The 41,384-nt window shown below is 62.9% G+C and carries 41 protein-coding genes, 4 pseudogenes and 1 riboswitch; of the genes and pseudogenes, 29 read left to right on the top strand and 16 right to left on the bottom strand.

The window, feature by feature from the left end; translation table 11 throughout:
- Positions 1-667, top strand: a pseudogene (locus tag NKJ32_RS28160) (hypothetical protein); the annotation flags it as partial.
- Between the two features lie 158 nt (positions 668-825).
- Here NKJ32_RS28160 and NKJ32_RS28155 read toward each other — a convergent pair.
- Both NKJ32_RS28155 and NKJ32_RS28150 read right to left on the bottom strand, forming a co-directional pair.
- Positions 826-1,809 carry an aldo/keto reductase gene (locus NKJ32_RS28155; RefSeq protein ID WP_352578219.1) on the bottom strand — a complete coding sequence of 328 codons (984 nt, stop codon included), beginning with the start codon at positions 1,807-1,809 and terminating at the stop codon, positions 826-828.
- Positions 1,810-1,819: 10 nt separating this feature from the next.
- Entirely contained in the window at positions 1,820-1,975 is a 156-nt protein-coding gene (locus tag NKJ32_RS28150; protein ID WP_156937304.1) for a YjiS-like domain-containing protein, read from the bottom strand.
- 235 nt (positions 1,976-2,210) lie between these two features.
- Between NKJ32_RS28150 and NKJ32_RS28145 the strand changes: the two genes are divergently transcribed.
- A complete protein-coding gene (locus NKJ32_RS28145) occupies positions 2,211-3,080 on the top strand; it encodes a LysR family transcriptional regulator (protein WP_352501394.1) in 870 nt (289 codons plus the stop codon).
- 161 nt (positions 3,081-3,241) lie between these two features.
- On the opposite strand, the gene NKJ32_RS28140 is transcribed toward NKJ32_RS28145, so the two are convergent.
- The 7 genes from NKJ32_RS28140 to NKJ32_RS28110 form a co-directional block, all read right to left on the bottom strand.
- Positions 3,242-4,051 carry an MBL fold metallo-hydrolase gene (locus NKJ32_RS28140; protein WP_352829538.1) on the bottom strand — a complete coding sequence of 270 codons (810 nt, stop codon included), beginning with the start codon at positions 4,049-4,051 and terminating at the stop codon, positions 3,242-3,244.
- 184 nt (positions 4,052-4,235) lie between these two features.
- A complete protein-coding gene (locus NKJ32_RS28135) occupies positions 4,236-4,451 on the bottom strand; it encodes a YdeI/OmpD-associated family protein (protein WP_036239295.1) in 216 nt (71 codons plus the stop codon).
- Positions 4,452-4,497: 46 nt separating this feature from the next.
- Entirely contained in the window at positions 4,498-5,292 is a 795-nt protein-coding gene (locus NKJ32_RS28130) for a helix-turn-helix domain-containing protein (protein WP_352829536.1), read from the bottom strand.
- A gap of 75 nt (positions 5,293-5,367) precedes the next feature.
- A complete protein-coding gene (locus tag NKJ32_RS28125; protein WP_352829534.1) occupies positions 5,368-5,712 on the bottom strand; it encodes a hypothetical protein in 345 nt (114 codons plus the stop codon).
- Positions 5,713-5,858: 146 nt separating this feature from the next.
- Positions 5,859-6,629 carry a type 1 glutamine amidotransferase domain-containing protein gene (locus tag NKJ32_RS28120; RefSeq protein WP_352829532.1) on the bottom strand — a complete coding sequence of 257 codons (771 nt, stop codon included), beginning with the start codon at positions 6,627-6,629 and terminating at the stop codon, positions 5,859-5,861.
- The gene (locus NKJ32_RS28115) at positions 6,626-8,125 is read right to left on the bottom strand and encodes an aldehyde dehydrogenase family protein (RefSeq protein ID WP_352637691.1); all 1,500 of its coding nucleotides are present in this window, start codon (positions 8,123-8,125) and stop codon (positions 6,626-6,628) included. The genes NKJ32_RS28120 and NKJ32_RS28115 overlap by 4 nt, the downstream gene beginning before the upstream one ends.
- Positions 8,118-8,762 (bottom strand): NADPH-dependent F420 reductase, encoded by a 645-nt coding sequence (locus tag NKJ32_RS28110; RefSeq protein ID WP_352578215.1) that lies wholly within the window; start codon positions 8,760-8,762, stop codon positions 8,118-8,120. Before NKJ32_RS28110 ends, NKJ32_RS28115 begins: the two co-directional genes overlap by 8 nt.
- Before the next feature lie 381 nt (positions 8,763-9,143).
- Positions 9,144-9,259: riboswitch (guanidine-I (ykkC/yxkD leader) on the top strand.
- 101 nt (positions 9,260-9,360) lie between these two features.
- Here NKJ32_RS28110 and NKJ32_RS28105 point away from each other — a divergent pair.
- The 7 genes and pseudogenes from NKJ32_RS28105 (at position 9,361) to NKJ32_RS28075 (ending at position 15,010) form a co-directional block, all read left to right on the top strand.
- A pseudogene (locus NKJ32_RS28105) lies at positions 9,361-10,424 on the top strand (putative urea ABC transporter substrate-binding protein).
- Between the two features lie 38 nt (positions 10,425-10,462).
- A complete protein-coding gene (locus NKJ32_RS28100; protein WP_352587526.1) occupies positions 10,463-11,341 on the top strand; it encodes an ABC transporter permease in 879 nt (292 codons plus the stop codon).
- Positions 11,338-12,147, top strand: a complete 810-nt coding sequence (locus NKJ32_RS28095) for an ATP-binding cassette domain-containing protein (RefSeq protein WP_023679465.1) — start codon at positions 11,338-11,340, stop codon at positions 12,145-12,147. The genes NKJ32_RS28100 and NKJ32_RS28095 overlap by 4 nt, the downstream gene beginning before the upstream one ends.
- A 10-nt stretch (positions 12,148-12,157) precedes the next feature.
- A complete protein-coding gene (locus NKJ32_RS28090; protein ID WP_352578214.1) occupies positions 12,158-13,366 on the top strand; it encodes an agmatinase family protein in 1,209 nt (402 codons plus the stop codon).
- Between the two features lie 2 nt (positions 13,367-13,368).
- Positions 13,369-13,908 (top strand): hypothetical protein, encoded by a 540-nt coding sequence (locus NKJ32_RS28085; protein ID WP_352829530.1) that lies wholly within the window; start codon positions 13,369-13,371, stop codon positions 13,906-13,908.
- 47 nt (positions 13,909-13,955) lie between these two features.
- A complete protein-coding gene (locus NKJ32_RS28080; protein WP_352647928.1) occupies positions 13,956-14,549 on the top strand; it encodes a HupE/UreJ family protein in 594 nt (197 codons plus the stop codon).
- A 224-nt stretch (positions 14,550-14,773) separates the two neighbouring features.
- A complete protein-coding gene (locus tag NKJ32_RS28075) occupies positions 14,774-15,010 on the top strand; it encodes a thiamine pyrophosphate-dependent enzyme (protein WP_023679460.1) in 237 nt (78 codons plus the stop codon).
- 502 nt (positions 15,011-15,512) lie between these two features.
- On the opposite strand, the gene NKJ32_RS28070 is transcribed toward NKJ32_RS28075, so the two are convergent.
- A complete protein-coding gene (locus NKJ32_RS28070; RefSeq protein WP_352829528.1) occupies positions 15,513-16,787 on the bottom strand; it encodes a D-tagatose-bisphosphate aldolase, class II, non-catalytic subunit in 1,275 nt (424 codons plus the stop codon).
- 8 nt (positions 16,788-16,795) lie between these two features.
- Positions 16,796-17,746 (bottom strand): sugar kinase, encoded by a 951-nt coding sequence (locus NKJ32_RS28065; protein ID WP_352587451.1) that lies wholly within the window; start codon positions 17,744-17,746, stop codon positions 16,796-16,798.
- 264 nt (positions 17,747-18,010) lie between these two features.
- Here NKJ32_RS28065 and NKJ32_RS28060 point away from each other — a divergent pair, with 264 nt between their 5' ends.
- The gene (locus tag NKJ32_RS28060; protein ID WP_352587529.1) at positions 18,011-19,033 is read left to right on the top strand and encodes a LacI family DNA-binding transcriptional regulator; all 1,023 of its coding nucleotides are present in this window, start codon (positions 18,011-18,013) and stop codon (positions 19,031-19,033) included.
- Here the strand turns inward: NKJ32_RS28060 and NKJ32_RS28055 are convergent.
- From NKJ32_RS28055 to NKJ32_RS28045, 3 genes are all read right to left on the bottom strand, one after another.
- Positions 19,021-20,007 carry an alpha/beta hydrolase gene (locus NKJ32_RS28055; protein WP_352587454.1) on the bottom strand — a complete coding sequence of 329 codons (987 nt, stop codon included), beginning with the start codon at positions 20,005-20,007 and terminating at the stop codon, positions 19,021-19,023. The two genes, NKJ32_RS28060 and NKJ32_RS28055, sit on opposite strands and share 13 nt — an antisense overlap.
- Positions 20,008-20,025: 18 nt before the next feature.
- The gene (locus NKJ32_RS28050) at positions 20,026-21,174 is read right to left on the bottom strand and encodes a Gfo/Idh/MocA family protein (RefSeq protein ID WP_352587457.1); all 1,149 of its coding nucleotides are present in this window, start codon (positions 21,172-21,174) and stop codon (positions 20,026-20,028) included.
- Positions 21,175-21,425: 251 nt separating this feature from the next.
- Positions 21,426-22,187 (bottom strand): DeoR/GlpR family DNA-binding transcription regulator, encoded by a 762-nt coding sequence (locus NKJ32_RS28045; RefSeq protein WP_352587532.1) that lies wholly within the window; start codon positions 22,185-22,187, stop codon positions 21,426-21,428.
- A gap of 162 nt (positions 22,188-22,349) precedes the next feature.
- Between NKJ32_RS28045 and NKJ32_RS28040 the strand changes: the two genes are divergently transcribed.
- The 15 genes and pseudogenes from NKJ32_RS28040 (at position 22,350) to NKJ32_RS27970 (ending at position 35,684) form a co-directional block, all read left to right on the top strand.
- Positions 22,350-23,150 carry a beta/alpha barrel domain-containing protein gene (locus NKJ32_RS28040; protein WP_352587460.1) on the top strand — a complete coding sequence of 267 codons (801 nt, stop codon included), beginning with the start codon at positions 22,350-22,352 and terminating at the stop codon, positions 23,148-23,150.
- Between the two features lie 3 nt (positions 23,151-23,153).
- Positions 23,154-24,104, top strand: a complete 951-nt coding sequence (locus NKJ32_RS28035; RefSeq protein WP_352829526.1) for a PfkB family carbohydrate kinase — start codon at positions 23,154-23,156, stop codon at positions 24,102-24,104.
- Positions 24,105-24,194: 90 nt separating this feature from the next.
- Positions 24,195-25,340 carry an ABC transporter ATP-binding protein gene (locus NKJ32_RS28030; RefSeq protein WP_352587469.1) on the top strand — a complete coding sequence of 382 codons (1,146 nt, stop codon included), beginning with the start codon at positions 24,195-24,197 and terminating at the stop codon, positions 25,338-25,340.
- A 120-nt stretch (positions 25,341-25,460) separates the two neighbouring features.
- Positions 25,461-26,708, top strand: a complete 1,248-nt coding sequence (locus NKJ32_RS28025) for an ABC transporter substrate-binding protein (RefSeq protein WP_352587472.1) — start codon at positions 25,461-25,463, stop codon at positions 26,706-26,708.
- Positions 26,709-26,847: 139 nt separating this feature from the next.
- Positions 26,848-27,744, top strand: coding sequence for a carbohydrate ABC transporter permease (locus tag NKJ32_RS28020; RefSeq protein ID WP_352587475.1), 897 nt, complete (start codon positions 26,848-26,850; stop codon positions 27,742-27,744).
- 5 nt (positions 27,745-27,749) lie between these two features.
- Positions 27,750-28,592 (top strand): carbohydrate ABC transporter permease, encoded by an 843-nt coding sequence (locus tag NKJ32_RS28015; protein ID WP_192254565.1) that lies wholly within the window; start codon positions 27,750-27,752, stop codon positions 28,590-28,592.
- Between the two features lie 188 nt (positions 28,593-28,780).
- On the top strand, positions 28,781-29,602 hold the full coding sequence (locus tag NKJ32_RS28010) for a sugar phosphate isomerase/epimerase family protein (RefSeq protein WP_352587478.1): 822 nt from the start codon (positions 28,781-28,783) through the stop codon (positions 29,600-29,602).
- 4 nt (positions 29,603-29,606) lie between these two features.
- On the top strand, positions 29,607-30,683 hold the full coding sequence (locus tag NKJ32_RS28005) for a Gfo/Idh/MocA family protein (RefSeq protein WP_352587481.1): 1,077 nt from the start codon (positions 29,607-29,609) through the stop codon (positions 30,681-30,683).
- A complete protein-coding gene (locus tag NKJ32_RS28000; RefSeq protein WP_352829524.1) occupies positions 30,683-31,501 on the top strand; it encodes a sugar phosphate isomerase/epimerase family protein in 819 nt (272 codons plus the stop codon). Before NKJ32_RS28005 ends, NKJ32_RS28000 begins: the two co-directional genes overlap by 1 nt.
- Complete coding sequence (locus NKJ32_RS27995) at positions 31,501-32,328, top strand: alpha/beta fold hydrolase (protein WP_352587487.1); 828 nt, start codon at positions 31,501-31,503, stop codon at positions 32,326-32,328. Before NKJ32_RS28000 ends, NKJ32_RS27995 begins: the two co-directional genes overlap by 1 nt.
- A complete protein-coding gene (locus NKJ32_RS27990) occupies positions 32,325-33,047 on the top strand; it encodes a ribulose-phosphate 3-epimerase (protein ID WP_352587490.1) in 723 nt (240 codons plus the stop codon). Before NKJ32_RS27995 ends, NKJ32_RS27990 begins: the two co-directional genes overlap by 4 nt.
- Positions 33,047-34,066, top strand: a complete 1,020-nt coding sequence (locus tag NKJ32_RS27985) for an ROK family protein (protein WP_352587493.1) — start codon at positions 33,047-33,049, stop codon at positions 34,064-34,066. The genes NKJ32_RS27990 and NKJ32_RS27985 overlap by 1 nt, the downstream gene beginning before the upstream one ends.
- 7 nt (positions 34,067-34,073) lie before the next feature.
- Positions 34,074-34,417, top strand: a pseudogene (locus NKJ32_RS27980) (ATP-binding cassette domain-containing protein); the annotation flags it as partial.
- Between the two features lie 128 nt (positions 34,418-34,545).
- Positions 34,546-34,742, top strand: a pseudogene (locus tag NKJ32_RS27975) (hypothetical protein); the annotation flags it as partial.
- Between the two features lie 213 nt (positions 34,743-34,955).
- Positions 34,956-35,684 carry a hypothetical protein gene (locus NKJ32_RS27970; RefSeq protein WP_352501421.1) on the top strand — a complete coding sequence of 243 codons (729 nt, stop codon included), beginning with the start codon at positions 34,956-34,958 and terminating at the stop codon, positions 35,682-35,684.
- Between the two features lie 55 nt (positions 35,685-35,739).
- On the opposite strand, the gene NKJ32_RS27965 is transcribed toward NKJ32_RS27970, so the two are convergent.
- Complete coding sequence (locus NKJ32_RS27965; RefSeq protein ID WP_352829521.1) at positions 35,740-36,477, bottom strand: hypothetical protein; 738 nt, start codon at positions 36,475-36,477, stop codon at positions 35,740-35,742.
- 39 nt (positions 36,478-36,516) lie between these two features.
- Between NKJ32_RS27965 and NKJ32_RS27960 the strand changes: the two genes are divergently transcribed.
- Positions 36,517-36,966 (top strand): helix-turn-helix domain-containing protein, encoded by a 450-nt coding sequence (locus NKJ32_RS27960; RefSeq protein ID WP_352829540.1) that lies wholly within the window; start codon positions 36,517-36,519, stop codon positions 36,964-36,966.
- A gap of 119 nt (positions 36,967-37,085) precedes the next feature.
- Here NKJ32_RS27960 and NKJ32_RS27955 read toward each other — a convergent pair whose 3' ends face one another.
- The gene (locus tag NKJ32_RS27955; RefSeq protein ID WP_352829520.1) at positions 37,086-39,206 is read right to left on the bottom strand and encodes a DUF3363 domain-containing protein; all 2,121 of its coding nucleotides are present in this window, start codon (positions 39,204-39,206) and stop codon (positions 37,086-37,088) included.
- 551 nt (positions 39,207-39,757) lie between these two features.
- On the opposite strand from NKJ32_RS27955, the gene tnpA reads away from it, so the two are divergent.
- The 3 genes from tnpA to NKJ32_RS27940 form a co-directional block, all read left to right on the top strand.
- Positions 39,758-40,153, top strand: a complete 396-nt coding sequence (tnpA, locus tag NKJ32_RS27950; RefSeq protein WP_352829518.1) for an IS66 family insertion sequence element accessory protein TnpA — start codon at positions 39,758-39,760, stop codon at positions 40,151-40,153.
- A 90-nt stretch (positions 40,154-40,243) separates the two neighbouring features.
- Complete coding sequence (locus NKJ32_RS27945) at positions 40,244-40,516, top strand: hypothetical protein (RefSeq protein WP_352829543.1); 273 nt, start codon at positions 40,244-40,246, stop codon at positions 40,514-40,516.
- Between the two features lie 612 nt (positions 40,517-41,128).
- Positions 41,129-41,384, top strand: a 256-nt coding sequence (locus NKJ32_RS27940; protein WP_352829516.1) for a Ros/MucR family transcriptional regulator, incomplete at its 3' end; no start/stop codon positions are given.

Here is a 41,384-nt window from a genome sequence, read left to right as displayed (position 1 = left end):
CGCCGCCTCCGGCGCTACCACCAGCGATGGCAGTCATGGCAAGACCGCGCTGTCGCCCCTCCTCGCCAGCGACGGCAGTTCGACTGATACCGCCGCCTCCGGTGCCACCACCAGCGATGGCAGTCATGGCAAGACCGCGCTTTCTCACCTCCTCGCCAGCGATGGCAGTTCGACTGACACCACCCACGATAATGCCGGCGACAAGGTAAGCGAGGGCAGCAACGTTGACCGCATATTGGCCTCGTTGAGCCATTCTCTTTCGGCCGGCTCGGAACTTCTCCCGACCAACGATCCATCCGACAAGACGGCAACCAGCCTGATCCGCCACGGGTTCGCGCAAACCGTCCAGCCCGATGAAAGTGTCGGCGCCCAGGCAAAAAACGGCGCCGCCGCCGAGATCATGTCTGGCCACGGAGGCAACGATGCCTTCGACTTCAGCAAGCTTCAGGACAAGCTCCACCTCGATCAAGCCGCTCTTACCGAGCTTAAGTCGGGCGGGCTTTCATTGCATACTTCCCCTGCTGGTACGGCTACGGATGATGGTTCCCACCACATCATCTTTGACAGCTCAACCGGGTCGCTCTCTCTCGACAGCGACGCGGTCGGCGGCGCAGCTCAAGCGCAGCTCGCTACCCATCTCCCGTTGCAGCATCACTCTTTGATCTGAAAACCGGAGCGGCGGACCTTCAACTCGAGCGTGTCCGCCGCTCCGTCCGTGTTCAATTGCGCCACGGAAGCTTGACTAAGAAAAATGCGATATCGGCAGACATCAGAGAGATCGAAGTTGGTCGCATTATCGCCAATGCGAATTTCGGATTCGCCGCACTAGGCGGTCTCGGCAATTTTCAGCACTGCGTCGATCTCGGCCATCACCGTTGCCGGCAGCGGCCCTTTCTCCAGCGCACCGAGATTGTCCTCGACCTGCTCGGGCCGCGTGAAGCCGGGAACCGGCAAGGCGATTGCCGACTTGGCGAGTATCCAGCCGAGCGCGCCTTGCGCAAGCGTGCGTCCGCCCGAGGTGAGCAGGTCGCGGATTGCCGAGAGCCTTGACAGATAGTGCGGGTTGGCGGCGCCATCCCTGAAAAACACCATCCATTCGGCATTCCCGCCGCGCACATCGTTGGTGGGCAGCCGCATGGCCGGCGTGTATTTGCCGGTGAGCAGCCCCATTGCCAGCGGCAGCCGGCTGAACGAGACGAGGTTCTCGCGCGCCGCAACGGCCATCAGCTCGTTCGCCGGGGTAAACACATTGAAGTCGTTCTCTACGGCGACGAACCCCTCGCGCGGCGCGTAGGCGGCAAGCCGTTCGCGGTGATCGGTGCTCCAGCCGAAGCCGCCGATCTTGCCCTCTTGGCGCAACAGGCCGAGCGTATCGAACACCTCGCCGGCGCGCTCGATCGGATACTCGTTGATATGTAGCAGCACGACGTCGATACAATCCCGCTGCAGGCGCTGCCGCGAATTGTCGATCGATGTCCGGATTGCCGCGGCAGAGGCATCCTCGGGTGCGATCTTACGCGTTTCGGGATCGCCGAAATAGCCGACCTTGGTGACGATGACGGCTTCGTCCTTACCCCTCAACGCCCGCCCGAGGATCAGTTCGGCATTGCCGGCGCCGTAGGCGGCAGCCGTGTCGAACACCCGCGCGCCGATCTCATAAGCCATCGCCAGCGCGGCTTGCGACCTGATATCGTCGACCTCGCCATAGATTGTCGCCGTGTCACGCCAACGCGCGGGGCCACCCGCCGCCCAGGTGCCGATGCCGATGCGCGGTACCGAGCGGCCATCCCAAAGCATCATCATCTGCATGCCCGGCTCCTCAACGACGCAAGCTGGCGTGGCGGGCACGCTCGCGGATCTCTTCGCGAGAAATGCCGGCATCCGCCAGTGTGCTGTCCCGGGCCTGCCTCAAGCTCGCAAGCGTCTGGCGATAGGCAATCCAGCGGGCGAAACGGTATCGAAGTTCATCCAACATGATCGTCTCCTTTGGTACGCAGAATGCCTGCGCGCCTGGGTTGGTCGGAAGCGCAAAACCTCTGCGCGAATCGCATGCGCGATCGAAAGGGTTCAGTTCGCTTCTTGGCCAGCCGAGGCGCTTGTCCCTGTCCCGCCGGGCAGGATTGTCCAACGCCTCCAATGCCTGCATACTTGCGCACGATGCCCGCTTTGCGCTACAGCCACGGTCGCAAGGAGTTTTTCATTTCTGCAAAATGGATATCGGCTGGGACGATCTGAGGTTGTTTCTCGACGTTGCGCGGCTGGGTGGCTTGAGCGCAGCGACGGGAACAACGCGCCTCAGCGCAGCCACCCTTGGACGACGCGTCACCGCGCTCGAAAAGCAGATCGGCGAACCTCTATTCGTGCGCCAGCAGACCGGCTACCGGCTGACCCCGGTCGGCGAGGAACTGCTGCGGCGCGCCGAAGACGTCGAGGCGGCAATGCAGTCGCTGACCCGCTGGCGCGAGGGAAACCTGCCCGACCGCATTGTCCGCGTCTCGGCCGGGCCATGGACCTCGGCCTTCGTTTCCGCCCATATCGGCGAGATCTGGACGGTCGATGACGGCATAAGGGTAGAGCTTGTCACCACCACCGACCGGGTCGACATCGGCCGCCGTGCCGCCGACATCGGCATCCGCAGCGAGCGCCCGACCGAGCAGTGGCTGGCCGGCCGTCAGAGCGGCAAGGTCGCCCACGCCATTTATTCCGGACGTCACCTGATCAACGGCATCGCCGCCGGATTGTTCGTCGGCGTCACCGGCGAAGGCGCAAACATTGCCTCGGCGCGCTGGCTGCAAGCCCATCACGGCGACCGCATCGCCGTACGCGGCAACAACACCCATTCGGTGCGCGAACTGGTGGCCGCCGGCGCCGGCCTTTCGGTCTTTCCGTGCTTCGTCGGTGACGGCGATCCGCGGCTGGTTCGCGTTGCTCAGCCTATCCCCGAACTTGAAACCGACCAATGGATCGTCACCCATCACGAGGAACGTCATTCCCCGCCGGTACGGAAAGTCGCCGACCGGATCGCCGCCTTGATGCGGGCGCACCAGCCGCTGTTTCGCGGCGAGACGCCGATCCGGTAAGCCTCAGGCATCGATCGGCCGCCAGTGGATCAAAATCAGATATTTTGGTGGGCCGGACGATGGTAGCGCCGCCGTTGAGGACGCCGGAGTGCGACGCGCTGCTCGTCGAGATCCTTGCCTTGGGCGAAGAGAGCGGTATAAACCGATCAGCACCGGGCCGCCTATCCGGTCACTCGTCCTCCTGCCGGCTCATAGCCGTATGCTTCGCCCTTACGCAGCACGCGGCCGATGCCCGGCCAGCCAAGGTGCGCGCCGGCGATCCACGTCCCCGCCTCGGCCGCGTCACTGAAAACCTTTAGGCGGGTTGCGCGCGCGGTCAGCTGATCGTCGTCATAGCCCCAACTGAACGCGGGATTGCCGAACTGCAAGGCCGGCACATGAACGACGTCCCCGAAGAATAGGAAACGGTCCTCGTCCGTGTCGAACGCGTAGCCGGTATGACCGGCAGCATGACCGGGCAAGGCGACCGCCCTCAATCGCTCACCCACCTGGTCGCCATTCTGGACAGGCTTCAGCAGGGGCCGGAACTGCGCAAGGTGCGCGTAAGCGAAAAAGCTCTGCACAGCCGCCTCGGGAATTACGATCGCCTTCAAGTTTGGAAAGAGCGCTCGGCCGTCGGGGGTCAAAAGTCCGTGCACATGATCCTGATGGGCGTGGGTGAGCGCCAAGACCGTGATCGAAGCCGGGTCGATCTTGGCTTCCGCCATGGCCTGCTCAAGACGCCCAACTGTCGGGGCCCAGCCCCCTCCTCCGCTGTCGATCAGAACGCCGTCAACGCCTGGACCTGCAAGGGCGAAGCAATTGACAGACAGGCGAAGCGCCCCTGCCAACGCAGCTTGCGGCACCGGATTATCCTGCGGGTCCCGCAGAAGGTCCGCCGGCATCTCGATGTGACCGTCCGAGAGCGACCAGACGCGCCACCTTCCTGACGTGCTGCCGAGCACGTTATTGGTTTGCGATGTCACGATCATATGGCCACCTGCCGCAAACGAAAAGGAGGATAGGTTCGATTGTCACTATTTGGCTCTCTGCATCCTCTGCGCAAAAACGTGGGGAAACCGATGAAGATCAATGCGGAAAGCACCCGATCTCGATAGGCCACGGATCGGAAGATGATCGTTGACGTATCTGCTAGCTTCGCGGCGATGCCAGCTCTTATTGCATTCCCATGTAGATTCCTCCCTTGGTAAGCTCGTCAATCATCTGATTTATGCGCTTTCGGCGTGTTTCCGGGTGACGGGCGCGCTCGATCCAATGCAAGTAATCATTGCGCTGATAGGGAGGCCGTTGCTCGAAAGCAGTCATCAGATTTGCGGCCTCGAGCTCTGCACGCAAACTGTCGGGCATCTTAGCCAACGGACGTTTCAGCAACTCACATCTCCGCCATTCGAATCCTGATGCTGGAATAGATCACAAGTCAGCCGTCGCGCCTGCGAGACCGCAGCCGGCCTGGCGACAGCCCTTTCAATCGGGTCACGACGCGATTCATATGGGCCTGGTGAGTGAAACCCGCGTGCTGAGCAATCTCGGCCAGCGGCAGATCGCTATTTTCCAAAAGCTCGACCGCGCGATCAACGCGGCGGCGTAAAATGAATTGATGTACCGGCAATTGCGTCGCCTCGCGAAAGGCGGCGGTGAAGGCGCGTCGTGGTATTCCCGCGATGCCGGCAAGATGGTCGATCGACACCCCCTTTTCCAGATCGCCGTCAATCGCAGCGAGGACCCGGTCGAACCGCTGCGAGGTTAGGACCGGAGACTTCTGCGGCCGCTGGCGTGCATGCCCGAGACGGAGCAGGTTCGCGAAAACCAGGCCCAGCGTCCATTCGCGGACGACCGCGTTGGCTGGCGCGTCGCCTTCGAGGCGTCGGCACAACTCGGCCACCAGCGAATCGCGTATCGGTCGATCGGTCAGGATTACCAGGTCCTCAGGGGTCCCGCCTGCGGATACCAGGAGCCTTGACGCCAGCGCGGAGTCAACGGTGATCATCGTCAGCTCTCGCGGCTCCTCGATCTTGAACCGCGTGGCACGCTCGGGAAGACTGAGCAGCAGGTCGCCGGGGCGGGTGAAGACGCGCCGCAGCCCGCGGCCAAGATCGATCTCTGCATAGGATGAACCGCTGCGAATCACACGCAGCTGAACGACTCCGGCCGGCGCATGGCGATAGTCGCCGGCAGGAAAGAACAACCTCTTTGCACTTGCCGCGGTCACCATCGTTGTACCGGGCGTCCGGACGCAAGTTCCTCCAGGACTTCGATGATCGATCGCCGCATCCTCGATCCTTGATGCCTACACTTTTGCCCGTTTGACTGGTCCACCAGGCGCATCATTTGCCAGGGCAGTCAGTTCACTAATCCGGGGCACAAAGATGTTGTGCAGTGTCTGGGTCATAATGGTCATTTCACGCTGAACTTGCAGTTCCTGTGCGGCGGGAAACAATGTGTCCTGCAAGAAGAGCTCCAGGCCTGCCTTGTCGTCCCATATCTCGATGACGCGATAACCATCGTCTGTGGCATGCGCGATGTGCTGGTAGATGCCGCCAGCGGGCCGTTTCTCCACGCCGATCCGATCGAGGATGCGGCTATAATCTTCGGCCGTCAGGCCGGCAATATCAAGTGTCGTCACTACGGCCATGGTTCATCCTCGCTGCTGATAGTGGTTGTTTGAGGTGGAGTTCTTGGACGGACCCCGGATCCTATTGGGCCGATGTCGTTTGGCATCGCCCGTCCTGACGGCGAGTTTGTCTCCCGAACTTCACCGACAGGAGCGGTCTTTGGTCCTCAGCCACCGAGCGCCTCGATGACAAGACGGGCGGTCGCCGCTCCGGAGAAGTTCTGCTGGCCGGTGATCAAATTGCCGTCGCGCACGGCAAAATCGCGCCACAGCCCGGCCTGAATATAGTTCGCGCCGAGCGCACGCATCTCATCCTCGATCCGCCATGGCATCAGATGCGTACCGTGCGGCAGCGCGCCCATCTCCCAGACGGCATTGTCGGCGAAGTCTTCCTCGACATTGGCGAAACCCGTAACAGTGCGCCCTTTGGCCAGCAGCTCGCCGGTTGAGAGGCGAGCGTAGCGCAGCAGCGCGACGCCATGACACAAGGCGGCCGCGACCTTGCCGGCCGCGAAAAAGTTGATGAACAGCCGCTGCAACTCAGTTGCGCCTTCGAAGGTGAACATCGGCGCTTGGCCGCCAGCGACGACGATAGCGTCGAACGCGTCGACCGACAGCTCTGCGATGGGCCGGGTCGTCTCCACCAGCGCCGCCAGTTTCGGCGTCGACAGGAAACCGAGCGAGATCAGATCCGTATCCGAATAGCCGGACGGATCGCGCGGGTCGCTCAACGCATCCGCCTCGCATTTGCCGCCCTCAGGCGAGAAGATCGCGACTCCATATCCGCGCTCGGTGAAGGCGAGCCAGGGATGAGTTAACTCGCTCCACCAAAACCCGACCGGCCAGCCTGTGGTGGTTGACACAGCCGGGTTTGAAAGGACCATCGCGACGCGTTTAGGATGCCGCGGGTCGAGTGGGTTGGAATCGCGCACGCTCATCGCGCCATCTCGACTGGTTCGCCAAGATTCGCCCAAATCGTCTTGTATTGGGTGTAGCTTTCCCACGCCTCGCGGCCCTGCTCGCGGCCATAGCCGCTCATCTTGAAACCTCCGAACGGCGCATTAGGATGGTACTTGTGCCAGCAGTTCAGCCAGACCGTGCCTGCCTTGATCCGGTCGGCGAGCCGCAAGGCGCGGCCGAGATCGCTGGTCTGGATGCCCGAGGCGAGCCCGTAGCTCGTATCGTTGGCGATCCGGATCGCGTCCTCCTCGCTGTCGAATGGAATCACCGGCAGGACAGGGCCGAAAATCTCTTCGCGCGATATCCTTAGGTCGTTGGTCGCATCGGCGAAGATGGTCGGCTCGATGAAGAGGCCCTTGCCGTTGACCTGGCGGGTGCCGCCGCCCGCGGCCAGTCGCGCGGTGCGCTTGCCCTCTTCGACATAGCTCAAGACCTTGTCATACTCGCCCCGCGATGCGATCGGCCCGATCATCGTCGCAGGGTCCAGCGGATCGCCGAGCGTCGCCGACTTCGCCATGGCGCTCAGCTTCTCGACGACCTCGTCATAGCAGGCGCGTTCAACCAGCAGGCGCGATCCGGCGACGCAGACTTCGCCCTTGTTCCAGAAGATGCCCCAGAAGGCTGCCTGTATCGCGACATCGATATCGGCATCGGCGAAAACGATATTGGGACTCTTGCCGCCGAGCTCCATGGTCAGGTGTTTCATCGTCCCGGCACCGTTGCGCATGATGCCCTGGCCGACGGTGGTCGACCCGGTAAAGGCGATCTTGCCGACGCGGGCATCGTTGACCAACGCGTCGCCGATGGTGCCGCCCGGGCCGGTGACGAGATTGTAGACGCCTGGCGGCACGCCCGCGTCGAGGATCACTTGCGCCAAGGCGAGGGCCGTCAGGGGCGTGTCGGTCGCAGGCTTGTGAACGACCGTGTTACCCGCCGCGAGTGCCGGCGCGATTTTCGAACAGGACAGCGCGAGGGGAAAATTGAACGGGGTGATCGCAGCGATCACACCGAGCGGCTCGCGCCGCGTCAGGATCCTGATATTTGGTTCGTAGCTGGTACGATAGGCGCCGTCCATCGCGCTCATGGCGAGCCCGCCATGAAAGCGGAACAGTCCTGAGCAGTGCGGCATGATGATATCGCGGAAATCGCGATAGGGCATACCCATATCCATCGCCTCGCGCACCGCGAAATCCTCGGCCCGCTCGTCCATTAGATCGGCGATGCGAAACAGGATCTTGGCGCGCTCCTCATGATGCATCCGCGCCCAGGGTCCTTGCTCGAAAGCCCGCTGCGCGGCCGCGACGGCATCGCTCGTGTCGGTGACGTCCGCCTTCGCAATATCGGTGATCGCCGCCTCCGTGGTCGGATCAAAAGTCGTCGAAGTCTCGCCACTGACGGCATCGCGCCATTGGCCATCGATCAGCAGACGTCCTACTGGAATCGCCTTGCGCCGCGCGGGTAGATAATCAGTCATGAGTCCGTCCGTCCTGTCGAATGAGATTGAAGGAAATTGTCGGCCCCATCCCGCGCCGATAGGCGAGCTGGACCAATAGCAGCATCATCGGCTCGATCAGGCGCGAGGCCGTGAGATCGCCGACATCGACCGGTATTGTCGGCAGATCGGCGAGAAGCCGGCAAACCGCCGCCTTGGCATCTGCGTCATTGCCGGCGACATAGCTCGTCACCGGATCGCCGTTGAGACGCGGATCATCCCTGTCAAGCAATTCGGCAAAGGTCGGAATGCACTTGACGACAAGGGCGCCCCGCGCGCGCCTCTGAACCTCCTCGCCTACAGACGTAGTAGTGCCTAGCAGCATCGTGGAAAGGTCAGGTGCGACTGCATTGGTATTGTCCCAGACGATCTTGCCCGACAAATCGCCAAGCGCGTCCATCGCCAGCTCGAGAGCCGGCCATGGCGTCGCCAGGGCAATTACGTCGGCCCATCTCGCTACTTCGTCAGGGGCACCGAAGCCAACACGGAGGGTTGCCGCGATTGCGCGCAACTTGCCTTCGTCACGACTGAAGCTGAGGCGAATTTCGTGCCCGGCGAGGCCAAGACATTTCGCCAAGGCCTTCCCGAGCGAGCCTGGTCCGATGATCGCAACTTTCACAACTGCCTCCCGACACGCGATCGGGCTTGCCTAGCATCATTGCAGTCGCGCTTATTTCACGAATTGCCCTTGCACGATCGGGCGCACTCGTCACATGGGTCGGCGCCAATTGGCATCCGGATCCGCCGCGCGCTCACGCCCTTCCCGAACGTGTCCCTATTGGGCATGTATGTGTGGGCGACCATAGAGCAGGGTGCGATCAGCGGAGGTCCCCAGGGCACAAGCTTGCTCATATTGGTTGACGCTAGATTTTCCTTGCCTAATCCGTCGGCGTTGCGATGACTTTTGTGGCATCAGCATAACGCGATTGCCTGCAAATCCGGGGAAAGGCCGCCTCAGGACGGCTTTCCGGACTGGCACGCCCCTTGCTTCGTTATTCATGTGCAGAGCGTCTAGGGTTCCGGCCGTGTCGATCACGGTGCTGGTCCAAGAGACGCGACCGCTTGAGATGCATTGAGGCATCTGGCGGAACACGGCGGGCCAAAATCCCGGGAGAACCCTGCACGGGTTTGCTGGCGCGAACCTCTCCCGGATGCGCGCTCCGTGAACCCCCCAACAGACGTTCGGACGCAATCCGGATCGCAAACAGGGGTATGTAATGTTTCGCAAACTGGCCACAATCATCCTAGCCGCATCACTCAGCCTCCCCTTCATCTCAGCCGCGCAAGCGGCGCCCAAGAAAGACTTCAAGATTTGCTGGTCGATCTATGTCGGCTGGATGCCGTGGGGCTATCTTTCCGACAGCGGCATCATGAAGAAGTGGGCCGACAATACGGCATCAATGTCGAGATCACCCGCATCAACGACTATGTCGAGAGCATCAACCAGTACACGGCCGGCGGCTTTGACGGCTGTTCGATGACCAACATGGATGCGCTTTCGATCCCGGCCGGCGGCGGTGTCGACACGACGGCCTTGATCGTCGGCGATTTCTCCAACGGCAACGACGCGGTCATCCTCAAGAACAAGACCGCGCTCAAGGATATTGCCGGCCAGAAGGTCAATCTCGTCGAGCTCTCCGTCTCACATTACCTACTTGCGCGCGCGCTGGAGACGGTGGAGTTGGCCGAAAAGGACATTACGGTGGTGAACACCTCCGATGCCGACATGGTCGCTGCCTACGGCACCAGCGACGTCACCTCCGTCGTCACCTGGAATCCGCTGGTCTCGGAAATCGCTGCCATGCCGGGCGCCCACAAGGTATTCGATTCGACTGAGATCCCCGGCGAGATCATCGACATGATGGTCGTCAACACCGCGACGCTGAAGGACAATCCGGCCTTGGGCAAGGCGCTTGTCGGTGCATGGTATGAAGCCATGGCGCTGATGACGTCGGGTACGCCCGAAGGCAAGGCGGCCAAGGAAGAGATGGCCAAGGCGTCGGGGACGGATCTTGCCGGTTTCGACGCTCAGCTTGCATCAACGGCGATGTTCTTCGAGCCGGCCAAGGCGGTCGCATTCACCAACGGCGCCGAACTGCCGAAGACCATGGATCTGGTGCGCAACTTCCTGTTCAGCCACGGCATTCTTGGTACCAACGCGCCGAGCGTCGACGTGATCGGCATGAGCTTCCCCGACGGCTCGACGCTGGGCGACGTCAACAACGTCAAGCTGCGCTTCGATCAGGCCTTTATGGCAGAGGCGGCGGGCGGAACGCTCTGACGCGGGAGCGCGACATGCTAGCCAGAGGAACCGGCATCATGCAGGCCGCAGCAGGCCCCGAAGTCGCGCGCCTGCAACTTAGCAGGCCGAAAGCGCGGCTTCGCCTCATCAACGCGACGGTCTCGCGCGGCGGAGCGTTGCTGCTTGGGACGCTGCCGTTTGCCGCCGTGGCGATTGCCTATCTCTTCGCTTCGTCGCAAAGGCTGGCGGTCAATCCCAGCGACAAGCTGCTGCCCTCCCCTGCACAGATGTGGTCGGCCTTTTCAGACCTGGCGACAGTGCCGGACAAGCGCTCCGGCGACCTGATCCTGTGGGCCGACACCTATGCCAGCCTGATCAGGCTGTTCGCCGGAGTCGGCATGGCCACGCTGGTGGCGCTCAGCCTCGGCGTCGCCATAGGTTTCATCCCGCGCGTCAGGGCCTTTCTGCTGCCCTTGGTCACAGTTGTCTGCGTCATCCCGCCACTGGCGCTGCTGCCGATCCTGTTCATTGCGCTCGGCCTCGGCGAAACGGCCAAGATCACCTTGATCGCTCTCGGCGTCGCACCGGTCATGGTGCGCGACATCGCCAACCGGGTGATGGAATTGCCGCCGGAGCTCGTCGCCAAGGCACAGACGCTCGGCGGCAACAGCTGGACCATGGTGCTCAGGCTGGTGCTGCCACAGGTCATGCCGCGCCTCATCACTTGCGTACGGCTGGCGCTTGGGCCGGCCTGGCTGTTCCTGATCGCGGCAGAAGCCATCGCCTCCACCGAGGGGCTCGGCTACCGCATCTTCCTCGTTCGTCGCTACCTATCGATGGACGTCATCCTGCCTTACGTCGCCTGGATCACGCTGCTTGCGGTGATGACCGACTGGCTGCTCGTGCGGCTCTCTCACATCATCTCGCCCTGGGCGCATCCGGTGCGGACCAGATGAGCCGGATCCTCGTCCATGGGCTGGAGAAGAGCTACGGCGACGCCCGCGTGCTGGAACGGGTCAATGTCTCCGCCGAAGCGGGTGAATTCCTGTCGCTGGTTGGCGCCAGCGGTTGTGGAAAATCGACATTCCTGCGCATCCTGCTTGGCCAGGAACAGCAAAGTGGCGGCGTGGTCGTCGTCGGCGACCAGCCGATCGTGCCGGAACCGACGCCGCAGCGCGGCATCGTCTTCCAGCGCTATTCCGTGTTCCCGCATCTGACCGCGCTGCAGAACTTGCTGCTGGTCGAGGACTTCCGTTCGGGCGGACCGTTCGGCCGCGTCTTCGGCGCCAGGCGCAAAAGCGCCAGGCAAGAAGCCGAAACCATGCTGGAACGGGTCGGGCTTGGCCATGCGCGCGATCTCTATCCGGCCACGCTTTCTGGCGGCATGCAGCAGCGGCTGGCGATCGCGCAGACCTTGCTCGGCCGGCCGCAGATCCTGCTTCTCGACGAGCCGTTCGGCGCACTCGATCCCGGTATTCGCATCGAGATGCATGAGCTGCTCACCGAGCTCTGGACCGAGCACGGCATGACCGTGGTCATGGTCACCCACGATATCGGCGAGGCATTCAAGCTCGGCACCCGCGTGCTGGTCTTCGACAAGGTGCGCCACGACCCCCAGTTCCCGTCCGCCTATGGCGCGACGATCACCTACGATCTGAAGCTCGACCGCAAGCACCGGGCTTCCGCACGAGACGTGGCCGAAGTGGCCGCGATGGTCGGGACGACCCGACTGGATAGCGCAATCGCGACGACGGCGTCGTGAAGGAGGTTTCATGCACAGAGATAGTCCAGAACGCCGGCATCGTCGCGCCGGGCTCACCGACCACCAGCCACGCCAACGCTTCCACCATCCGAACTTCGAGATCCGCGACATGCAGGGCTGGAAGTCGATCGAGGCGGAAGGAAAGCTGCCCGAGGATGGCTGGCGCAAGGAACAGAAATGGGCACTCGACATGGGCCTGCCCGGATCGGATTCGATCATCGACAAGTCGATCCCGACATTCGCGCGAGGCGAGTTGCCGCATTTCGCCGGCATCAACACCTTCCTCAAGGCGCCCTATGTCGAGAACGTCCGCGATGTCGGCAGATATGACGCTGCCGTCATGGGCATTCCTTTCGACAGCGGCACCACCTACCGGCCCGGAGCCCGCTTCGGGCCGCAAGGCATGCGCCGCATCTCGGCGCTCTACACGCCTTACAATTACGAGCTCGGTGTCGACCTGCGCGAGCAGATGACGCTTTGCGACGCCGGCGACGTCTTCACCATCCCCGCCAATCTCGAAAAGAGCTTCGACCAGATCACCAAGGGCGTCAGCCATGTCGCCTCTTCCGGGGCGCTGCCGATCATGCTCGGCGGCGACCATGCGATCGGATTTCCGTGCGTGCGCGGTATCGCCGACGTGACCTCCAAGCGCATCGGCATCATCCATTTCGACCGCCACATCGACATTCAGGAAAAGGATCTCGACGAACGTATGCACACGACGCCCTGGTACTGGGCAACCAACTTGCCGAACGTCTCGGCCACCAATCTGGTGCAGCTCGGCATCGGCGGCTGGCAGGTGCCGCGCTACGGCGTCGCCGAGGCGCGGAAGCGCGGCACCAACGTGCTGACGATTTCCGATATCGAACAGATGGGGCTGGAGAAGGCGGCGGAGATCGCGCTCGAGCTCGCATGGAAGGACACCGACGCGGTATACATCTCCTTCGATGTCGACAGCATCGATTGCGGTTTCGTGCCGGGTACGGGCTGGCCGGAGCCCGGTGGCTTCCTGCCGCGCGAGGCACTGAAGCTGCTCGGGCTAGTGTCGGCGCCCGGCATCTGCGGACTGGAAGTGGTCGAGGTGTCGCCGCCCTACGACACGTCAGACATCACGGCGCTGTTTGGCGTGCGGGTTGTCGTCGAGGCGCTGGGCTCGATGGTCGCGCACGGCAATCTCGGCAAACACAAATCCATCATCGACAAGCCGACGAGCTTTTGATCATGCACGATGATCATCACCACCACAGCCATGACCATGGCGACGGTCACCATCACGGGCCGAACGGTCATCATCACCATCCCCACCCCGTCGGCCACAACGGGCCGGCCGGCAAGCCGTTGCAATGGCAGACACCGCATCTACCGCACGACCATGCGCCCGAACCCGCCGACGCGCGGGCGACGGATCTCGATCTCGTCGAGATCGCGTTTCTCGAAGGGTTTTCGCGGGCGCCCGACCCGTCCAGTTTCCTGCGCCTCGCCGGAATTCCCTTCGTCGGCGAAACCGCCGACGGCATGCGGCTGCATCTCCTGTGCGTCGAGACGCAGGACATGGTCGATGTCGGCGCCGTCATGCCGATGATCGGCGGCGCTGGCGTCACCTATCACCCGCTGCCCGCGAAACTGACGTCGCGCCGGCGCCGCCTGGCCTTCGTCTACCATGACGGCAGGGGACAAAGACTCCTCGACTTCGGCGAGGCGCGGCTTCTGGCCGACAGGTCCGGCGCCGCACAATTCACCATGCCAGGGGCCGGACAATGAGCACCGGCCTTGAACCGATCGCACCTCTATCAAACAGGTCAAGAACCATGAACAGAACGCTTTCATTCTTCGGCAGACTCGCCCTGGCAGCCGCCACAACCCTCATCCCCTCATTGGCCTTCGCCCATAGCGGCGGTTTTCATGCCCACGGGTTTGTAGACGGCCTTCAGCACCCGCTGACCGGTATGGACCACCTGCTTGCCATGATGGCTGTAGGCATCATTGCCGCTCGCGCCGGCGGCAAGGGGATCATCATCGTGCCGTCGTGCTTTGTCTCGGCGATGCTCGCTGGCGCCCTGCTCGGTATCGCCGGCATCGGCCTGCCCTCACTGGAAACCGGCATAACGCTATCGCTGGTGGTCTTCGGCGCCATGATGGCGCTTGCCAAGCCGCTTCCGCTCGCTGTGGCCGCCTCGCTGACTGCTCTCTTCGCCCTCTTCCACGGCAATGCCCATGGCCTCGAAATTCCCGAGACGGCCAGCGGCATCGCTTATGCGGTCGGCTTCGTGATCGCTACTTCGGCTCTTCACGCGACCGGCGCGTTAGCCGCCCTAACACTTCGGCGCTGGCCGCGAGCCATCCGCACGGCAGGGGTCGGCACGTCGTTGGTCGGCGTGGCGCTGGCGGCACAGATCATCTGAACCGCAGCCCATTCATCTGCGATGAACAGGAGGCGAAGGCGTGATCAACCGGCTAACCGTTTGGCAGCGCATCCGAAACGTGCTGTACCAGATCCTGAAGACCCGGTCTGAGCGACTCTGATCTCATCCGGAGATTGAGGCTAGCAGCTTGCCGTACGCCGCGCGCGCGTACGGAGCGGTCCGCCGTGGGTCGCGACTAACTTCCTAGGTGCAGCCGGACGGTCTTGCCTGACGTCGCCGGCCTGTTCCCAGCTACGCCAAATGATCGCCGTCGTGAACTCCGCGCCGGCGAGCGTGACTTGGTCGTCACCGCTGCTGGCGGCCTCCCGGGCGAGGTCATGAAGAACTGGCGTGTCAAAGCGCCGAACAAATTCGATCGCGAATTCGGCTTCTCACGCATGGGCTACGAGATCGCCGCAGGGTGGGGTGCGGCGATGGCCGATGTAGCATCCAGACAGTAATTCGAGGTTGATTGCGACGGGACTATGCGCGGATTTCTATTCCGAACACCGTGCCGGCGTCGTTCAAGCACTTGATAAACGATCCTGACACTCCACCGGCGGCTGGCAACACATCTGCGGCCTCCGGAGGCCCACCATAAGTCAATAAAATCAAACGCTATGGACGGCGGTTCGCCAGTTATTACTTGGCTACCCGAACCAAAACACACCGCTAAGTCATTGATAAATAATAACAATGGTGGGCCCGGAGGATGTGCTAGAAACGTCGATTTGATTGGGTTTTTCGTGGGCCAAAATCAGAAGTATTCCCGTATCGTTCCGTATGGTTCCGCGATGCTCTCACCATCGAATTGGCTGTGCCCTGCTGATATTAGTCCAACAGCAGCCCAACTTCGAAGGTCCGGCATAGCCTCCGCGTGTGTCGGCTGAGCGCACATCTTAGATCACGCGCGTCCTCCGGGCGCGGCTCGACCCTGCAACGGCGAATCTAGGACGATCCGCGCTACTGTAACGTCGCACGCCCATAGGAATCGAGGACACGGGTGATGCTGCCAATCAGCAGGTCATACGCGACGGGCTCGATCCGACCTGCCGCAACCTCGGCATCGAGTTGCCCCAGATACTGGCTGATCAAAGGGCGGGGAATGTCCCTGTCGCCCAGAAAATCCAGCAGCGTCTGTGTCGCGTGCTGTGCGTCGGGCGTCGGCCAGTAGTAACGGATGCGGTCGCTGAAGGAGAAGTGCCGCTGCACGCGCTGCTCGTCCGGCGTACCCGGATAGTATTTCTGCCAATTGTCCGGCGAGGCAAGCATGACGCGCTCCATCGCCGCCGGTAGGCTTTCACGGGACGGGTCTGGCGCAAGCACGTCGGCGATGTGGCTCAGCCCGTACAACGCCTCGCGCAGCGCGAAGGTGAGCCAGGGTCCAACCTTGAGGATGGCGAAGCCGTCGCGCACCAGAGCCCCAAGGGCCTCGTTTGGCTGGTAGTCGGTCGAATGCGCCTCGAAGACGAATTGCGGCATGCGCCCGAGCACGGCGACCAGCTGCGTCGCCTTCCGCGGCGCGTAGGCGATGATCTCGGCATTACCGAATTCGACGCCCGGCTGGACGACGACGCCGACCGCACGCGCAAAGGCAGCATCGAGGCCGGCGCGCGAAAATGCCTGTCGGTGGATCTCGACGGTGCGCAGGGCGTCATCGGGTTCGGTGACATGCATATGATCGAGCGCTTCGAGCGCGCCGCCCGGCACCGGAACTTCGGTGCCGATGATGTAGACCGGTTTCTCGCCGCCAATGCGTTCGACCGCCGCCTCGGCGACGGCCGCAAGCGCGGCGGCGCGTGCAGCGATGGTCTCGTCGGCAAGCGCGGCTGGATCGTCGGCGCAAGCCATGCTGGTGTCGAGATGCAGCTTGGTGAAGCCGGCGCCGGCATAGGCGTCGATCATCGCCTTCGCCTTCGTCATCGCCTCGGCGGAAGGAAGATGCTTCCACGGATTGGGACCGAGATGATCGCCGCCGAGGATCAGGCGATCGAGCGGAAGGCCGGCCCTTTGCGCATGGCCCTCGACGAAGCTGCGGAAGCCGGCGGGCGTCATGCCGGTGTAGCCGCCTTCGTGATTGACCTGGTTGCAGGTCGCCTCGATCAGCACATCGGAACCGCGCGACGCGCCGTGGCGGAGCGCGGCCTCGATCACCAGCGGATGCGCCGAACAGATCGAGGCGATGCCGCCTTTCTCACCCGCGGCGCGCTTCACCGCGATGCTGGCAAATCTCTGCATCGCGGCCCTCACGGCCGGCCCCTCCCGGCGGTGGTTGCGAAAGCCTCAACCTCGGCCAGCGGAAAGACACCTTCCATTGGCCCCTTGCGAGTAACGGCTAGCGCGCCACACGCATTGGCGATCATGAGCGCCTGGGCGGGTGCCGCACCACGAAGCCAGAATGAGACGAAGGCAGCGCCGAAACAGTCACCGGCGCCGGTCGGATCGACCTCGTTGATGGCAAAGCCCGGCAAGGCCACCGTGCCGTGACGGTCGTGGAAGGCGGCGCCGTCGGCGCCCTTCTTGAGGACGACGCAGGAAACGCCGCGCTGCAGGAGGTCGTCGACCGCGCCCTTTTCGTCGCCGGCCGACGAAAACAGGAACAGTTCGTTGCCGCTCGGCAGGAAGACATCGGTTTGCTTGAGCACTTGGTCGAGCGCTTCGCGCATGCCGGAGGCCTGCATGATCTCGCGGCGAATGTTGGGGTCGAAGGACACCGTCCCGCCCTTGGCCTTCACCGTTTGGATCGCCGACAACGCGACATCGGTGGCGCGGTCGGAGAACAGTGACGAGCCCATGATATGGACATGGTCGGCGCCGGCCAGCATGCTTGTAGCAGCGGCATCGATCCCGACCAGGCCGGCGGCGCTGTTGCGGATGTTGAAGACAAAGTGCCGGCTGCCATCCGCCCGGTAGGTGACGAAGGCGGTGCCCGTCGCGTGGTCCTTGTGAACCGCGATCGCCGACACGTCGGCTCCCAGGGTCCGCAGCCGCTCGATGTTCAACTGGCCGAAATCGTCCTCGCCGACCGCGCCGATCAGGCCGGCGGGTTGGCCGAGCGCTGCGGCCTGGCCGATGAAGATGGCGGGCGCGCCGGACGGATAAGGCCCCAGCAGCGGGCCCGGTTCGAGAAAGCTCTGGCCGATACGCTCGGCCATGATCTCGACGAGGATCTCGCCGGCTGAGACCAGCTTCTTCATCGCGGAATTCCTCCCGGCGTTTCGCTCCAGTCCGACTGCGGACTTCAGTCGCGCACAATTGTGCCTGGCGGCAACCGACATCCGGAGTCAATACGGCTTGCACTTTTTGCGCCAATTAATAAATTTACGCGTGGAATAATTTTATTATACGCGTTAAAACAGCTACAGTTTTCTGTAAAATTTTGCCTTGCGGTTGCACGCCGGCGCACCGTAAGTAGGTGCCGGACAGCACAAGGAACGAGGTTTCCGGAAGGCGGGGAATCGCTGGCGATGAAGCACAAGACGATGGAGGACTTCGCGCGCTCGTGTGGCGTCTCCAGGCCGACCTTGTCGAAATATTTCGACGATCCGACCAGCGTCAAGCCGGCGACGCGAAAGCGCATCGAGGAAGCGCTGCGCTCGTCCGACTACCAGCCCAATTTGTTCGCGCGCAACCTCAACCGCAAGCGTACCCGCAGCATCGGCATCATGGTGCCGACGGTGGCCGATCCCTTCTATTCGGAGATGGTCAGCCGCATAGAACTCAGGCTGCGCGACGAGGGCTACTGGCCGATCGTGATCTCCTCGCACGGCTCGCGCGAACTCGAAGTGGAGGCAACGCGAACGATCCTGTCGCTGAAAGTCTCCGGCGCGCTGATCGCACCGCTCGGCGTGCGCTCGGACCACCGCACGCTGGAAAAGCTGACGCAGGCGATCCCGGTCGTCTATTTCGACACCTATCTCGAAGGCGGGACGCCGTTCGTCGGCAACAACAACGCACAGAGCGTCTCGACCATCGTCGATTATCTTTGCCGGTCCGGCGGCGCCCCGGTCTATTTCGACATCCCGCATGTCAACCACAACTCGCCGGAACGGCTGGAGAGCTATGTCGCCTCGATGAAGCGGCTCGGGCATGAGCCGGTCGTCATCGGCAACACCGAGGACTACACTTGGGATTTCGAACGGATCGGCTACGAGCAGACGGAAACGATGCTCGACAATGGCGGCCTGGCGGGAAAGACCATCCTGTGCAACAACGACCGCTTGGCCTTTGGCGTGATGGCCGCCGCCTATGCGCGCGGACTCAAGATCGGCCGCAAGGGCGATTGCGACCTGCGGGTAGCCGCCCATGACGATCATCCACTCAGCCGCTACACCTGCCCCGGTCTCACCACCATGGCGCAGGACTTCGCCTCGATGGCCGGGCGCAGCGTCGAGATGCTGCTGGCGGTGCTTGAGGAGGACGACACGGCGGTCGCACCCAAAGTCAGTCTCGATGCGACGCTGGTGATGCGTCAGTCGGCCTGATCTTTCCCAAAAGCCGAATCGAAGCCGCGCCATGCGGCGACCGCAGCGCCAACGGCCTGTCGCGCTGCCGTGCCATGGCGGCCCATGGAAACAAAACCATGGATCTGGCCTGGCCAACGCCGCAGCACGACCGGCACACCGTCATCTTGCAGACGCCCGGCGTAGGCCTCGCCTTCATCAGCGAGGATGTCGTGACCGGCGATGGCGACGAAGGCTGGCGCCGCGCCGGCGAGGCTCTCCGCCCTGAGTGGCGAGGCGCGCCAGTCGTCGATGTCGGCGGCATAGCGGACATAGTGATCGCGAAACCAGGCCATGGTCGAGGCGGTCAGGCCAAAACCTTCGGCGAAGCGGCGATAGCTGTCCGCCGTCTGCGCGGCATCAGTGTTGGGATAGAACAGCAGCTGCGCGGTCAACGGAATAGGATCGCCCCGCGCGAGAAGACTAAGCACCGTGGCGAGATTGCCGCCGGCGCTGTCGCCGGCAACGGCAATGCGCCGAGCGTCGATGCCGAGATCGCCAGGTGCCTCTTGCATGAAGGAGAGCACGGCGCGGCAATCCTCGACCGCGGCCGGGAATTTGTGCTCCGGCGCCAGCCGGTAGGCGGGCGAAACGACGACGCAAGCCGCCATATTGGCGAACCAGCGGCAGATCTCGTCATGGGAATCGAGATTGCCGATCACCCAGCCGCCGCCATGCAGGTAAAGCAGCGCCGGGGCAGTTGCATCAGGCGCGTCCTGCCCGCGATAGATCCTGAGCGTCAGCGAACCGCCGGGTCCAAGGATGGCGCGCTCAGTGACCGAAGCCACCGGCTCGCGCTCACCCTGCTGGTCCGGAAGGCCTTCTTCGTAGGCACAGCGCGCCTGTTGCGGTGTACCGGTCTCGAATGGCAAGGCGTCAGCCTGCCGGCCGAGCTCGAGCACATGCCGGGCTTCCGGGTCGAGTGGGGACAGGGACGGCGCTGAAGGCGATGTCATCATGGATCTCCCTCCCCGTCAGGCAAGCAGACCTGCCGCCTCGTCCTCGCCGAGCAGCGGCGGCTGGTCGACGGTCCCATTGACGGCAATTGAGCCGCGGCTTTCGCCCGAAGCCAGGATCGCTTCCATGATCTCCAGAACATGCAGCGCCAGATCGCCGGAGGCGCGGGGCTTGCGCCCATCGGCCAGCGCCCGCGCAAGATCGGCGACGCCTAGCATGCGGTAGTTGGCGCGGTCGGGTGCGACATAGGGCCAGTTGCGCGCACCGTAGAGTTGGGCCTCGCTGGCGAAATCAGCCCAGTAGTCGCCGCGCGCCGAGAGCGAAACTGTGCCGCCGAATGTGTCGGGATCGGGCAATCGCAGCGAGCCTTCGGTGCCGTGCAGTTCGATCGGATGGTTGGAGTGCTTGAACACGTCCCAGGACGCGCCGAAGGTGACGGTGGCGCCAGAGCGGAACTCCAGCAGGGACAGGATGGTGGTCGGCGTGCCGACCTTGAAGCTGGTGTTCTTGTAAGGACCTTCGGCTGATATCAGACGTTCCTCCTGACCGCGCGTCGCCATCGCCATGACGCGCTCGACCGGGCCGAGCAGGTTGACCAGCATCGTCAGGTAGTAAGGGCCCATGTCGAAGACCGGGCCGCCGCCTGGCTGATAGTAGAATTGCGGATTGGGATGCCAGTGCTCCATGCCGCGCCCCATCATGAAGGCGGTGCCGGTCACAGCGCGGCCGATCGCACCCTCATCCATCAGCCGGCGCGCCCGCCGTCCGGCAGCGCCGAGGAAGGTGTCGGGAGCCGAGCCGAGCTGCAACCCGCGCGCCCTCGCCTCCTCGACCAGCCGGCGGCCGTCGGCGGCCGATGTCGCCAAAGGCTTTTCGGTAAAGACGTGCTTTCCCGCCGAAAGCGCCGAAAGCGAAATGTCGAAATGCGCCGCCGGTATCGTCAAATTGAGAACAAGATCGATGTCCGGGTCGGCCAGCAGCGCGTCGACGCCGAGTGCGCGGATGCCATGCTCCCTGGCGCGCAGCGCAGCCATATCGGCCGAAATGTCGGCGCAGGCGCTGAGCTCTACCCCGCCGAACAGAGCCGCATTGCGCAAATAGGTCATCGAGATGTTGCCGCATCCGATGACGCCGACGCCGAGCTTTGTCTTTGATTTTCTGTGCATTTCAGATCGTACCTCTAGGTCATGGCCTGGCTACGGCAAGGTTCATAGTCGAAAGCCGCTATATAACATTTTAAATCTTGACGCGCGTAAAATTTTTATAGAGCATGTGAAAAGGCTGGCGCAGCATTGGGGGCCGCCAGCCTTGAGGAGGAGAACATGACTGACATGAAAAAACGGCCAACGGCCGATGCGAATCCCGTGGGTCATGCGCGCACTGGATCTTTCCGTCGCGGTCAGGGACCGAGACGGGTTCAGGCATAGATCACCTTGGCCCTGGTCCTATCAAGCTGGCTGCGTATTGGACCGGGCAGGCCATCGTCGGTGATCACCACATCGACGGCCGACAGCGAAAATGCCTTGGAGGTCCCGCTGACGCCCCATTTGCTCGAATCGGCGAGGAGGACAACGCGCCGGGCCATGCGAACGAGGTTTCGCTTCGTTCGCGCCATGTCTTCGTTCACGTCGACCACATCCAGTGACGAGTCTATCGCATGCGCTCCAACAAAGACCTGATGCGCCACCAAGCCGCCGAGAGCCGTATCGGCATCGGTGATCAGTGTGCTCACCGTGTCGGGATAGACCCGGCCGCCGATCATATGAACGTCGAGCCCGGGACGATGCATAAGGTGCTGCACGATATTCATGGCCGTGGCCGCGACCACGACATTGCTGAGCGGCGGTAACTGCATGGCAAGCTGCATCAATGTCGAGCCGCCGTCGAAGATGACCGATTGGTTGTCCTCGAAGAGGTCTACCGCCGCCCGGGCGATGCGCTTCTTTGCGTCGAGGTTCGCTTGCATCCGCCGGGCGAACGCGGCCGTAGTCGAATCGGTGGTACGGGTCACCGCCCCTCCACGGGTCTTGGTCAGTAGTCCCTTTCGGTCCAGTATCTCGAGGTCGGAGCGCACCGTGACTTCCGACACGCCAAACCCGTCTGACAGGTCCTTCGTGCGAACCTGTCCGCTGCGTTGCACCTCACCCAGGATCGATTGGCGTCTCTGCTCCGACAACATTGCCCTGCCCTTGCCTCCCTGCGCCAAGCAACCGCTCTGGCCTCGGCTCACCTTAGCAAAAATACGCAAATTCGAAAGCTTTCGAAAGATTGTTTTTCTTATTTCTTTCGGAAACACTGGGTCCAGGATTTTGAAATCAAACGATTGAGGAATTTTGCACTCATGAGCCTAGGAACCAAGGTGCGTCTTGCGCGCCTCTTCTCGCATCCATCGGGGAACCTTTTTGGCGGCGCCGTCGACCACTTCGTCGGCTATGGTGACGTGCGCAAAGGCGGCCTTGCCGACCTGCCGGGTGCGCTTGCCCGCGTCATGGCGGGCAGACCCGACTACGTCAGCATCCAGCCTGGCACCGCGCGCCATCTGTGGCCGCAATATGCGGGCAGGGCTTCCTTGGTGATTCAGGCGGGCTGCTTCACTCCGGACGATCGCATCAGCGAGTTGATCGCAACGCCCGAGGATGCGGTGCGCGCCGGGGCCGATGCGTTGGCCGTGGCCATTCCGGTGCGCGGCGCCACCGAGGGCAAATACATACGCTGGCTGACCGATTCGGTGAATGCAGCGGCCCGCTACGGCATGCCTGTGGTGGCGCATATCTACCCTCGCGATTTCACCGACGGAGCAAAGATCGTCTTCACCCCCGACGAGATCGCCTATGCGGCGCGCATCGGCTACGAGTCCGGCGTCGACGTGATCAAGATCGGCTACACGGGCGATTTCGAGTCGTTCCGAGAGACCGTCCGGACCTGCCCGGTGCCGGTTGTGATCGCCGGTGGTCCGAAAACCGATACGCTGCTCGGCGCGCTTAAGCAGACGGCGGACGCCATCCGTGCCGGCGCACGCGGTGCCGTGGTAGGCCGCAATCTCTGGGGGCATGGCGATCCGGAGAAGGCTGCGCTTGCCTTTCGGGGCGTCATCCATGACGGCCTTTCGGCGCAAGACGCCCTGGCAAAGGCGGGTGCCTGAACGATGCCCACCGTCCCTTCAATCCTCGGCTTCGGCGCTATTGCGATCGACGACATCGTCTATGTCGATCAGCCGTTGTCGGCGGGCAAGGGGAAGGTTCTGCATAGTGCCCGGTCTTTCGGGGGAAATGTCGCGACGGCGCTAGCCGCCGTCGCGCGGCTCGGCGGAAGCGCCGGGTTCGTCGGATGGCTGGGCAGCGCCGCTGACGACGCCGTGCTGCGCGATCTCGTTGCGAGCGGTGTTGAAACCGAATTCGCGCCGCGCCACCCGGACGCGCGCCCGGTGCGCTCGCACATTACCGTCGGCTCGGACGGGGAACGGTTCATCGCGTATGAGGACGACGCGATGCTGGGCACCGCGTCGGACTTCCCGGACGAGGTCCTCAGCCGCGCGACTGTCCTGATCGTCGATAGCTACGCGATCCGGTCGCTGGATGTCGTGGCTCGCGCTCGCGATCTCGGCCTTGCGATCCTCGGCGATATCGAATGGAGCTGCGGCCCAGCCACGGAGCGGCTGATCGCGCTCTGCGACCATCTCATTCTTCCCCTCGGCTTTGCGCGGACTGCCACAGGGCGCCGATCGCCCGCCGAGTTGCTCGATGCATTGTGGTCGCCGTCGCGGTCCGCCGTGGTTCTGACCGATGGCGGCAGGGGCGTGTACTATCGCGGGCGTAAAGAGACAGGTCTCTGGCATCTGCCCCCGCACCGGGTTGTGGTCGTCGACTCGACCGGCGCGGGTGACTGCTTTCATGGCGCCTACGCCCATGCGTTGATGCGCGGAGCCGACACCGCAGGCCGGGTGGCATTCGCGGCCGCGGCGGCGGCCCTCTCGATAACGGGGCGTGGCGGGCGCGAGGCGCTTCCGACCGACGACCAGGTCACGGAACTCCTGGCATCGACGAACGCGCCGTCAGCAGTCGAACTGAAAAATGCGTATGTCGATACTGGAACATAGCCTGAAACTATCCGAGGAAACATTTCGCAGGTGAACATAAGCCGAGAATAATTATAAGAATCATTGGCTTATACTTGTGGAGGCAGGAAGATGGCAGAAGTCATTCTAGAGAATATCTGCAAAACTTACGGGAACAATTTTCGCGCAATCGACCAATTGAACCTATCGGTCGAGGACGGCGAGTTCTTGATTCTCGTCGGGCCGTCCGGCTGCGGCAAATCCACCGCGTTGCGAATGATCGCGGGATTGGAGGACATCACCAGCGGCAGCCTTCGGATCGGCGGAGTCGACGTCGTCGACATGCCGCCCAAGGACCGCGACATCGCGATGGTCTTCCAGAGCTACGCACTCTACCCGCATATGACGGTGTTCGAAAACATCGCCTTTTCGATGCGGCTGGCAGGCAAGCCGAAGGCCGAGCGCAAGAAGCGCGTGGGCGAGATCGCCAAAACCCTTCAGCTGACGTCTTTGCTGGACAGCAAACCCGCGAACCTGTCAGGCGGACAGCGCCAACGGGTTGCCATGGGCCGCGCCATGGTACGCGAGCCGGCCGCCTTTCTCATGGACGAACCCCTTTCCAACCTCGATGCGAAACTGCGTGTTCAAATGCGCGCCGAAATCACCAGCCTGCAAAAGCAGCTCGGCGTAACGACCATATACGTGACCCACGACCAAATCGAAGCGATGACGATGGGCGACAGGGTCGCGGTGTTGAAGGGCGGCGTGCTGCAGCAGGTCGACACACCCAAGAGACTGTATGAGTCGCCGGTGAATGCCTTCGTCGCCGGCTTCATCGGTTCTCCGTCGATGAACCTTTTCGAAGCGACCCTAAAGGGCGGCGAGCTCGGTTTTCGCGACTTCGCCATCCGATTGCAGGATGCAGCTTTCGTCGGCAGGCCCGCTCTGAGGTCCTATGAGGGCTGCAAGATCGTGTTCGGCATACGGCCCGAGGATCTTTATGACAGCAGCCTCGAATCCGGCCGCAATTATCAGACGATACCCGCAAAGGTGACTTCGATCGAAGAGCTCGGCTCTGAACATATCGTCCACCTGAACATCGACGCGGTCCGGGTGGACTCCGGCGATCCGGACGCAGCGGAGGATTTTGGCCTGGCATCGAACGCAGTGGCGAGATTCGAACCGGCCAGCGCCATCCACTCCGACTCGGAAATCCGGTTGGCCGTGGATGATGCCAAGTTCCATTTCTTCGATCCCGAGACGCATCTAGCGATCTGAAGATCTGCAGCAGACCGCAGGCGAGAGGGAGGCGCCTGCGAAAGATACTCGCAAGAAGGCTTCTGAATAAACCAGACGATCGTCCGCATTGTGCGGTCGATCTTGTAGAAGGAGGAGAAAATGATGTTTCGGATGCAACCCGCGATGCTGAAAATAGCCGCGGCCGCATGGTTGCTTGGCGCAACCAGCGCCATGGCGGACACGACGCTGGAATTCACCCAATGGTGGGAGCCTGAATTGCCGGCTGGCTCGCTCAGGGCAATCATGGATGACTTCGAGGCCGCAAACCCCGGAATCAAGGTGACATTGGTCAGCGGCCCCTACGCGACCACGCGAGACCAGATCTCGGTGGGTGCCGCAACCGGAACGCTCAGCGACGTCGTCGGTCTCGACGGCGCCTGGGTGAACAATCTGAATGCGCAGAGCGCACTCGCCGACATGAGTCCGATGATGGATGCGAGTGGTTTCGACAAGAGCCAGGTCGCGGACATCATCAAGGTGGACGGCAAGGCGGTGATGTTTCCCGTGGCTTCCTTCGTTTATCCGGTCTTCGTGAATTTGGACCTCGCCGCCCAGGCAGGCGTGACCAAGCTGCCGTCGACCCGCGCGGAGTTTCTCGAAGCCGCCAAGAAGATGACGCACGCCGACAAGAACCAGTATGGCTGGGTGTTGCCCCTGTCGCTGCAAACGCCATCCGGCGTCCAGAACGACATGATGTCTTGGGTTTGGGCTTCGGGTCAGTCGATGATGGCGAACGGCAAGCCCGCTCTCGAGGGCAAGCCGGTGGTGGATATGCTCACCTTCGTCAAATCACTCAACGACGCCGGCACCATCTCGCCCGGCATCGCCACTAAGACCGAGCAGGAAAAGGTCGAGGAATTCGTCAACGACCGCGTCGGGATGATGATCGACTCGCTCGCGCATGTGAACCTCATCCGCAAACGCAACCCCAAGCTGAACTTCGACCTCATCCCGGTCCCGGTCGTAGAAAACTATACCGGCAAGCGCGGCCTTCCCTATGCCTCCTGGGGCATCGGCATCTCTGCTGCCTCGAAACATCAGGAGGAAGCCTGGAAACTCGTCCAATATCTGATGAGTGAAGAGGTGAACGCCAAGCTCGTGTCGCTTGCAAACGCCTTCCCGGGCAACGTCAACGCCAAACCCGATTTCGTGACCTCGGACAAAGCTTTCGGCAAGGCTTTCGAAATCTTCAAGACCGGTTATCTCGCCAATGAGTTCACGGGCCTGCCGGTGGCTGAAGACCTGATGACCCAGTTCGACGTTCAAGCCCAGAAGATGCTCGCCGGCGAGCAGTCTCCGGAACAAGCTGCAGCCACCGCTCAGAAGGGCTGGATGGCGAAATTCTGATCGGCCTTTTCCCGTTTGCTATGTTCGACCGGGTGGCCTGACTTCGGGCAGGCCACCCGGCAACAACGGATCGGCAATTTGAGATGGACCTGTTTCCGAAGCTTACCTTCTCGCTGAAGGCGTATCCCAAGGTTGGCACATGACCCGGCAAAAGCGCTCCCACCACAAGCTGAAACGAGCGGTCGCACCCTACCTCTATCTGTCGCCCTCGCTGCTCATAATCGGGCTTCTGATGCTGCTGCCGATGGTGACGGTGATTGCCTACTCGTTCCAGAACAGCGCGGTGCTGCGTCGTGACCCGTCCTTTGCCGGACTGAAACACTACCAGGCGATCTTTAACGATCCGGTGTTCTGGGCTTCGCTGTGGCACACGCTCTACTTCACATGCATGAGTGTCATTTTCCACATGACCATCGGCATGATCTTCGCGCTCATGCTGAACAGCGAGCGCATCAATCCGACGCTGCGCAATATCCTGCGCGTGCTCTACATTCTGCCCTGGCTGTTCACCGCGGTGATTATCGCCGTGATCTGGCGCCTCCTGCTTGAGCCGAACGGTGTCGTGAACAGCGTTCTCATGCAAATCGGCATCATCGGTTCCAAGGTCGAGTGGTTTTCCTCGCCCGAGACCGCGCTGCACGCCGTCACCTTCGCCAATATCTGGGCGGGCTACCCGCTTTTCATGGTCAGCCTGCTCGCAGGCTTGCAGGGCATTCCCAAGGATTTCTACGAGGCCGCCGATATCGACGGGGCTAAGGCCTACCAGAAGCTGATCTTCATCACGATCCCGCAGCTGATGCCGATCATCATCAGCATCTCGCTGCTCGACTTCATCTGGACCATGCAGGTCTTTCCATTGATCTGGATAACGACGGGCGGCGGTCCGATCTATTCGACCGAGGTCCTCAGCACCTACACGTACAAGCTGGCGTTTTCGAGCTACAACCTGTCGCAGGCGTCGGCAAGCGCCGTGGTCATCCTGCTGATCTCTCTCGGCCTGACGCTGTTCTACATCCGCTATCAAAAGGCTCGGTAGTCACCATGAGGAAAAGGCACACGCCGAAAGACAGGCTGATCACCGTCGCGCTGCATGTCGCGCTTGCCGCAGGGCTCTTTTTCGCGGCCTTCCCGATCTACTGGATGCTGAGCAGCTCGTTCAAGTCGAATACCGAAATCTTTGCCCTGCCACCAACCGTCCTGCCGAAGGCCTTCACGCTGGAAGCGTATGCGGCCATCCTTGGCGACCCGGTAAAGCTGCGCTTCTTCTTCAACAGCTACTTCGTGGCCGGGGCGGTGACCGTGCTGACGGTGCTGATCGCCTTGCTGGCGGCCTATGGGTTCAGCCGTTTCAATTTCCGCGGCAAGGGCAGCCTCAACACACTCATCATCAGCACGCAGACGATCCCGCCGATCACGCTTTTGATCCCCTTCTTCGGGCTTGTCGTCTCGTATGGCATCTTCGACACCTACGTCGCACTGATCCTGACTTACCTGGTGTTTACGCTGCCCTACGCGATCCTCCTGATGACGGGATATCTGAACACCTTGCCCCGCGATCTCGATGAAGCGGTGGCTGTCGACGGCGGCAGCAGCTGGACCGCACTCTGGCGGGTGATCGTCCCGATTTCACTGCCTGGTATCGTGGCGACGTCGGTCTACACCTTCCTGTTGTGCTGGAACGAATTTCTCTTTGCGCTGACGCTGACGAAGTCAACGTCCATGCGCACCGTCCCGATCGGTATCCAGCTGTTGATGGGGCAGCACGCCTTCGAATGGAACCAGATGATGGCAATGAGCGTGCTCGGCTCGCTACCGCTCTTGCTCATCTACCTCGTTGCCCAGAGGTTCTTCCTCGCCGGTATGACCGCCGGCTCGGTCAAGTAGGATGTCCCTCCCACGGAGAACTGATGGAGTAGGCCGCGCATCGAAATCGATGGATTGGACCTTCTCTGCTGGCAGGCGATATCGCCGCGGCCTCAGGCGTCGTCATAGCGCCGCTGATCGTGCTGGAGCCGTTCTTCCAGCGCCACATCATCGAAGGGCCTATGTAGGTGGAATCAAGGAATGAAAGGATGAACGTGAAAGACCTCAAAGTCGGCTGCCAGACCTTCACCTGGGAAATGCTCGGAGACCGTTTTGCCGGCGGCCCCGACGACCTGCTCAAAGCGATCGCCGATGGCGGCTATGCCGGCATCGAGATCACCGACACGATGATCGGCCGCTATGCCGGCAAGCCGGCGGAGTTCGCTGCGGCGCTGAAGACATCCGGCCTGACGCTGGTCTCCTTCGCGTTCGGTTCGGACAGCGGCTTCACACTCAAGGAGAAGATCGGCGCCGACCTCGAGACCGCCAAGCGCTGGATCGATTTCGCCGCCGCCTTTCCGGGCGCGATGGTGTCCATGGGCTCGGCCACCGTCGTGTCGGACGGTCCGCGCGACGACAAGTTCGCCATTGCGGCCGAGGTCTACAACAAGGCTGGTGAACTCGGCCGCAGGGCCGGCGTCCAGGTCGCGGTGCATCCGAGCTCGCACCACAACACGCTGCTCTACGACCGCCCCGATTGCGACCGTATCTTCGGGCTGCTCGATGCCTCGCTGGTCGGCTGGGTGCCGGACACCGGCCACATCCTGCGCGGCCACAAGGACATGGCCGACACGCTCACCACCTATCGCGATCGCATCTGCTACGTGCACCTGAAGGATGTCGATGCGAGCGGCACCTGGGCGATGCTCGGCAAGGGCGTCTGCGACACCGCGAAGGTGATCGAGATCGCCAGTGCGGCACCCAACTTCAATGGCTGGCTGGTGGTGGAGGAAGAGTCCGAGACCGCCGCCGCCGATCCGGCCGGCGCGGTCAAGACCAACCGCCAGACCATGCGCGGCTACGGAGCCTGAGACGATGATCCGCAAGAAAGACCGTCGCCTTCGTGTCGGTGTGCTCGGCTGCGGGCCGATCGCGCAGTTCGCGCATCTGGCGTCCTGCGTGAAGGCGAGCAATGCCGATCTCTATGCGATCTGCGACGCAGCACCCGATCTGCTCGCGCGTATGGGCGCGACCTACGAACCGCAGAAGATGTATGGCGACTATGACGCGATGCTCGCCGACCCTGCGCTGGAAGCGGTGATCGTCGCCACCTCGGACGCCTATCACGTGCCGATGTCGATCAAGGCGCTGGAAGCCGGCAAGCACGTGCTATGCGAAAAGCCGATCGGCGTCTCGGTCGAGGAAGGTGAAAAGCTGGCCGATGCGGTCAGGCGTTCCGGCAAGGTGCTGCAGGTCGGGCATATGAAGCGCTTCGATCCGGCGCTCGAGGCAGCGCGCGATTTCGTGCGCGAAGAGATGGGCGAGATCCTGGCGCTGAAGGCCTGGTACTGTGACTCAACCCATCGCTACACCAACACCGACGCGGTGCAGCCGCTGCCCGTCACCAGCAAGCTGGCGCGCAAGCCGGCCGGCAACCCGAAGGCGGATCCCAGACAGTATTTCATGCTGGCGCATGGCTCGCACCTCGTCGATACGGCGCGCTTCCTGTGCGGCGAGATCACCGCCGTGCGCGCCCGCCTCAACGAGAAATTCGGCGCCTATTGCTGGTTCGTCGAGACCGAGTTCGCCAATGGCGCGCTCGGCCATCTCGACCTCACCGTCGCCGTGCGCATGGACTGGCACGAGGGTTTTCAGCTCTATGGCGAGAACGGCTCGGTGATCGCGAAGACCTTCAATCCCTGGTACTTCCGGGCGAGTGAAGTCGACATTTTTCACGAGAAGGACGCCACCTCGCGAAAGCCGCTCGGCGCTGACGGCCATTTCTTCCGCCGCCAGCTCGAAAGCCTCGCTGAGACGGTGCTCGACGGCAAGCCGATGCGCGGCGCCAATGTCGACGACGGGCTCGCCTCGATCCGCGCCATGGTGGCGATCGCGCGCTCGGTCGAGAGCGGCGAACGCGTCGAGATTGCCAGCGTGACGGGAGCGGTCTGATGCAGATCGGGGTGTTCGCCAAGACCTTCCCGGGCAGCGAGCCGGCCGGCGTGCTGGCGTCGGTCCATGACGCGGGTTTTGCGGTCACCCAATTCAATCTCGCATGCGCCGGCCTGCCGTCGATGCCGGATGATGTTCCCGCAGCGGCGATCCGGGCAATCGATGCCGCAGTCGACAGCTCCGGCGTCGGTCTCGTGGCGCTGTCCGGCACCTACAACATGGCGCATCCGGACAAGCAGGTACGCGACGATGGCTTGCGTCGGCTGGCGGTGGTGATCGAAGCCGCCGCAAGGCTTTCCACGCCGCTCGTCACGCTCTGCACCGGAACGCGCAATCGTGACGACCAATGGGCGCACCATCCTGACAATGCCGATCCCTCGGCATGGACCGACATGGCGGTCGAGATGGAAAAGGCGCTCGAACTCGCCGAGCGTCACGGTGTCGATCTTGGGATCGAGCCCGAACAGGCCAACATCGTCACCTCCGCCCCTGACGCGATGCGGCTCATCGCCGAGATGGGTTCGAAGCGGCTGCGCATCGTGCTCGATCCGGCAAACCTGTTCGAACAGGCGGATACCGCGCAGGCGCGCGCCATGGTTGCGGCTGCAGTCGAGCGCACGGCAAGCCATGTCGCCATGGCCCATGCCAAGGACCGTTTCGCCGACGGCCGCTTTGCCACCGCCGGGCAAGGCGTCGTCGACTTCGCCGACTTCATCGCCCGGCTGAAGGCGACAGGTTTCGACGGGCCGTTGGTGACACATGGGCTTTCGGCCGGGGAAGCGCCCGGCGTCGCCCGTTTCCTCAAGGGGCTGCTGTGATGGCGCGCCCGACGATCCTGCTCCGCGATGGCGCCGCGCTTCGGGTTTCCGATACGGGCGACGGGCTGGCGGTCGTCTTTCAGCACGGGCTGGGTGGCGGCGAGGCGCAGGTTGCGCAGACCTTCCCCACAGGCTTTCGTCGCATCACGCTCGAATGCCGCGGCCATGGCGGCTCCGGCCTTGGCGAGCGCCGGCCATTTTCGTTCGAGATGTTCGCCGACGATGTGCTCGCGGCCGCCGACCAGGCCGGCCTCGACCGCTTCGTTGCCGGCGGCGTCTCGATGGGTGCCGCGATCGCGCTCCGCCTCGCCTGCCGCCATCCCGACCGCGTCGCCGCGGTGGTGCTGGTGCGGCCGGCGTGGAAGTTCACGGCAGCACCGGTGAACATGCAGCCTATAACCGAGGTCGCCGAACTCATCCTCGACCGTGGCGCCGAGAGCGCGCGGAGTATCTTCGCGCAATCCGAGACGGCGACGCGGCTTTACCGCGAGGCGCCCGACAACCTGTCCTCGCTGTTCGGCTATTTCGACCGGCCGGACGCCCACGCCTTTGCGCAGGTGCTCGCCAACATCGCCGCCGACAGGCCCGGGATTTCCGAGCGCGACGCCGCCGCCCTGCGCATCCCGACGCTGGCCATTGGCAACGCCAGCGACGCGGTCCACCCGCTGTCGGCCGCCTATACGCTCGCCGCAGTCATCCCCAATGCGATCTTCGCCGAGATCACCCCCAAGGCGCTCGACAGCGCCAGGCATTTCACCGAATTACACGCCGAGATCTCGGCCTTCCTTCACGCCCACTCGAACGTCCGGAGCTTCATTCCGTCATGACCAGCAAATCTCTCTCAGGCCCCGCCGCGATAGCCGCTCTGCCGCGCAACCGGCTGCTCGGCGAATTCTCGCTGTGGTCGGCCGATCTCGCCAATATGGAGCGCGACCTGAAGCGCATCGAGGCCCATGCCGATCTGCATCACGTCGACGTCGCCGACGCCCGCTTCACCCCCGGCTTGCTGTTCTTCCCGGATCTGGTGGCGCGCATCGCCAAGCTGACGGCGAAGCCGATCCATGTGCATCTGATGGTCGAGGCCGAAATCGTCGAGGCGCAGACGCGGCAGTTCATCGAGGCCGGCGCCGACCTCATCACCATCCATGCCGAGAATGGCGAGGCGGGCTTGCGCGCCGTCAAGCTGGCGCATGAGCTCGGCGCCGAGGCCGGCGTCGTGCTCAGGCTGGAGACGCCGGTCGCGGCAATCGTGCCTTTCCTGCCCGAGGTCGCGTTCGTCACGCTTCTCGGCACCTTGATCGGCGTCAAGGGCCAGAGCCTGTCCGAGCAGGCCTGCCCGCGTCTCATCGAGGCGCGCGCGCTGATCCGGAAAGCGGGCCGCGAGGCCGACATCGTGCTCGCCGCCGATGGCGGCATCCGCCATGAGACGGTGCCGCTGCTGCGCGCCGCCGGCGCCGACACCGTGGTGCTGGGCTCGCTCGCCTTCGGTGACCCTGACCTTGCGCAACGCATCGCCTGGCTGCACGGGCTGAAAGCAGCCGCCTGATGAGCACGCTTGCGCTTGCCTTCGATCTCGGCGGCACGGAGCTGCGCGGCGCGCTGGTCGAGCGCGGTGGCGACGTCGTCGCCCGCGTCTCGGCGCCGACGCTTGCCGTCGCAGGATCGGAGGCGGTGATCGGCCAAATCATCACGCTGGCGGACATGTTGCTCAAGGAGCACCCACAAGCGAAAGTCACCGGTATCGGAATGTGTGCGCCCGGCCCGCTCGACCCCAAGGCGGGCATCGTCATCGGGCCGCCGACACTGGCCGGCTGGCACAATGTGCCGCTGATCGACATCCTCAGCCGGCAGTTCGGCCTGCCGGTGCGGCTGGAGAACGACGCCAATGCGGCGGCCCTCGGCGAATGGCGCTTCGGCGCCGGCCGCGGCACCGGATCGCTGGTATTCGTGACCGTGTCGACCGGCATTGGCGGCGGCGTCATCGCCGACGGCCACATCTATCACGGCAGGCGCGGGCTGGCGGCCGAGATCGGCCACATGACCATCACCGGCGAAGGCGACCGCTGCTTCTGCGGCGCCGTCGGCTGCTTCGAGGCGGTCGCCTCCGGTACGGCGCTCGGACGCCGGGCGACACGGCTGACCGCGCCGGGCGACGGCTCGCTGCTCCGGCGGCTGTCCAACAATGGCGACGTCTCGGCGCGACACGTCGTCGAGGCCGCGCGGGCGGGTGATGCGGCGGCTCGCCCACTGGTCGAGGCCGAGGCGCGGTGGCTGGGCATCGGCTTCACCAACCTCCTGCATCTCTACTCGCCCGACCTGATCGTCATGGGCGGCGGCCTTTCCAACGGCTTCGACCTCCTGGCACCGACCATCAGGGCGACCGTCGAGCACCGCGCCATGCAAGCCTATCGCGACGTGCCGATCGTTCCGGCCGAACTTGGCGACCAGGCGGGCCTGGTCGGCGCGGCGAGCCTGATCCTATGGGAGGGCGAGCCCGGCACGGCGCTGGCGATGGTGCAGAACGAGGAGACGACAACCGGCGCCAGGGAGGCAAGCCAAGGCTGAGCTCAAGCTGCGCGGCGCGCGCAAATCCTATGGAGCCGCCGAGATCATCAGGGGTATCGACCTCGACGTCGAGGACCGCGAATTCATCGTCTTCGTCGACCCGTCCGGTTGAGGGAAGTCCACGCTGCCGCGCCTGATCGCCGGGCTGGAAAGGATCAGCGCAGGCGACCTCATGATCGACGGTGCGCGCCAACGACATCGACCCGTCCGCGCGTGGGCTGGCCATGGTGTTCCAGTCCTATGCGGCCTATCCGCATATGAGCGTGGCCGAGAATAGGGGGCTTCGCACTGAAGATCACTGGGGTGCCGCCGCAGGAGCGGGAGCGCAAGGTGAAGGAGGCGGCCGACGTATCCGGAATGGTGGCCCCTGGCCGCAGCCTGCGCTCTGCGGAGGATCGACAACGCGCGGATCGGTAGCCGTTTGCGAGAATGTCCATCTCAAGAGTCTTAAGGCGTAATCTGTAGTGCAAAGATGTCAAATGCCCACTCCCAACAATCCTCCGGCCGCGGTCAGACGCGCCCTGCGCAGGCTGGGAGCGAATATCCACGATGCCCGGCGGCGGCTCCCAATGGCGCTGGTGGCGAGCGCGCCTTTACCTCGCGCTCGACCCTGCAACGGGTCGAGGCGGGCGACACGAATGTCAGCGCCGGCATATATGCCGCCGCAATCACAGCTTCCTTTGGCTCGGAAAGACGGCGCGCGAGCGACGGATGAATCGGCCGAGTTGACAAAACCATCGTGCAGCGTCACCTCATTGCTCTCTAACAATGCTTCCGGGGGGCGGCTTTGCTTTTCTTTCGATCTCTCTGCCGTCGTGTGCTCTTGACTGTGGCCTTTTTTGCAGCACTGCCGACGATGCCGGCACTGGCATGGGCCCCGGATACTGTCATGACCTTCCAGGTGATCCGGAACTCGGACCCCGCATGTGAACCAACCTGCCCTGCGTGGATCTACGCTGCAGGTTCGATTGAAACCTCGTCCCCATCGGCTTTGCGCAAGCTGCTGAAGAGCCTCGGCGCAGTTCACCTGCCCATCGTCTTGGCATCGAACGGTGGTGACCGTCAGTCCGCCCAGGAACTCGGCAGGATCGCCAGAAAGAACAAGCTGACAATCGCTATTGGGACTTCACCCGTAGTTTGCAAAGACAAAGCCTCGGTCTGTCGCACGATGCCAGAGATTGACGGCCAGGGTCGATTCGAAGAAGCCAACTGCCTGTCTGCCTGCCCCTTGTTCCTTGCTGGTGGCGTCAAAAGGCTCAACAGCGACCGCAACTTTATCGCGGTCCACAAGGGACAAGCCGTCCTGTACTCAAATGGCGACAGGACCTTCACTCAAATAAAATCCGCCAAGAGGGTTGCCAAGGTTCTAGCCAATGCTCACCTGGAGAAGAAGCAATATCTCCGGGAAATGGGCGTAGCCGTCGCGCTGGAGGATGAGGCTTTCAAGCATGGTGGCGACGACTTTTATGAAGTCCCGATCGATCGGCAGCGCAGTTGGGGCTTGATCACCGGCTCAGTCGAAGAGTTGGATTTCACCGATCCCCACTTCTGCAAAAGACAGCCGCTCCCCGAGAATTGCGTCCCAAAACAAAATGGCCTGCCACGACGTAAGTCATGAAATGGGTGGCTTATTTCCGCGCAGCCACTCGACCGGAAGAGATCAGCCGCGTATCTCAGTCAAGCAAGCCGCCGTTACGAGGCCAACCGGCTCTTAAGCCGTTTCTCGCGGAGACGGGTGCCAGCCCGCCAGGTGCGGGCGGTTTGTCGTCCGTCGTCTGCTGGGCGATCCGTACCAGATCGCTGAGCGCCGAACGGATTTGCGGCCAGGGAAACACGGAGCATTCCACCCAGGCCTCACCCTCGCGCAACACGGCATCGAGCTTACCCGCGACGCCGGCGACAGTCGTGGCAGGCGTCGTTGAGAGCGCTTGCATCAGATCCTGCGCCCGGTTGGCAGCCTCGCGCTCAGCTCGAAGGGCCGCAGCATAGCCGCCCTCCTCCGCAGCCGTGTCCCAGCGTGCCTTATGCGCTGCGAGGTCAGCTTCGGCCTTTTCCCGGAGATCCGCTGTGTCCGGGCGCTTGCCGAGCACTTCATTGAGCGCCTCGATCGAGTGGACCGTCACATCCTCACCCTCAGGCAGGCACACGGTTGCGCAAGGAAAGCCGACCTTCGAGACAAGCCTCGTCTCCAGGCGCTGCTGCTTGCGGCAAAGCCGCTCGGTCAGCTTGTGGGTTTTCTCCCATTCCCGCCAAAGCGCCAGCGCTGGGTCAGAAGGCGCATTCGTCCTTCCGGCGTCGCCTGCGGACGCGTTACCTTCGAGTTGCCACGCTGTGGTAGCCGCGATGGTTCCGGCAAGCACTTGTCGGCGAGTGACGAAAGGCAGAGTCGTGGTATTCTCGGAATCACCCATGATCCGAGCTCCTCAGAAGCTTCGGTTGTGGTCAGCTGGATGGGATGTGCGGACATCCTGTCCAGCTATTTTTTGCACGCTAGAGCAGTGTTGGGGCTAAAGTGCACCAACGCCTGCCGCGGCCAATTCCGTCCCGCGGCGCTGGTTGATACGCACGCTACGAGATCAGGCATTGATAGAAAAAATATCAATTGGGCGCGCCGAATGTCAATAGAAAATCTATCAAAACTGCGGCAGACGGTTAGTACGCGCCAAATCAAAGCGGCGCGCGCCTTGCTTGGGTGGTCCCAGGCGGACCTGGCACGCCACTCTTCGGTGTCTGAGCCAACCATAGCTCGTCTGGAGGCCGAAGACGGCCCACTCGGGGGGCGCCCTGGAACCGCAGCGAAAATTCTCAAGGCATTGACCGATGCCGGAACAGAATTCATGCTCGAGAACGGTAGCGGACCTGGAGTGAGACTTATCAAAGCTCGCCAAAGCCCTGAGTGACCCGCGTTCGCTCCTATCGTCTACATGCGGTCAGACACGGCTCATCGCGCGAGGCCTGAACTAGCGCTGTCACTCGTTGAGGAAGTCACAGTTCATTTGCTGCGTTGTCCAGACCCATCTCACATCCCGATCCCAACGCCGCGCTTTCTGCCGAAGCTCCAGTCGATGCCGCCGCTGTCTTGCACGAGCCCGCTGATGTGCTGGCCGATGCGCTTTTCGAGCATCGGCTGCCAGGGAACGAGCTGAAGCCCGAGCCCGTTGTCCAGCATGGCAAAACGCCCGCTGGCAAGGCGGACCGAGCCAAGGAGCGTGCCGCCGACATAGTTGCCGGGCTGAACGGGCGCGTAGGTGAGGCCGCGCGCAGCGGCCATTTCCTTGCCGACGCGCGTGACCTCCTGGAGTTCCAGCGTGGCAACAAGGTCGCGCGAGAAGGTGAAGGTCCCGCTCCCCGCATCGCGTTCGGCATGGCCCATCCTGACGAGCTGGGCAGCCCGCCTGTCGAGAGCGTTATCGACGTCGAGACCAAAGCCTGACCGGACCAACGGCACCGGGCTTTTGGCCGCCAGCTCCCGGTCCAGCCAGGTGGCGCCGTCGCTGCCGACCTGTGCATCAAGATCGAACGTCGACAACACGCGGACGGAGAAGTCCCTGCCGCGGCTGCGGGCATCATAGGCGATGCCGCGCTCGGGCAAGTTTTCCGGAATGCGCCAGTGGTCGTCGTCGATGCGCTCGACATGGCCGGCCCGCCGCAGCGCTTCGAGACGGCGAACATGGAAAGGGACGAAGGCATCCGGGTCCTTGCCCTGCTCCAAAAATGTCTCGCGGATCGCCTCCAGGTGTCTGCTCGGCCGATAGATGCCATCCTCGCCGGCAACGCTGCCGATGTTGCGGTCAGCCGAACGCGGCTCTTCCTTCGGCAGGATGGGATCGAGCGCCACGATATGGCCGCGCTGAACGTCATTTAGCTTTGCCGCATCCGCGGTCTCGACATAGTGCGTGCGCCCGTCCACGCCATCGACGACGAGCGACAGACGGTCGATCATCTCGTCGCCGGCGAGCCCCTTGGCGAGCACACGGCCGACGACCGGCTCGGTGATGGTCTGCCGGTGCAGGACATATTGGGCCGCGCTCCGCTCATGGGCGAGGCCGTGCTCCTCCAGCGCCCGGTGCATGGTCTTGATGATATCGTTGCGCTCGCCAAGCGCCCGCAGCGTGCTCTCGGCCCGATCGGAAATGAACCATCGGCCGGGCTCGAGCTCGTTCGCCAGGCCGAAGTGCTCCAGTCTCTTCGCCCGATCGATCAGCAGATAGCGATTGCTGGAAATGGTGTAGCTGTCGCTGGCATTGGGACGGAGGTCGACAAGATCGTGCTCCTGCTGTTCGGCGATCAGCATGCGGTCGAGTCTTGTCAGCCGTTCTGCGTCCACCTCGTTGGCCAGCTTGCGGGCGACTTCGATCTCGCTTTGCAGCCCGAGTTCCCGTTCCACCAGCTCGGTTGCCCGATGGCGGATGCCATGGGCGATGTAGTCGCCGGCGATGTTCAGGATCTTGCCGTCGCCGGTGATGCCGCGCACCAGGATGTGGGTATGCGGATGACCGGTGTTGTGGTGGTTGACAGCGACCCAGTCGAGGCCCGTGTCAAGGTCGGCTTCCATCTGCCGCATGAGATCGCGGGTGAAGGAGCGCAGGTCTTCCATCTCGGCGGCATCCTCCGGCGCGACGATGAAGCGGAACTGATGTCGGTCACCGCGTCCGCGCTCGACGAAGTCCTTGCCGTCGGCCTCGTCCTCGAAGGCCGAGTACACCCTGCCCTTCTCGCCGTCCGTGGTCACGCCGTCGCGCTGGAGATAGCGCAGATGCGCATCGACGGCCTTGCTGGTCGTCACGAACTTTTGGGCGCGCCCGGTGGTCGCCTTCACTCGCCCCGGCAGCTTGACGACGCGCGCCTTCACCACGACGCGACGGGAGCGAAAGCGGACGCCATTGGAGTCCTGCTTCCACCCACCACCATCCTTTGGCAACCCTGCCGCCAGCTTGCCGCCGCGGCCCCGGGCGTTGAAGCGGCCACTCCCCTTTCCGTCGCTCCTGCTTGTGCCGATGCGATTGGGATTGCCGCCCTGCTTGCGGATGGCGATCTCGACCTGGCGCACAAAGGGCAGCGCGCGCGAATTGACCGGCGTGCTGCTGCGCCGCGTCCGGCCGGTACGAACCTGGAACCTGTCGCTGTCACGATCTGCCATGACGACAGGATCGGGAGTCAGATTCCGCGCTTCAAGATGGCCGGAGCGCATAGCGTGCTACGGCGCGCAAAGACTTGTTGTGGCGAAGAATGGCGGATCGCACATCGCTGCGGCACGATAGTTTTGCTTTTCAGATCAACAGAATAGTCAATAGCCGTGAACACCGCACCTCGCGTCGTTTCGCGTTGCGTCGGCGTCCGCTCGAAAAAACAATGTGCAGACAGATACTTAGGAGCGAAGCGACGGCGAGCGCCAGCTCGCTTTATCTTGCTGTCCCCCATCACCCCCACTGTCCCCCATCCTCGCACCCTTGCTGTCCCTCACCCCCCTCGGTGACCGTCCGGATCCTGCACATCTTTCGGATAGTGCAATCTCGCGACATGTGGGGTTCCTTCTTGTTGAGGAGGATCTCCGGCGGTGCCTCAACGTTCCTGGACAAGGCCAACAACTCGTACTGGTCGACGCATGTCGCGAGCTGGTATCGGGCCGTTTTGAGGCGGAGGAATAATTGCCGCCGGCGCAAGCTTTCGACGACGACTCTCGAGCCGTGGGTGCGGCATCTGGAGAGCCCGGAAGATCGGCGCAAAGGTGCGGAATATCTGCGGAAATTGCACCAGGAAACGCCGGAAAAGCGGGGCAAGAAAGGGCTGCCGAAGCGACGCAAGAGCCAGCGCCGCTACCGCTACAGCGTGCGTACGGACACCGGCCCGATTGCATTGCAGGCGTTCTGGGACACGCATGTGGAGGCGATGAACTGGAGCGGATTGGGGCTTGCCGAATATGCCGCGGCGCTCGGGCTTTCGCCCCATGCGCTGCGCAAATGGCGCGCTCGTCTCGAGGAATTCGAAGCCGAAGTGGACCGGCGATCTCTGTTGCATCCGAGTGCCCGGGCTCAATTAAGCAGCGCTGATCGCGTGCGGCGCCAATCGCTTGAGACCGCGGGTTGACGGGCGGTCGAACCGGCGTTGCTTCAGCGACGCGCAGAAGCAGGCGATCGTGCAGGAGACGGAGAAGCCCGGCGTCAGTGTGGCGGAGGTTTGCCGCCGCCATGGGATGGCCACCAGCATGCCTTCGGCTGGCGTGTCGAGTTCGGCCTGACCGCTCGCAAGGCGCCACAATTGGCAACGGTTGCACTCATCCATGGGGCGGAAACCGAACCGCCGGCACTCACTGACCTGCGCAATCTCGTGCGGCCGCCGGACGGCATGATGGCAGTCCAACTGGACGACGGGCGGCGCGTCTTTGCATCCGTCGGCAGCAATGCGGATGCAATCAAGCTGCATCTGGCAACAAGGGAGAACGCATCATGATCGTCGTTCCGGCGGGCGTGAAGGTGCATCTGGCGCTCGGTCATACCGACTGCGCAAGGGGCTCGATGGGCTCGCGGCGCCCTGGTGGCAAACGAGTTGTCAGCTGCGGGTGGCAAGTGCTTCAAAAGCACCACGCCGTTCGTCAGATATTCGTTGAGCCAGTAGGCGGCAGCCGTTCGGGCGCATGCCGGCTGCCACATCAGCAACATCCATCCTGCCGATCGGCGCGAGGCGGTGCAGCCCACTTATGAGTCCCACAAAAGGTAGGCGCGAGGGCCAATTCATGCCGGGGCGAGGACCAGGACCGCGCAACAAAGTGTCGCGACGACAATTGTTCATGGCTCAATCCTGCGACGCAGGAGCCATGATTCATGGCGCTGGCTTGCGTTGGGCTGTGCGCTTGGCGCGCGGAGAAGCGAGGGAGGAAAGCCTTCCTGCTTCCCCGACGCGATCGGCAACTTGTCTGCAGCCGGACCGAACGATCGCAGCGAAACTTGCCTGCTTGATATTTACACGGATGAGGTTTGTTGGCGGAGCAACGAATTATTTGCCTGATTGGCGAATAGACAGACTATCCGTTTTCAAAGCGCCCTTTGGACAAGAGGAAATTCGATGACCGTTTCTCCAGACCCAAGCGACCAGGCTGATCTCGTATCAATCACCGCCGACATCGTTTCCGCCTACGTTTCGAACAATCCGCTGCCGGTCGGCGAGTTGTCGAAGCTGATCGGGGATGTCTATGTCGCTTTGCAAGGGATCGGCAGACCTGTGGCTCCGATCGCGGCCAAACTGGAGCCGGCGGTGTCGATCAAGAAGTCAGTGTCACCTGATTTCGTCATATGCCTGGAAGACGGGAAAAAGTTCAAAT

It is taken from the genome of Mesorhizobium sp. M0159 (assembly GCF_040322295.1).
Classification (GTDB): domain Bacteria; phylum Pseudomonadota; class Alphaproteobacteria; order Rhizobiales; family Rhizobiaceae; genus Mesorhizobium.
Note: the sequence above shows the minus strand (reverse complement) of the source record. Positions and strands in the feature narration are given on the sequence as shown.

Coding starts and splice junctions, on each gene's coding strand:
- NKJ32_RS27985 (WP_352587493.1), top strand. CDS start 33,047: ATGAGCACGCTTGCGCTTGCCTTCGATCTCGGCGGCACGGAGCTGCGC.
- NKJ32_RS27970 (WP_352501421.1), top strand. CDS start 34,956: ATGACCTTCCAGGTGATCCGGAACTCGGACCCCGCATGTGAACCAACC.
- NKJ32_RS28005 (WP_352587481.1), top strand. CDS start 29,607: ATGATCCGCAAGAAAGACCGTCGCCTTCGTGTCGGTGTGCTCGGCTGC.
- NKJ32_RS28050 (WP_352587457.1), bottom strand. CDS start 21,174: ATGCACAGAAAATCAAAGACAAAGCTCGGCGTCGGCGTCATCGGATGC.
- NKJ32_RS27955 (WP_352829520.1), bottom strand. CDS start 39,206: ATGGCAGATCGTGACAGCGACAGGTTCCAGGTTCGTACCGGCCGGACG.
- NKJ32_RS28020 (WP_352587475.1), top strand. CDS start 26,848: ATGACCCGGCAAAAGCGCTCCCACCACAAGCTGAAACGAGCGGTCGCA.
- NKJ32_RS28040 (WP_352587460.1), top strand. CDS start 22,350: ATGAGCCTAGGAACCAAGGTGCGTCTTGCGCGCCTCTTCTCGCATCCA.
- NKJ32_RS27965 (WP_352829521.1), bottom strand. CDS start 36,477: ATGGGTGATTCCGAGAATACCACGACTCTGCCTTTCGTCACTCGCCGA.
- NKJ32_RS28120 (WP_352829532.1), bottom strand. CDS start 6,629: ATGAGCGTGCGCGATTCCAACCCACTCGACCCGCGGCATCCTAAACGC.
- NKJ32_RS28100 (WP_352587526.1), top strand. CDS start 10,463: ATGCAGGCCGCAGCAGGCCCCGAAGTCGCGCGCCTGCAACTTAGCAGG.
- NKJ32_RS28030 (WP_352587469.1), top strand. CDS start 24,195: ATGGCAGAAGTCATTCTAGAGAATATCTGCAAAACTTACGGGAACAAT.
- NKJ32_RS28145 (WP_352501394.1), top strand. CDS start 2,211: ATGGATATCGGCTGGGACGATCTGAGGTTGTTTCTCGACGTTGCGCGG.
- NKJ32_RS28140 (WP_352829538.1), bottom strand. CDS start 4,051: ATGATCGTGACATCGCAAACCAATAACGTGCTCGGCAGCACGTCAGGA.
- NKJ32_RS28065 (WP_352587451.1), bottom strand. CDS start 17,746: ATGAAGAAGCTGGTCTCAGCCGGCGAGATCCTCGTCGAGATCATGGCC.
- NKJ32_RS28155 (WP_352578219.1), bottom strand. CDS start 1,809: ATGCAGATGATGATGCTTTGGGATGGCCGCTCGGTACCGCGCATCGGC.
- NKJ32_RS28055 (WP_352587454.1), bottom strand. CDS start 20,007: ATGACATCGCCTTCAGCGCCGTCCCTGTCCCCACTCGACCCGGAAGCC.
- NKJ32_RS28010 (WP_352587478.1), top strand. CDS start 28,781: ATGAACGTGAAAGACCTCAAAGTCGGCTGCCAGACCTTCACCTGGGAA.
- NKJ32_RS28095 (WP_023679465.1), top strand. CDS start 11,338: ATGAGCCGGATCCTCGTCCATGGGCTGGAGAAGAGCTACGGCGACGCC.
- NKJ32_RS28125 (WP_352829534.1), bottom strand. CDS start 5,712: ATGGCCGTAGTGACGACACTTGATATTGCCGGCCTGACGGCCGAAGAT.
- NKJ32_RS28115 (WP_352637691.1), bottom strand. CDS start 8,125: ATGACTGATTATCTACCCGCGCGGCGCAAGGCGATTCCAGTAGGACGT.
- NKJ32_RS28085 (WP_352829530.1), top strand. CDS start 13,369: ATGCACGATGATCATCACCACCACAGCCATGACCATGGCGACGGTCAC.
- NKJ32_RS27960 (WP_352829540.1), top strand. CDS start 36,517: ATGGGATGTGCGGACATCCTGTCCAGCTATTTTTTGCACGCTAGAGCA.
- NKJ32_RS27990 (WP_352587490.1), top strand. CDS start 32,325: ATGACCAGCAAATCTCTCTCAGGCCCCGCCGCGATAGCCGCTCTGCCG.
- NKJ32_RS28130 (WP_352829536.1), bottom strand. CDS start 5,292: ATGGTGACCGCGGCAAGTGCAAAGAGGTTGTTCTTTCCTGCCGGCGAC.
- NKJ32_RS28150 (WP_156937304.1), bottom strand. CDS start 1,975: ATGTTGGATGAACTTCGATACCGTTTCGCCCGCTGGATTGCCTATCGC.
- NKJ32_RS28025 (WP_352587472.1), top strand. CDS start 25,461: ATGATGTTTCGGATGCAACCCGCGATGCTGAAAATAGCCGCGGCCGCA.
- NKJ32_RS28015 (WP_192254565.1), top strand. CDS start 27,750: ATGAGGAAAAGGCACACGCCGAAAGACAGGCTGATCACCGTCGCGCTG.
- NKJ32_RS28070 (WP_352829528.1), bottom strand. CDS start 16,787: ATGCAGAGATTTGCCAGCATCGCGGTGAAGCGCGCCGCGGGTGAGAAA.
- NKJ32_RS28080 (WP_352647928.1), top strand. CDS start 13,956: ATGAACAGAACGCTTTCATTCTTCGGCAGACTCGCCCTGGCAGCCGCC.
- NKJ32_RS28000 (WP_352829524.1), top strand. CDS start 30,683: ATGCAGATCGGGGTGTTCGCCAAGACCTTCCCGGGCAGCGAGCCGGCC.
- NKJ32_RS28035 (WP_352829526.1), top strand. CDS start 23,154: ATGCCCACCGTCCCTTCAATCCTCGGCTTCGGCGCTATTGCGATCGAC.
- NKJ32_RS28045 (WP_352587532.1), bottom strand. CDS start 22,187: ATGTTGTCGGAGCAGAGACGCCAATCGATCCTGGGTGAGGTGCAACGC.
- NKJ32_RS27995 (WP_352587487.1), top strand. CDS start 31,501: ATGGCGCGCCCGACGATCCTGCTCCGCGATGGCGCCGCGCTTCGGGTT.
- NKJ32_RS28090 (WP_352578214.1), top strand. CDS start 12,158: ATGCACAGAGATAGTCCAGAACGCCGGCATCGTCGCGCCGGGCTCACC.